Source organism: Mammaliicoccus fleurettii (assembly GCF_003970575.1).
Lineage (GTDB): Bacteria > Bacillota > Bacilli > Staphylococcales > Staphylococcaceae > Mammaliicoccus > Mammaliicoccus fleurettii.
Genome location: NZ_RXWZ01000085.1, coordinates 1 through 48,051 on the forward strand (window position 1 = coordinate 1; position 48,051 = coordinate 48,051).

Here is a 48,051-nt window from a genome sequence, read left to right on the forward strand (position 1 = left end):
GTGTTAAGATATATAGGTGATAATGTTGAGGTGATAAGATGGATAAAATTGAAAATATTTATAATTATGAAATTTCTAATTTATTAAAAGGCGTTAAAAATAAAAATATACCTGCAGTTAATCCTATTATTGCAGATGTATTAAATGATATTAACATTGATATACATGCGAAATTAGCTACAATATCTATTGATGCCTCAATGCGCTTTTTAAACCGTATCGGTGAAGCAAATGTATCTAATCAAGATATCTTAATAGGTGATCTTGTTAGTGCATATTTCTATAAATGTGCTACATTAAATAAGGATTTAATATTTTTAGATACAATGACTAAAGCAATCAGCAAACAAAATGAATTGAAACAAACTTTAGCAAATGAAAATATGACACTTGATTCAACGAAAATAAAAGAAATTGAATCTATTTTCATTACAACTTTAATAGATTATTATGAAATCAATATGGATAAAGAACAATTAAAAGATGACATTTATGCATATTACTACTAAATAAAAATGACTATATTTTTAAACTTAAAGGAATGAATACTAAATGGATAATAAATCTAAATCAGAACATGTACATGATGTTTTCCAAAACATTTCAGGAAAGTATGATACATTAAATAATATTATAAGTTTTGAACAGCATAAAAGATGGCGTAAATACACGATGAAACAAATGAATGTTAAACCTGGATCTAAAGCTTTAGATGTATGTTGTGGAACAGCTGACTGGACGATACAACTTAGCCATGCTGTTGGCCCATACGGAGAAGTTGTAGGACTAGACTTTAGTGAGAACATGTTAGAAGCAGGTAAGAAAAAAACGGATAATATGGCTAATATACATTTGATTCATGGTGATGCTATGAATTTACCATTTGAAGATAATGAATTTGATTATGTAACAATTGGATTTGGATTAAGAAATGTTCCAGATTACAAACATGTATTAAACGAACTTAAAAGAGTGGTAAAGCCTGGAGGTATGGTTGTATGTTTAGAAACGAGTCAACCAACAATGCCAGTATTTAAACAATTGTATAGATTCTATTTCAAGAATATCATGCCATTATTTGGGAAGTTATTTGCAAAATCTTTACAAGAATACAATTGGTTACAAGAGTCTGCCGAAAATTTCCCTGGCAAAAAAGAATTAGCAGAAATGTTTGCGGATGTAGGATATGAAAGAATTAAAATTAAGAGCTTTACTGGTGGCGTTTCAGCGATGCATTTAGCTTATAAACCTAAATAACAAGGTGATTACATGTATGACAAAACAAAAATTCATATAAATAAAGAAGTAAAAGAAATAGAAAGACAATTGAATAATTATATAGATAGTGAGCAAACAACTATAAATGAAGCTTGCCAATATTTATTAACTTCTGGTGGTAAACGTATACGTCCGCTGTTTACTTTAATCGCAAGTCAATTTGGTGAGCAATATTCAAAAGATGTAATCACAGTAGCTACAACACTTGAGCTTATACATATGGCGAGTTTAGTTCACGATGATGTAATTGATAAAAGTGACAAACGAAGAGGTAAGCCTACAATTGCAAAGAAGTGGGATGTACAAACTGCAGTTATAACTGGTAATTACTTATTATCACAATCATTAAATGCTGTAAGTACGATTGAATATCCGAAACTTCACGAACAATTAGCACAAGGAATTATTGAAGTTTGTAGAGGTGAATTATTTCAATTTGAAGATCAATTTGTTTCAAACCAATCTATAACGAATTACTTGAGAAGGATAAAGCGCAAAACAGCATTGCTTATTTCATTGTCTACTGAATTAGGTGCATATGCTGCTAGAGCAGATGATGTAACTGTAAAAAAATTAACTAAAATTGGTTATTATATCGGTATGAGTTATCAAATTGTTGATGATATATTGGACTTTACAAGCACTGAGAAAAAGTTAGGTAAGCCAGTTGGTTCAGATTTAAGAAATGGACACCTTACTTTACCAGTATTATTAAGAATGAGAAATTCTTCTGAATTTAAAGAGCGTATTAATCAATTACATGTTGAGAGTCCAGCAGAAACCTTTGATTCATTAGTAGAAGAAATTATAGCATCTAATGAATTGCAAAAGGCAAAAGAAGTCAGCAATAATTATTTACTGAAAGCAGAAAATTTAATCAATACATTAAATAATGAATCAGGGAAAAAGATGCTTTTAGAAATAATTGTAAAAATAAGAGATAGAAACCATTAGAAAGCGCTTGCAACTCCTTGTAGTCAATGATAAACTTATCTTGGATTTACATAAAACAAAGGTAGGGATTACGCAATGGAAAGAACTTTTTTAATGATTAAACCTGATGCAGTACAAAGAAATTTAATTGGTCAAGTAGTTTCACGACTAGAACAAAAAGGATTAAAATTAGTTGCAGCAAAATTATATCAAGCTAATGAAGATTTAGCTAAAGAACATTATGCTGAACATGTTGAAAAACCTTTTTTCAATAAACTAGTGAGCTTTATTACATCTGGCCCAGTATTTGCAATGGTAGTTGAAGGTAATAATGTAGTTGAAGTTACAAGAACAATTGTTGGTGAAACAAACCCTGCTAAAGCAGCTCCAGGTACTATAAGAGGGGATTATGGTATTGATTTAGGAAGAAATATTATTCATGGTTCTGATTCAAATGAGTCAGCAGAACGTGAAATAGGTTTATGGTTTGATAAATCAGAACTTAATAATTATAAATTAAACAATGAAAATTGGGTATATGAAAAATAATTACGAGAAAGGAATCGTTTAACAAATTTTTGTTAAACGATTCCTTTCTTTTTTGTTAATTTAACGCGTTAAATATGATATGATTAATTTTATATTTAATTAACAGTAGGGAGAGATTATATGCGTTATTTAACATCTGGTGAATCACATGGACCGCAACTAACTGTAATTATAGAAGGTGTTCCAGCTAACTTAAAAATTGACGTAAATGAAATTAATGAAGAAATGTTCAAACGTCAAGGAGGTTATGGTCGCGGTCGTCGTATGCAAATTGAAAAAGATGCAGTAGAAATAGTTTCTGGTGTGAGACATGGTTATACTTTAGGTAGCCCTATTACGCTCATCGTGAAGAATGATGACTTTAAACACTGGAGAAAAATCATGGGTGCTGACGCATTAACTGAAGAAGAGTTAGATAATATGAAAAGAGTTATCACTAAACCTAGACCTGGTCACGCAGATCTCGTAGGTGGTATGAAATATAATCATAGAGATTTAAGAAATGTACTTGAACGTTCATCTGCACGTGAAACTGCTGCAAGAGTTGCTGTTGGTGCAGTTTCAAAAATCTTACTAAAAGCCTTAGAAATAGATATTTATTCTAGAGTTATTGAAATAGGTGGCGTAAAAGACGATTTTGAATATACGCTTGAAGAGGTTAAAGAAAACATTGACCATAACGATGTACGTTGTATTAATGATGAAGTAGCTGAAAAAATGAGAAACCGAATTGACAAAGCGAAAAAAGATGGAGACTCAATCGGTGGTATAGTCGAAGTAGTTGTTGAAAATATTCCTGCTGGTATCGGAAGTTATGTACATTATGATCGTAAACTTGATGGGCGTTTAGCTCAAGCTGTGGTTAGTATTAATGCCTTCAAAGGCGTAAGTTTTGGTGAAGGGTTTAAAGCTGCTGAGAAACCAGGTAGTGAAATTCAAGATGAAATTGCATACGATAATGAAAAAGGATACCACCGTTTATCAAATCACCTTGGGGGACTAGAAGGTGGTATGTCGAATGGTATGCCAATTGTTATAAACGGCGTAATGAAACCAATACCTACACTATATAAACCATTAAATTCTGTTGATATAGATTCCAAAGATAGCTTTAAAGCTACAATTGAAAGATCAGATAGTTGTGCAGTCCCTGCAGCAAGCGTAGTTTGTGAACATGTCATTGCATTTGAAGTTGCTAAGGCAATTACTGAAGAATATCAATCAAATCATATTGACCAATTACAAGATGCAGTTAAGAATCATCGTAATTGGAATTTAAATTTCTAGGTGATGAAATGATTTTTGAAACTACTTACAATGACAACAACTATCCGATTATATTAAAGCAAAATGCACTTGCAGAGATAAATCATTTTTTAAAAGAAAACGAACAAAATATCGTTCTAATTGATCAAGATGTTTATAGATTCCATAAAGATTATATTAAAGCAAACCTTGAAAATCAGGATATTAAATTTATAACTATTATGAGTGGTGAAGCTTGCAAACAAATGTCGTACTTCGAATCGATTAGCGAAAAAATATTGTCTTTAAATATTAATAGACAGTCACAATTGATTGCTATTGGTGGAGGAGCTACAGGAGACTTTGTTGGTTTTCTAGCAGCTACTTTATTACGTGGAATTGATTTTATACAAGTTCCTACCACATTACTTGCACATGATTCTGCAATTGGTGGCAAAGTTGGAATAAATGCTTCAGTCGGTAAAAATTTAATTGGCGCATTTCACAGACCTCGCGCTGTGATATATGACTTAAACTTCTTAAATACATTACCACATACAGAAATTAGAAGTGGTTTTGGAGAAGTATATAAACATGCTATTTTAAACAGTGAAACTGATACATGGCATTTAATGGATCAATATTCATCTATTAAAGAACTGTCACGTCTTGAGAATATAGATACATTTTTAAAAATGGGTATAGAAACAAAATTAAAAATTGTCATTGAAGATGAGTTCGAAGGTGGCGTACGTAAACATTTAAATTTAGGACACACTTTTGGACATGGTTTAGAATATTTAACTAAAATTGCTCATGGTGAAGCTGTTATGATAGGTATTTTATTCCAAAAAATCATAAATAAAAATAGAAATCTCTTTGATAACCAAGAATCTATTCATATATTTATTAATTATTTAAAAGAACTTGGATATCCACTTAGCATAATAAATAATGCTAATATTGAGCTGATTTTTGACTATATGAAAAAAGACAAAAAGAATATTGGACAAACGATTCAAATGGTTTTACAAGAAGGCGAAGCTTCGTTTACAATTGAATCCGTTTCTAAAGATGAAGTATTAGATGCATTTATAGAACTTAAATCTCTAATAAATGAATAGAAGGAGTCCTTTAAATATGGAAGATGTATATAAAGTAATTGACGATATTCATATGAAAAATATCGAACAATTAGATGAGAAAGTAAATAGAGTTTTACAATCTGACGATCATGATGCTTTATTTATGTTAGGAGAAACATTATATAAATATGGAATAGTCGATCAAGGTGTAAAAATATTTGAAGAACTTTATTTACTTTATCCAGATGAAAATGAACTACTCGTTTATTATATAGAAGGTCTTATCGACCAAAATGACTTAGATAAAGCACATGAAGTTCTATATAATAGCCCCCATTCAACAGAAAAATTAATGCTAGAAGCTGATTTATATCAACAACAAGGATTATTCGAAGTTGGAATTGAAAAACTTATTGAAGCAAAAGAAATTGAACCAGATGACATCGTTATTACTTTTGCTTTAGCTGAAATGTATTATTATGACGGTCAATATTTAAAAGCAATGTCTAATTATGAAACGATTACGCAAACAGGTGAAGATATTGTAAATGGGATATCTATTTATTCACGTATGGCTGATGCGAGTTTACAAAGTGGTGCATATGAAGAAGCGATTAAATATTATGAAAATGTTTCTGAAATGGATATGACTGCTGAAGATTATTTCAAACAAGCAATAAGTTATCAAAAAAATGACTTAACAAGAGAAGCAATTAAACAACTTGAGAAGCTTCTACAAAAAGATCCCGACTTTATGCAAGCTTACCATTACTTACTTCAAATTTACGAATCTGAAAAAGATTATGAAAAAGCAATTGAAATAGGTAAAGAAGGTCTTAGATTAAATGCATATTATAAAGAATTAATGACTGATACAGCTAGACTAATGTTAACAACAAATGACGAACATGGTGCAATTCTTTTACAAGATGCTTTAACAGTTGATCCATCTTATACAGAAGCTGCAATTATTCTTGCTGATTATTATCGTGAAAAAGATAACACAACTGGCTTAATTAACTTGCTAACTTATGTTGACCATGAAGACATCGATCCAATAGTAGCTTGGCATGTTGGGTATGCATTCGGAGAAGAAGAAAGAGATAAAGAAGCACAGCATTTTTACGAATTAGCTTATCCAGATTTAACACAAAACATAGACTTCTTAAATGACTATTACCATTATTTAATAGAAATTGGAAATGTAGAAACTGCTAAAAATATATTAGAGTCTGTTCGCAAACTCGATCCTGAGAATCCTTATTGGGACCAAGAATACGAAAGACTATTATAAGTAGGGTTAAATATGAATCATACATGGCTTAACTATGAAAAACAGCGGTTCATTGAATATATATTGTATCAATATGATTTTAAAATTGCTGAAAGTGTATGGATATTAAATTTACTTAAAAGTAGTCCAAAATATTTATCAAATATAACTTTTGTTAGTGAATTATCTAATAATCGAATTCTATCTATTAGTACTTCCCAATCTAAACAATTACCATTATTGTATTGTAAAGACCAATTTTGTATAGAAAATGGTCGACAAATCTTTCATGATATAAGATTGGATAATACAGAACTTAATGTCTTACTATATTTAAATAAAAATGACGATCGCTTAAATAGATTGCTGATATTACAAATGTTAGTTGACTATTATGGAGAAGATAAAGATATACGTTCATTTAACAATAACAATAATTCACTTCATCATTGGGGACAACTAATCAGAAATGAGATTGATAAATCATTAGATAATAATGATCAAGACACATTTTTAGAGATGTCTAAAATATTGCAGTTCATTAATGAGTTGGAGGAACATCAGTAATGTTATTTAATCACATTGACTTAAAAGAATTAAAAAACAACTTAGAATATATAGATACAGCAATTATTCCAGTTTCAAATATCGATATGAATCATCAATTATTAACTTCATGCGATAAAAACGAAACAGTACAATTAGTTGGAATGCTAGCAGAAAAACAATTTAAAGGTAGATTATTACTAACACCTACATTTTTTACAAGTGGAAATCAATACGACCATGTAAATTCATTTGTGCAAAGCTTAAATGAATATGGACTTAACAATATAATCATTTTAAGTAGTGAAAAAATAAATATAAATTGTGAGATTGAATATTATACGGTTAACACAATCCCTATGAGTGATCTAGACGATGAAATGAAACGTACACTTATAGAAGATGAAGTTAAACAATTTATGAAATTCATCATAAAATCTTGGAATAAAACAAACTCTTAATTTTTGTAAATAATAAGCATATCACTCAACTGATATTTTCAGTTATGCAGTGATATGCTTTTTATTTTGAAGATGTCTTAGATAATTTTTTCAAAAAGTACTCTTCAAAAATCACTTTTATCGCCAAAAAATGTCCATAAAAATTAAAGCCTTTTCATATTTTTGAACTTTCTTAGTTAAAACCTTAATAAATAAAATATAAATTGTGACAAAGCGTTGACCGTCTTGAAATAATAGGCTAAAATTAAATTGTCCTAGTTATAAAAGAACGATTAATAGAGGGGGGAATCTGAATGAGCCAACGTGTCACACGACGCCAATTTTTAAACTATTCATTAATGGGTGTTGGGTCATTTATGGCTGCTGGTATGATTTTACCTATGGGTAGATTTGCGCTTGATCCTGTTTTCAAAGCGGATGCACAAGGCGATTTGATTGCTACAGGCGTAAAGGAGTCAGAACTTGGCAAAGAGCCTATAAAAGTGGACTTTAAAATCGAGCAAGAAGATGCTTGGTATACGAGTGAAGTTACAGAATTCGCTTGGGTATACAAAGATGGAAAGGAAATTGTAGCTTTATCACCTGTCTGTAAACATTTAGGATGTACAGTGACTTGGAATGGTGATGACTCAAATCCTAATCAATTCTATTGTCCATGTCATAACGGCCGTTACGAAAAGAATGGTAAAAACATTCCTGGTACGCCACCATTAGCACCACTTGATCAATACGAAGTAAAAGTTAAAGATGGCATTATTCAAATCGGCAAAAAACACGAAAACGAATTAGCTAAATAAGGAGGGATTAACAATGATAGATAAAATCTATGATTGGGTCGATGACAGACTTGATATTACACCAATTTGGCGAGATATTGCTGATCATGAAGTGCCAGAGCATGTTAACCCTGCTTATCACTTTTCAGCTTTCGTTTATTGTTTTGGTGGTCTAACGTTTTTCATTACTGTTATACAAGTTTTATCAGGCATGTTTTTAACGATGTATTATGTTCCAGATATCGTTAATGCTTGGAAATCAGTTTACTATCTACAACACGATGTAGCTGCTGGTGTTATCGTACGTGGTATGCACCATTGGGGAGCAAGTTTAGTAGTAGTAATGATGTTTTTACATACACTCCGTGTATTCTTCACAGGGTCTTACAAACAACCTAGAGAATTAAACTGGGTTGTAGGTGTTTTAATATTCTTCGTAATGCTTGGATTAAGTTTTACTGGATATTTATTACCTTGGGATATGAAAGCACTTTTCGCAACAAAAGTAGGTTTACAAATTGCAGAATCAGTTCCTATCATTGGGCCGTGGGTTAAGACATTACTAGCAGGGGATGCCGAAATAGTTGGTGCACAAACTCTAACTCGTTTCTTTGCGATACATGTATTCTTCCTACCAGCTGCACTATTCGCGTTACTGGCAGCACACTTTATAATGATCAGAAAACAAGGTATTTCAGGTCCACTATAAAAATAACGTGAATAAATGAAAAAGGAGGTCATGCGACATGCATCGCGGTAAAGGGATGAAGTTTGTTGGTGACTCAAGAATTAAGTCATACGACAAACCAAAGTTAAATAGAGATTACTCAGAATTTCCAGGTCGTACAGAAAGTTTCTGGCCTGACTTTCTATTAAAAGAATGGATGACTGGTGCAGTTTTCTTAATTGCATACTTATGTTTAACAGTTGCTCATCCATCGCCACTTGAACGTGTGGCAGATCCATCTGATACTGGTTACACACCATTACCAGACTGGTATTTCTTATTCTTATATCAAATACTTAAATATACATTCGCATCTGGTCCTTATAATACATTTGGGGCAATCGTCTTACCAGGTATTGCTTTTGGTGCTTTATTATTAGCTCCATGGTTAGATAGAGGCCCTGAACGTAAATGGACAAAGAGACCATTTGCTTCTGGTTTCATGTTAATTGCAATTGCTATCTTATTCTATACAACATGGGAATCAAGTTATTACCATGATTGGAAACAACAAGCTAAGCAAGGTGAAATCGTATTTTCTAACTTAGATAAATCCGATCCAGTCTACACAGACATTATCAAGTCAAACTGTACAAGTTGTCATGGTGGTGAATTGACTGGTGGACAAGGTCCAAACTTAGTAGAATCGAAATTACCAAAAGAGGGCGTACAAGGATTTGTAGAAAAAGGTGCAGGTAAAATGCCTAGCTTTAAAGATACACTTTCAAAAGATGAAATCGATAAAGTTTCTAAATACGTTGCTGATTTACACGAAACAGATGCGAACGGTAAAGAATTGAAAAAATAATTATTAAAGCCACCATTTTATGGTGGCTTTTTTCAAAGGAGTTACATAATGGCATTTTGGAGATACGTTATGGGACAAAAATCAGTGCTCATAACTCTATTTATTGCAAATCTACTCGGAACAATTTATGGATATATTTGGTATGGAGGACAATTGTTAGAAAGTAAATGGTATTTTTGGCCATTCATACCTGATAGTCCAACAGCAACATTCTTCCTAGTCATTGCCATTGCAGCTATTTATTTCAATAAACATTTAGGTTTATTTGAATGTTTAGCATTTGTGACATTAATTAAATATGGTGTATGGGCAGTGGTGATGAACTTATTTGTCATGATTCACTATGAACAACTTCTTCCTATGGCAATCATGCTAATGACATCTCACGGGCTTATGGCAATCCAAGCATTTATGTTTTATCCTACATTTAATATAAAAACTTGGCATATTGTAACAACGATGATATGGGTCTTTCATAACGATGTAATAGATTATGTGTATCATCAATATCCTGTATATAGCATGTTAAGTCAGTATGAATCACATATTGGATATTTTGCATTTTGGCTAAGTATAATCGCTTTTCTCCTTTTATTTTATTTACAAAAAAACATAAAAATACGTTCGAAATATTTGACGTAGAGGTCATCACTCCGTAATATAATAACTAACAGGGATATAAAGGAGGAAGTAATTTGTTTTCATTCATTATTTATTTTGTGATCATTATGCTTGTCCCTATGTACTTCCAATTTAAAGTAAAATCAACTTACAATAAATACTCAAGAGTACGTTCAACAAGCGGTAAAACGGGTAAACAAGTGGCTGAAGAAATACTAGCAGCTAATGGTATTCATGATGTAGAAGTATTACAAGGTGAAGGGTTCTTATCAGATCATTTTGACCCATCTAAAAAACGTGTAGTTTTATCACCATCAAACTATCAACAACCTAGCGTAGCAGGTACAGCGATTGCAGCTCACGAAGTAGGACATGCAATACAACATGCTCAAGGTTATGGTTTCTTAAAGTTTAGAACAGCTTTAGTACCACTTGCTAGTTTAGGTAGTTCGTTATCTTATATTATTATTTTAGCTGGTATCGTATTAACAGCAATGAGCAGTACATTCGGAACAACATTATTATGGGTTGGTATCGTATTTATGTCATTCGCTGTATTATTCTCAATCATTACATTGCCAGTCGAATTTGATGCAAGTAAACGGGCGATGCGCCAAATTGAAAAACTAAACATGGTCAATCAACAAGAATATAGACATGCTAAGAAAGTTTTATCAGCCGCTGCGATGACATATGTCGCTGCAACAGCAGTAGCAGTAGCCGAGTTAGCAAGATTTATTCTAATGGCACGTAACAGTTAATTCGTATTACAAACTACCGATTTAAGTTTATAACTTAAATCGGTAGTTTTTTATTTTTAATTTCATAATGAACTATAAATTTTAAAAGTATATGCATCAAAATCTATAGTCAGTTTATAACATTGTCATTATGTACGTTAATCATATATAATTTTAATATGTGAGCACTTTTATAAATTAATATAAAAGATAAGTGAGGGGGATTTGTATGGATATGCAAGAAATGCAAAAAGAAGTAGATACTTATATTTCTCAATTTAAAACTGGCTATTTTTCACCATTAGCTAACTTAGCGAGATTAACAGAAGAAGTTGGAGAATTGGCTAGAGAAATCAACCATACTCATGGTGAAAAGAAAAAGAAATCTTCTGAAGAAGAAAATACAATTGAAGCTGAATTAGGCGATAATTTATTTATATTAATTTGTTTAGCTAATTCATTAAATATCGATTTAAATAAAAGTTTTGAAGATACTATGAATAAATTCAATGTAAGAGATAAAGATAGATTTGAACGAAAATAAGTTTTTATGGAGGCATAATATGAAAATCGGTATTACTTGTTATCCGTCAATGGGTGGTTCAGGTATAGTAGCTACTGAACTAGGATTGGAAATGGCAAAAAGAGGTCATGAAGTTCATTTTATTACTTCAAACATGCCTTTTAGAATGAAAGAACCTGTTCCAAATGTTACTTTTCATCAAGTTGATGTTAATCAATATTCTGTATTCCAATATCCACCATACGATATAACATTAAGCGCAAAAATTGCAGATGTAATAAATGATTACGATTTAGATATTTTACATATGCACTATGCCGTACCACATGCAATATGTGGTATTTTAGCTAGACAAATTTCAGGAAAAGACGTAAAAATTATGACTACATTACATGGTACTGATATTACTGTATTAGGTTATGATACATCGTTGCAAAGTGCTATTCGCTTTGGAATTGAAAAAAGTGATGTCGTTACAAGTGTAAGTGATAGTTTAAAAGAAGAAACATACGAAGTGATAGGACCCGATAAACCAATTAAAACAATATACAACTTTGTACAAGAAGATAACTTTCCTCAAGTTTATAATACAGATTTAAGAAGTAGATACGGAATTGAAGAAGACGAGAAAGTTATTACTTTTGTATCAAATTTTAGAAAAGTTAAACGTGTTCATGACGTAGTAGATACTTTTTATAAAATAAACAAAAAGGTTAAATCTAAATTGCTTTTAATAGGGGATGGACCTGAACTACAAGTTGCTAGAGAACAAATCAAACATCTCAACATAGAAAATCATGTACTATTTTTAGGAAAACAAGATGAAGTCAATATATTCTATCAGATGTCAGACTTAACTTTGTTAATGAGTGAAAAAGAAAGCTTTGGCTTAGTACTGTTAGAAGCTATGCTAACTGGTGTCGTTCCTATTGGTACTAATGCTGGTGGTATTAAAGAAGTTATTAAAAATGGCGAAACAGGATACACTGTAGATGTTGGTGATACTGATAAAGCAAGTGAGCATGCAATTGAGCTTTTAACTAATCATACACTTTATAAAAATATGCAAGAAGCTATGGTAGCAGATGTGAAGGAACGTTTCTCATCAAAAGTGATTGCTGATCAATATGAATCTTGTTACAACAATATGTTAGGAGATTAATATGAGCTCTAATCAAGTTTTTGAAGATGCCAAATGGATAATTGAAGCACTTGAAAATCATGGCCATCATGCTTACTTTGTCGGAGGATCTGTAAGAGATTACTTAATGGATAAACATATTTCTGATGTAGATATAACGACAAGTGCTTTACCAGAAGAAGTGGAATCAATCTTTGATAAAACTTTACCAATTGGAAAAGAACACGGTACGATAATTGTATTAGGAAGTGGTCAACAATTCGAAGTAACCACGTTTAGGAAAGATGGGGATTATGTTGATCACAGAAGACCTACATCGGTTCAATTTGTAACAGATTTATATGAAGATGTTGCAAGAAGAGATTTTACGATGAATGCAATTGCTATGGATAAATCATATCAACTGCATGATTATTTTAATGGATTGAAGGATATTAACAATAAAATAATAAAAGCAGTAGGTACACCTATTGATAGAATGGAAGAAGATGCTCTACGTATAATGAGAGGTGTAAGGTTTCAAGCTCAAACAGGATTTAATATTGATGATGAAACAAAAGAAGCAATGAGCCAATCAGCACATTTATTAGATAAAATTGCAATCGAAAGAATTGTCGTTGAATTAAAAAAGATGATTTCAGGCAATTATGTATCCCATATTATTCAAACCATGAAAGACATGGCAATTTTTAAATATATACCATTTTTTAAAAATATCAATTTGGAAACAATTTTTATACCACAACATTCAAATTTCGAACTATGGATTGCTTCATTATGCTATATATATCATTTAGAACTTTCGAGTTTAAATCATTTGAAAATAAGTAATAAAGAGAAACATGAAATAATTTCTTATTATAATCTATTTAATGAATTTGAAAATGGAAACATTTCAAAAGTGGAAATGACTAGTATGATTTATAATTATGGCAACAATAAAGTAAACAAAGTCATACAATTTATATATGAAAATAATCAATCACTTAATATACAATTTCATCCTACAATAATGAATACTATTTTAGTAAATGAAATTTATGATAAACTACCTATATATGATAAGTCAGATTTAAGTATTAATGGTCAAATCATCATGAATGAATTTAATAAAAATGGTGGGCCATGGATAAAAGATATATTAAATAAAGTAGAGCAAGCAGTAATTTTAAATAAAGTGAATAATACACAAAATGAGTTAATAGAATGGGTGCGAGAGAATGTCGAAATATAAACGTGAAATTGTTAGTTATTTATATCAAAATGATAAATATTTATCAGGTCAACAAATTGCTGAGACATTAAATTGTTCACGTGTTACTGTAAAAAAAGTAATTGATCAACTTAGAAAAGAAGGATTCCAAATTGAATCCATTTCAAATAAAGGATATAAAATTGCGAGTATTCCTTCCATTTGGCAAGAAGACATTGTTAATATTGAACTTAAAGACAACGCATTGTTGAATCAAGCAATCGTTCAAACTCAGGTTGATTCTACTCAAATACTTGCTAAATCTTATATAAATGAGATAAATAATCATTTTGTAGTATTAAGCGATGAACAGACTAAAGGAAGAGGGAGATTTAATCGTGAATGGTCCTCTCTAAAAAGCAAAGGCCTGTGGATGTCAATCGTATTAAAACCTGACATAGCTATTCAAAAAATGTCGACATTCAATTTATTTATTAGTCTTGCAATTCAAGAAGTGATTGAACAACATTATAATATACAATGTAAAATAAAATGGCCAAATGATATTTATATTGGTAATAAAAAAGTATGTGGATTTTTGACAGAAATGATTGCCGATACGGATGGTGTTCATGCAATCATTTGTGGAATAGGTATAAATTTAAATCAGACTCAATTAGAATTTGATAAAGTAAATCAATCACGTGCAACGAGTTTAAATATAGAGAATGGTAAGCCTATAGATCCTTATCAATTTCTAACATTACTAATTAAAGCAATTGAACAGAGATATGACCAATTCTTGAATTTACCATTTAGTGAAATTAAAGCATTATATAAAGAAAAAAGCATGATCTGGAATAAAACTTTAACTTATACTGAAGGCAAAAAACAAATCGTTGGGCGAGCAATAGATATACAAGATAATGGGTTCTTAACTGTGATATCTGAGGATGGCAATTTACATCAATTTATGAGCGCAGATATCGAAATATAGGAGAGATAATATGGCGCAAAGATACGCTGTCGTAGATTTAGAGACAACTGGAAACCAAATACAATATGATGAAATTATACAAATTGGTATTACATTTATAGAAGACCAACAAATTGTAGATACTTACCATACATATGTTAAAACTGATTTGGAAATTCCATCTTTCATCCAGGCATTAACAAATATAAATGAGTTAGATTTACAAGATGCGCCATATTTTGACGAGATTAGTAAATCTTTATTTGTAATGTTAAAAGACTGTGTGTTTGTAGCGCATAACGTTTTATTTGATTTGAACTTTTTAAAGGCTCATTTTGAAAAATATCAAATAGAATTTGAACCAAAATTAATAATAGATACGATGGAACTCTTTAAAATTGCTTTTCCAACTGAAGAAAGCTATCAGTTAAGTGAATTAAGCCAATCTTTAAAAGTCGATTTGAATCAAGCACATAGTGCAGATGAAGATGCTAAAGCAACAGCTTTATTGTTTATAAAAGCTATTCAAAAAATAAAAGATTTACCTATAGATACTGTTAAACAACTTTACTATTTATCAAAGTCACTGAAATATGACTTGAAAGATATTTTATTTGAAATTGTTAGAACTAGTCAAAATACAGTGACAAATTCAAGCAAAATAAAAAAATATCAAAATATCAACTACTTAAAGCAAACACCTATACGTAAATCGAAAAATAGTGAAATTATAACAATTGATGAAGCCTATGATAGAATTCTTAAAACATTTAATTTTGATTATCGTAAAGAACAATATCAATTAGTTCAACAATTATTTGATTCTTTAATGCATAATGAAAATGCGCTTATCGAAGCACCTCTTGGAAGTGGAAAATCGATGAGTTTTGTACTTGCTTCACTGCTTTACTATTTAGAAACAGGAGAGCACATACTTGTTTCAACTCATACAAAATTATTACAAAATCAACTACTAGAGCAAGAGTTCAACAAAGTGTTGAATGCATTAGATCTTGATTTAAAGGCAATGATTATAAAAAGTAAAGATCATTACATTTCACTAGGCTTAATTTTAAACATTCTTCAAGATGATACTGATAATTATGAAGCAACGATTTTAAAAATGCAGTTATTAGTTTGGATTTTAGAGACTGAAACTGGAGATATTGAAGAGTTACATCTAAAAGGAGGACAAAAAGTATTCTTTGACCAAAAAAGAACAACTTATGTTCCATTTAAAAATGACATTCATTATTATCAATTTATTAAAGAGAGTGCTCAAAGTGTTGAGATAGGTATTACGAATCATGCGCATTTATTGCAACATAGTACTGAAGACACTGTTTATCAATTGTTTAAACATATAATTGTAGACGAAGCACACCGTATACAAGACTATGCACTTAACCAAGTTACTGATAATTTAAGTTATCAACACATTAAATATCATCTTGGATTATTAGGTAAAAATGAACAAGAAAAATTATTTAGAAGATTAGATAAATTAGAAAACAGAAGAATTATAGAGCAATACCCAATAGATCCCATTGATATTTATCAATTAAAAAAAGATATCGAATTATTACATGAACAAAACGAAAATTTATTCGATGAATTAATGGATCAAATCAATCAAAAGCATAAATCTCAAAATGATGACGAACAACAAATTCATTATATCTATGATATCGATGTTACGAAGCTATCTGAAATATTCAAACTACAAATAGGTACGATTAATCAAATTTTATCTAGATTCAAATCTTTTACACATGCTCATGTGAAAGCATTCAAAAAAGAATTGATTTATATATATCATCAGTATACTAAGATATATAACGTTATTAAATCGGGGCAAGTACCATACGTATCAATTAAAAAGTTAACTCAAAAATCTACACTTTCTCTTTTTGTTAAAAAAGAAGAAGTTAAAGATTTACTTAATCAAGTATTTATTGAGCAATTTAATAGTAATATTTTCATTTCAGGAACATTAACTGTAAATGAGTCGTTTACATCGTTTAAATCTATGTTTCCTAAAAATATTGAATTCAATACATATTATTTGAATGATATTTATGATTTGAAAAATCAAGCAGCATGTTTTGTTCCTAAAAATATGCCAAGTTATCAGTTCCATAATCAAGATGAGTATATTGAAACAATTGTTCATTACTTATCTACATTTGTAAGTGAAACAAATCAAAAATGTTTAGTATTATTCACGAACTACTCAATGCTTTATCAAGTATACCGTTATATGGAAGAACTTGAAATATTTGATGACTATGTATTATTAATGCAACAACAGCATTCACATGTTTATAAAATTGTTCAACAATTTAATCAATTTGATAAAACAATTTTACTTGGAACATTATCTTTCTTTGAAGGTTTTGATTATCAATCTTCAGGAATTAAATGTGTCATGATGACTAAATTACCGTTCATTCATCAAGATGACCCTAGATACCATTTGATGAAAGATGAATTTGAAAATCCTTTTAAAGACTTTGTATTACCAGATGCTGTTACTAAATTTAGACAAGGTATCGGTAGGTTAATTAGAAATAAAAATGATCAAGGATTGTTAGTATGTTTTGATAGAAGAATTTTAGATAGTAATTATAGTAAATTTTTCATAAATGCTTTAGGCGAAATACCAGTTATAGAAGGCGATATAAATAATTTCCAAGATAAATTAAGAAAATATCCAAACAGATAGCAGTTATATAGATAATTTGATAAAATGACTATAGGTAATTTATTTGAATAGGAGAAATATAAATGAATATTACGATTAAACAAGCAAAAGATTATGTCAATCAAGAAGTGACAATCGGTGCTTGGATTGCAAATAAGCGATCTAGTGGGAAAATAGCATTCTTACAATTAAGAGATGGTACAGGATTTATGCAAGGTGTTGTAGTAAAAGCAGAAGTATCAGAAGATATTTTCAAACTTGCTAAATCATTAACTCAAGAAACATCAGTATTTGTAACGGGAACAATTACAGAAGATGAGCGTTCTAAATTTGGATATGAAATGCAAGTAAGCTCAGTAGAAGTCATTTCAGAATCACACGATTATCCTATAACGCCTAAAAACCACGGAACAGAATTCTTAATGGACCATAGACATTTGTGGTTACGTTCTAAACGTCAACACGCTGTTATGAAAATTAGAAATGAAATTATTCGTGCTACTTATGAATTCTTTAATGACAATGGATTCACTAAAATAGACCCACCAATTTTGACTGGTAGTGCACCTGAGGGTACGAGTGAACTATTCCATACAAAATATTTCGAAGAAGATGCATTCTTATCACAAAGTGGACAATTATACATGGAAGCTGCTGCTATGGCACATGGTAGAGTTTTCAGTTTCGGTCCAACATTTAGAGCTGAAAAATCTAAAACAAGACGTCACTTAATTGAATTCTGGATGATTGAACCAGAAATGGCATTTATGAAACATGATCAAAGTTTAGAAGTTCAAGAAAATTATGTACATCATATTGTGAATTCAGTATTAGAAAATTGTACTTTAGAATTAGATTTGCTTGAAAGAGATACTTCTAAATTAGAGGCCGTTTCAACACCATTCCCAAGAATCACTTATGATGATGCTGTTGAATTCTTGCATAAAGAAGGCTTTGATGATATTGAATGGGGCGATGATTTTGGCGCACCACATGAAACAGCAATTGCAAATCATTATGATAAACCAGTATTTATTATCAATTATCCAACTAAAATTAAACCATTTTACATGGAACCAAATCCTGAAAATCCAGAAACAGTACTATGTGCTGACTTAATTGCACCTGAAGGTTACGGTGAAATTATTGGTGGTTCAGAAAGAATTAGTGACTTAGATTTAATTAATCAAAGAATTAAAGAACATGGATTAGATCCAGATTCATATAGCTATTACACGGACTTAAGAAAATATGGAAGTGTACCTCATAGTGGCTTTGGATTAGGTCTAGAAAGAACAGTAGCATGGTTAAGTGGAGTTGAACATGTTAGAGAAACTTCACCGTTCCCACGCTTATTAAATCGTTTATATCCATAATAATCAGGCTGGGACATATTAATTGTCTCAGCCTCTAATCATTTGGCATTATTTCAATCACAAAGTAGGTGAAAAGATGTATTCCAGCGAAATGTTAAAAGAAAAACCGGTCATTATTCAACGCGCTTTATTTAATCATTACGTAAAGTTAGGTTTAAATGAAAAACAATTTGTTATATTAGTAAAATTATTAGATCAAGAAAATGATCGAAATTTGCAACCACCATTAGAAAATATTCAACAAGGAACAAGTTTGTCTATTCAAGAAGTAAGTCATGTCATTAATCAACTTTCACAGCTAAAATGTATTGACATTAAAATTGAAAAAGATGAGCAGCATAAATATAATGAATTCATATCGTTTGAACCATTATTTGAACAATTAGCTTTAATAATGAATGAAGTAAAGCAAGAAGATACTGTTGAAGATCAAAACAGTCAATTCAAAAAATTATTCCAAGAATTTGAATCTACGTTTGGACGTCCTTTAACACCACTTGAAGTTCAAACATTAAATCATTGGATTGATACTGATCACCATTCTAATGAGCTTATACAAAGTGCACTAAATGAAGCGCATAGTTTAGACAAGCTAAGCTTCAAGTATATTGATAGGATTTTATTAAATTGGAAGAAGAAAAACATTACAACTGTTCAGTCTTCAAAAGAAGAAAGTGAGAAATTTAATCACAACAAAAAATTAAAACAAAATGTAAATTCAATACCGATTTTTGATTGGGTGAACGGGGAGAATCCTTATGATAAGTAAAAAAAGAGCATTAGAAATGATGGATGTCATAGATGAAATGTTTCCTGATGCTGAATGTGAGCTTGTACACGACAATCCTTTTGAACTAACAATTGCTGTATTGCTATCTGCACAATGTACAGATGTTTTAGTTAATAAAGTCACAAAGTCGCTTTTTCAAAAATATAAAACACCTGAAGACTACTTAAATGTGAGTTTAGAAGAATTACAAGATGATATTAGATCAATCGGACTATTTCGAAATAAAGCAAAAAACATTCAAAAATTATGTCAATCACTGTTGGATAATTATGACGGCATTGTACCTAGTACACATATAGAGCTAGAATCTTTAGCAGGTGTTGGCCGTAAGACGGCAAACGTTGTAATGAGTGTTGCATTTGGAGAACCTTCTCTTGCGGTTGATACACATGTTGAAAGAGTTTCAAAACGTCTAGCAATATGTAGACAAAAGGATAATGTACGACAAGTAGAAGATCGCTTATGTAGTATTATACCAAGAGAAAGGTGGACTAAAAGCCATCATCAGTTAATTTTCTTTGGTAGATATCACTGTGTTGCACGCAAGCCTAAATGTGAAGCATGTCCATTGCTGGCTGATTGTAGAGAAGGTCAGAAAAGATTAAAAGCAGGACTAGTAAAGGTTGATGAAGCATGATAGAAAAGAATGATTTTATAATATTAGAAGAACAAATAGAACCACTTGTAAAAAACAAACAATTAAAAAGTAATGAAGCTCACGAACTCTTAGATCAATATTATGCACTTATCATAGCTTATATAGAACAAATCAACCAAATAGACAAATTTGAAATAAAAGGTATCCATGACTATCCAGTTATACCAATGAACTTTGAAGAAAGATATCAATATATAAATGATAGAATTTATCACTTTATGGGTTATAGACAGATGGTAACGCTTAAAGATGAACTTATTAAGATGAATGCAAGACATCAACTTAAACTTAAAAGAGAAGCAAGATTAAAAGAAGATAAATAAAAGTATTTGATCGTGTGGATTATTATATTAGCATATCACGTAACTGATTTTTTAAAGTTTACAGTGATATGCTAATTTTTTTATATCTTCCGAGTTTGTACGTGCATGCTTGCCTAGGGGTATGGTTCGAGCCTGTAGTCTCTCGCTCATACTTTTCCCTCAGGCGTCAGCACTTACAAAATCGTCGTAATAACCATATTTATATAGAAAAATGGTAATTCTAAGAGTTAGCTAAATGATTATCATTAAAATACTAGGACATTTATGTCAAAGGTAATTAATCTTAAGTGTCTATATTTACATAAGTTGAGAGAAGTGTAAGCAAGGGTAACTATATTTACATAAATGGAAAGAAGTGTAACTAAGGATACCTATGTTAACACAAGTCAGTAGAAGTGTAAGCAAGGGTATCTGTATTCACACAAGTCAGTAGAAGTGTAACTAAGGATACCTATATTCACACAAGTCAGTAGAAGTGTAACTAAGGATGCCTATATTAACACAAGTCGAAAGAAGTGTAAGCATGTGCATAAAAAATAAGAGCAGAAATTCATTATTAAAATGAATTTCTGCTCTTAATATTTAGTAGTCGTTAATCATTTTCAGCTTCTTTGGCGGCTTCTTTAGCTGCGCTCGAACTGGAACTGCTTGAACTATTATCACTAGAATCTTCGGAAGTAGGTGCTTCAGTTGTTTGTTCTTCTGTTGTTACTTCTTCAGTATTAGTTGATTGTTGTTGAGTTGTACTTTGTGTGTTAGATGATCTTGATGTATTTGAGTTTGTTTGTGGTTCATTTGTTGTTACATTATTATTATTGTTTGAGAAATTATAGTTATTTTGATTGTTATTGTTACTATCATTACTATTGTCAGTACTTGGTGCTGAGCTACTTGTTGTTTGGTTATCTTCATTACCTGCAACACTTAGGCTCTTACCACTACCTGTTACTGAATCAGGTTTTTCGAAGTCTGCACCATCATAACTTGATATTTGTGACATTACATCTTTAAATAACATTTGTGGTTTAATTTGTTCATCGTGTCCTAAGAATGAATTTTCACCGTAATCTTTAACTTTATTGAAGCCCATCCAAACGGACATTGTGTACTGAGGTGAATAACCTGTAATCCAAACATCTTTGGCTGCATTTTCAGGTAATTGATATTCATTATATACTTCATCACCATAAGTACCTGTACCAGTTTTAGCTGCTACATTTACTCCGTCAACGCCATAACCATAAGCAGAACCATATGCATCGAAAGTACCTTTAAGCATTTCAGTTAACATATATGCTGTGTAATCTTCCATTGCTTTATGACTATCACTTGAGAATTTAATTGTTTCATCATCTTGTGTTACAACTTTTCTAATTGATTTAGCTTCGTTATATGTTCCGCCATTACCCATACTTGCAAATGCTGAAGCGAGTTGAGTAGGGGAGAATTCAGATTGTGAACCACCTAGTACTTCTGAAGGTCCTATTTCTTCTTTATAATTTAAATTAACTTTAGATGCAAAATCTTTAACTGCTTTTTCACCAGCATTTTGATTTGTTTCTTGCCAAGCTTTCAGTGCTGGTATGTTATATGATCTTGCTAATGCGTCTGCCATTGTCACTGATCCGTGGCCATTGCCATCATAGTTCTTAAATACACTACCATTAATTCTGTATTCTTTTTCATCTTGGAACTTATGATTTGTAGCATATTGCATATTTTCTATTGCTGGACCATAAGATAAAATTGGTTTTAATGACGAACCAGTTGGATGTAGGTCTGTTGCTTGGTTTCTATCTACAACATCTTTATAATCTTTACCACCGCTAATACCAACGAGTTTACCAGTTTTAGTATCTACAATGGATGAACCAGTAATTTGGTCTTTGTTTTTATAGAAAGTACCGTTATCTACAGCATCTTGTAATTTCTTTTGAACATCTTTATCCATGTTTGTGTAGATTTTATTTCCGTTTGTCATAATATCGTTTAAAGATTGTCCTTTAAATGCTTTATTCTCAGTAATTTCTTGTTTAACAAAATTAATATATGAAGCGTACTCGTTATCTGGTGTTTCTGTCATTGCTTCATTTCTTTCTTCTACCGTTCTTTGAACTAAGTTCTTATCGATAGGTGTATCTTGTGCTTCTTTCATTTCTTCCTTAGAAATTCTGCCATGTCTTTCCATTAAATAAAGTACTGTGTCTTTACGTTTTTCAGCACCCTCAGGATTGTCATAAATATTATATTGGTTTGGAACTTGTGGTAAACCAGCTAAATATGCTGTTTCTGCTAAGTTTAAATCTTTTAGTTTTTTGTCAAAATAATACTTAGCTGCAGTTTGTGAACCATAAATACCATCTGAGTAATAGATTTTGTTTAAATACATTTCAAAAATTTCATCTTTTGAATATTCTTGTTCAAGTCTATATGAAAGGTATGCTTCTTGAGCTTTTCTTTCAATTGATTTCTTATCAGTTAAGAATGAACGTTTTACAACTTGTTGTGTAAGTGTTGAGGCACCTTGAGATCCAAATCCACCTGTAAAGTTTTTCAATACTGCGCCAGATAAACGTTTATAATCTAATGCACCATGATCATAAAATCGATTATCTTCAGTTGCTAGAACAGCATCTTTTAATTGGTCTGGAACTTCGTCAAATTTAACATGTTCTCTTTTTTGTCCCATATAAAGGGTTGTTACGAGTTCATTGTTTTTATCGTATATTTTAGTTGGCAACTGGTCTTTAAGTGCACTTTCATTGAAAGCAGGAGCTTTCCAAGCATAATATGCAAATAAGAGAACACCTACTATTACCATTGCCAAGAATGCAAGTGCGAGAATACCAAACACCTTAATTATTGTTCTTTTAATATTCCTCTTTTTCTTAGGTTGTTCTTTGTTATTTTTACTATTAGAAGCTTTTGATTGACTCATTTGAGCGCCTCACTTTCTATTTTTATCAATTGATCAACTATTTTTATGTAGTTAATTCTTGGTCTAAATTGGATTGGAATTAAATATCCATCATTTTCAATTTCTTTAAGTGTAATGGACTTTTTCCCACCAGATTTATATCTGTCCCAATATACCATAAATTCCCTAAAAGGCAATAAAAATACGCTATCATGATAGCTGAATTTTATCAATAAAAAACATATCCCTTTTTGGTTTAAAACTCGTTCCATATGTGATACTTGATGGTCGTGAATATTATTTAATGGGAAACTTGTTTTATTTTTGGTTTCCTTAGCTTCAAAATCAATATAGTATCCATTATAAACACCATTGTAATCTGTTGTTGAAGGTTTTCTAAAATATGCTTCTTTAATGACAGCTTTTTGTCTTTTAGGATAATCTACATCAACAATTTGAATAGGTGTTGGTTTCTTATGGATAACAGCAATATTTTCTAATCTGAAATATTGATTTGATTTATCAATTTCCTCTTCTAAATTCATACCCCGTTTACCATATTTTATTTTACTATACTTTGTGGAGTCTTGACTTAAGACTTTAGAAGTATCTTTTGATACTTTTTTACCATTTGGATAGTTCAAATTCATCACCTATCTTCATATCATAAAACTCTAAATATTATACCTTATTTCATTATAAGTTACAAAAGTTTTTTATGATACAAATATATTCTAGAACTTTTCTAGTTATGTTATGATTTTAGCGTGGGGATTTTTAAAACACAAACTTCATTGATAGTAGGGATAATTATGTTATTAAATCTTATAAATAAATTGAATGATATGCTGCAAATATTTAAAAATGCTAAAGATGATCATGAGTATGATTTTTATAATGATGTCGTCCCATTTGTTGAAGTGGTTGACGAGTTACTAGATAAACTTTCTTCGCAACAACAAGAAATTCTAAAATTACAGTATATGAACGAACAAAAGTTTTATTTACTAATTGATAACTATAAAGAATTATCAGTTGAATGTCATTATAAAAGAACGAGTAAAAAAATGTTTCTAGAGAAACATAAAGCAGTACAACATGATTTGAATTATATTCATACACATTTAGGTGATTTGTCATGACATCCATATACTTTACTGGCTATAAACCTTTTGAACTCAATATATTTAAAGATGATCAGCCTGAAGTTAAAGTGATCAAAGCATATATTAAGGAAATCATTGAACAAGAAATTGAGGAAGGTATGGAATGGGCAATAATATCTGGTCAGCTTGGCTTTGAATTGTGGGCAGCTGAAGTTACAATAGAAATGAAAAGTAAATATCCTCAATTGAAACTTGCAATTTTAACGCCATTCTTGAATCATTTTAATAAATGGAATGAAACAAACCAGCATAAATATCAAAGTATTGTTGCTCAAGCTGATTACGTAAATGCTATTCATCAAAATGAATACCAAGGAGCATTTCAATTCCAACAAGCAAATGATTTTATTTTGGATAATACCGACAAAACCATTTTATTCTATGATGACGAACAAGAAGCTTCACCAAAGTACTTCAAAAGTAAGTTAGTTGATTTTGCTGAAAAGACAAATTATACTTATAATGTTATTACGTTCATCGATTTACAAGACTTTATGGAATTTAATTATAATAATGAAAATGAATCTTATTAAATGAGGTGTAAATATGGCTGATGTAACATTAAAACTATCTGCTAAAGATATTTATGAAAAGGAATTCGAAAAAAGTTTAAGAGGCTTTAAAACTGAAGAAGTAGACGCTTTTTTAGATGACATTATTTCAGACTATCAAAAGATGGCTGACTTAAATAATGAAGTACTAAAGTTAACAGAAGAAAATTCTAAACTAAAAAAAGAAATCGAAGAGTTAAGATTGCGTGTTGCATCAGGAAGACCACAAGGTTCACAACAATATAATTCTAATAATGTAGATATATTAAAGAGAATCTCTAATCTTGAAAAAGCTGTATTTGGTGAATAAATTATAGTTATTTTTCTTAGTTTATGCTATAATTCTAAGTCGAGTGGTATTTCGGATAATCGCTACATTATGTAGAGGAAAGTCCATGCTCACACATTCTGAGATGAATGTAGTGTTCGTGCTTGGCGAAACAATAAGCCAAGGCAATTAATTGACGGCAACGAAATAACCTAAGTTATTTATAATATGGTTAAAGTAGTTTGAAAGTGCCACAGTGACGTAGCTTCTACAGAAATGTAGAAGGTGGAACGCGGTAAACCCCTCGAGTGAGCAATCCAAAATTGGTAGGAGCACTTCTTTGACGGAAATGAACGGAATGAGAAGGTATGTAATCATACAGACAGATGATTATCACTGGCGTACGAGTGTAACTAGTACACGTTAGCAGTACTAAAGGACAAAACATGGCTTACAGATTTATCACTTACTAGTGTCGCTCTCCCAAGTAGGAGAGCTTTTTATTTGTAAATAATAATTTAAATATAAAGGAGTATATACATGTATCAATTACTCGCTACTAGTCCCATGGGATTAGAATCAATTGTTGCTAAAGAAGTTCAAGAATTAGGGTATGAGACGACTGTAGAAAATGGTCGCGTATTATTCGAAGGTGACGAAAAAGCAATTGTTAAAGCAAATTTATGGTTAAGAACTGCTGATAGAGTCAAAATAGTAGTCGGAAGATTTAATGCAACAACTTTTGATGAACTATTCGAAAAGACAAAGTCACTACCATGGGAAAATGTTATTGGAGCTCAAGGCATGTTTCCAGTACAAGGCAAAAGCGTTAAATCTAAATTATTTAGTGTATCTGACTGCCAAGCAATCGTTAAAAAAGCGATAGTTGAAAGACTTAAACATGTATATAGCATTAAAGGTTGGATTGATGAATCTGGTAGTAAATATCAAGTAGAAGTATCATTGCTAAAAGACGAAGCATTATTAACAATTGATACATCAGGTTCAGGACTTCATAAAAGAGGTTATCGTTTAGCACAAGGTGAAGCCCCAATGAAAGAAACTTTAGCAGCTGCACTCGTAAGATTAACAAACTGGAGTGGAGAAACACCATTTATAGATCCATTCTGTGGTTCAGGTACTCTTGCAATTGAAGCAGCTCTAATAGCTCAGAACATTGCACCAGGTTTCAATCGTAGCTTTGCAAGTGAAGAATGGGATATCATTCCAGAAGGCTTATATGATCAATTAAGACAAGAAGCAGATGAAGAAGCTTTATATGATAAAGAGATTGATATTGTGGCTAGCGATATAGACCCTAGAATGGTAGAAATAGCGAAAGCAAATGCTGTAGAAGTTGGACTAGGCGATATAATTAAATTTACTGTTCAAGATGTACATGATTTAGTAGTACCAGAAGGACCTGTTTCAATAATAGGGAATCCACCATACGGAGAACGTATAGGTGAACGAAGCGAAGTAGAAGCAATGTACAAACATTTAGGTGAAATATTAAACAAGAATAACCAAGTTTCATTATATATGTTAACGAGTTATAAAGAATTCGAACCTTTAGTAGGTACAAAAGCTACTAAGCGAAGAAAATTATTTAACGGTTATATCGAATGTACTTACTATCAATATTGGGGTAAGCGAAGTAAATAAAACATAAATAAAAAGATGAAACATCCAATTGTGGGTGTTTCATCTTTTTTGTATGAAGCGTACTTAATAAAATTTCAATTTACTTACCAAAGTTTACCTTCACCTAATCCTTTAGCGCCTGGTGGTGGATCTATAAACATTTGACCAATCGGAACTGTATAAGCTATTAGAATTAATAATACAGTAATGATGATGAGGAATCTCCAGTTTTCTACAAGTTTAGTTACTGGTTGTTGCTCATCTAATGCTTCCGCAATTGGATATTCTTCTTCTCCTTTTGGTGATAAGAAAGCTAAGTGTATAAATATCATTACAACTAATATAATTGAAATAAATAGAATTGTTCCCCCAACGGCTTGTAAAACTTGATACGGGATCCACTCTGCCGCTTGTTTAGCGCCACCATATTCAGAAAAAGTCGATCTTCTTGGAGCACCTTTAAATAAACCTACATAGTGCATTGCACCACTCATAATTGTCATTCCGATAGCCCAAGTATAACCTTGTATAATTGCTAATTTATTAGTAAATTTAGTCAATTTTCTGCCTGTACAATGAGGTATCAACCAGTACATTATGCCGAAGAAAGTTAATATAACAGCTGATGCGATTGTTAAATGGAAATGTCCAGTTACCCAAATCGTATTGTGTATAAGACCATTCATTTGTGCTGAAGCATTTACTAAGCCTCCAGCACCTCCAGGTATAAATGCCGACATACCTAAGAAAGGTAATACAAATCTTGCATCGTTCCAAGGTAAAGATTTAAACCATGTAAATAATCCTTTATATCCTAAAGAACGCCCATGATGCTCGAAAGTTGCAAATAAACTAAATGCTGTCATAAATGAAGGTACTACTACCATAAATGTTAGAACTACTTGTAAATACTTCCATATATCATCAATTCCAGGTTCAACTAATTGGTGGTGTATCCCAACAGGAATACTGAAGAATAAGAAAAGCATAAATGACATTCTTGCTAAGTTATCTGAGAATGCTTTGCCGTTTATTATTTTCGGTACAATTGCATACCAACACATATAAGCTGGCAATAACCAGAAATAAACTAATGCATGTCCAAAATACCAAAATAATGTTCTACTTAAAGACACATCAACTCTTTCAACTAAACCTTAAGACCATGGTATTAATTGAAAAAGCACTGTTGCTGCAACCCCTAACGAACATACAATCCACATTACTCCATTTATTGCTACCATATAACTAAGTAGGGGAGATTTCTTACCTGGATAAGTCTTCTTAAATTCTCTATATTTCAAAATTTGGCCAATTACAGAAATCCAACTACCTACAACTACTAAAGCCATACCTACATAGAATATGACGTGTGCTTGTAATGGTGCATAAAAAGTATATAAAACTGTTGCCTTATTAAGTAACACCATTGTAGCAGCCATAAGTGTTCCAACAATCATTACAAAAAAGCCAATCCATCCTAATTTTCTTTGTACGGATGTTAAATGTCCACATGTTTTGGCTACTGCTGAATATTGAAACCCTAAAATAAAGAAAGTTGTAAGTACAAGTGCTAAAACAATACCGTGTACAGTCAAAATTTGATAATAAGAAATATTCTTAGGTAATTGTAATAAACCTGATCTGACGAAAGTTTGTAATAAACCTGCGAGTCCCCCTAGAATTAAACAACCAATTGCCACATACATATGTGCCATAACGAGTTTACTGTCTGACTTATTTAAACGTGTTATCATTTTTTATCCACAACCTTTATCATCGACTTCATATCTGCATGACCGACACCACAATATTCATTGCAGATGATCAAATATTCGCCTTTATCATTAAATGTCTTTGTATATTCACTAATGTGTCCTGGTTCAAGCATCATGTTAACGTTTGTTCCAGGTAAACTGAAGCCATGCAAAGTATCTTTACTTGTTGCAATGATTTTTACTTTCGAACCTTTAGGTATTTCTACTTTCCCAGGTTGATAATTAAAAGCTGAAGCGACTATTACTAGTTCATAGTCATAATCTTTACCATCCACTTTATTGAGACCCGGCTTATTAAAAGGTTCAATTTGATCGACTTTATCTGGATTTACATACTCTCTACCAGAAGCGGCTGGCTTATGTCCATTATGTAATCCAGTGATTATTAAAATTGCGAGAAACAATACTAAAGAAGCTGTTCCTATGGTTAACCATAACTTTTCATATTTATGCACAAATTTCACCCCTTACATTCTTATCAAAAATAAAATAAAACAAATCACCCATAATACTGCAAAAATTCCTCCCAATGTAAAAACTGAGTAGAGCGTGCCTCTTAGGTCGAGATCATCATGTGAATGGTCATCAGTTTTATTACTAAGGTCATTTTTTTGGACTGTCATATGATTCATCCTTTCTTATATTCTCTTCATTATTTATAATAGAATAGAGATAGAAAAAAATGTGATGTAAATCACATTATTTAAATTATTTGTGCATAAATGAAGGGGAATTAAAATGGAAAGTAATCAAGAATCATTAGATTTACTCTATAAACTAAAAAAAGAAATTGAAAAATCATCAAATCAACAATTGATTAAACAAATCAATGAAATGATTAAGAAAGTATATAATGAACAATATACTGTTAGCTTTGTAGGTCATTTTTCAGCTGGAAAATCTACATTAATAAATAATGTTATCGGCCAAAGCATATTACCGAGTTCACCAGTGCCGACAACGAGTAATACCGCACAATTAATTTCATCAAATAAAAATAGTATTTCCGTCAATTTAAGTGATAACCAATATACAGTGGTGAATAACCAAGAAGATGTCAAAAGATTAAATACTGAAGATCGTAAGGTAGAATCAATCGAGATAGAGTTTACTTCTGATAAATTTAATAAAGGTTTCACTTTTCAAGATACGCCAGGTGTAGATTCTATGAGTGACAACCATAGAGAAAGTGCATTTCAATATTTACTGACTTCGAATTATGTTTTTTATACAGTAGACTATAACCACGTACAATCAGATATGAATTTCAATTTCATTAAGTCTCTTAACAAATTAGATATACCTGTTATTTTGCTAGTGAATCAAGTAGATAAACATGATGAAAATGAAATAGCTTTTGATATATATAAACGTAGAGTTAATAAAGCAGTAACAGATTGGAAACTTAATTTAGAGAAAATATTCTATGTATCAAAGTATGAAACACCAAACAATGAAAAAGTTGAATTCAATGAATACATTCATCAACTTGATCAAAACAGAACTGAACATCAAGTATTTATTGAACGCGTAACAAATTATATTAAACAAGAGCAATTAGAATATATAAATCGTCATATGGAATCTATTCTTTCAGACATTGAATCAACTGAAGAAACATTTGATGAAGATTATCAAACATATAAAGAAAAATTCAACGTTCAAAATGAACAGTCTCTTATTCAAAATAAAGATCAATTCACATCAAATTTAAAAGAAAAGCGAAAAAAAATATTAGATAACGCTTATCTAATGCCTTACGAAATGAGAGAAACGATTCGTGTTTATTTAGAAACGACAGCTAAAGATTATAAAGTAAAAGGGTTATTCAACAAAGATAAGAAAAAAGAACTTATTCAAGAAGAAAAGTTAAATACGGTAAAAGAAGAATTAGATTTAAAAATACATGATGAAATAACAAAAGTATGGATTAAATCATTAGAACATCTTAATAAATACATTAAAGATTCCAATCTTTTCGAAAAAATTATCAACCAACAATATACAATTTCTAAAGAAGAACTTGCTGAACATGTCCAAGAGCAAACGTCTATTACGAATGATTATGTAATTATATATACGAAAGGTATAGTAGATATCATCACTAGAAAAGTTCGTAATGATACAAATCAACTTATAGAAGAAATTGTGAATTCAAGTGAAGTGCATAATGAAACTAATGAAGGTGCAAACCAGCTAAGTGAATATGAAGAATATATTGAATTCAAAAATTTAAAATCTTCTCTTATAACAAATAATTACCAGCACTACTATATTCATCTGGATGAATCTATTGATAAGTTAATTGATAGACATTTTGTACGTATTGAAGAAATAGATTTAGGAAATCAAATTGAGAAGAAACATCAATATAAAGTAGAAAGCTCAAAACAAAAAGAAAGTAATCTCGTTAATATAAATGAAAAATTAACAAAGTTGAAAAATCTTCCATTATTTGAAGGTGAAGTAGAAAACATTCATAACCAAGTTCAGCGTATAGAAAATAACATTACAAAAATCGCGGTATTTGGTACATTCAGTGCAGGGAAAAGTAGTTTAATTAATGCTATTTTAAGAAATCCTATATTATTAAGTTCACCAAACCCAACTACTGCAAGTATTACTGAAATTAGTTATGGAACAAAACAAGAAGTTACTTTTAAAACTTATTCTCAATTACTCGAAGAAATTAATCATATAACAGAATTTGCGAATAAAAATTATGATTCTATTGAGTCTTTTATAGAAGATAAAAATATAAAACAACATCCTTCTTTATCGAGTAATCATATAGCATTTTTTGAAGCTATTGAAACAAACTTCAAATATTATGAAGATACACTGAAAAAAGAGAAAGCCACTGAGTTTAAACTTGAAGAATTAGAAAAACTAACTGCAGATGATACGCACGCAGCATTTGTGCATAAAATTAATTTAAGACTTGAAGAAGAATGGTTAAAAGATAAAATTATTATCGATTCACCTGGATTAAATTCTAATAACCAAAGACACACGAGAGAAACTGAACAAATAATAGCTTCAAGTGATCTTATAATATATGTTAGCTATTACAACCATGCCTTTACAGATAAAGATGGCGAATTTTTAACTTATATGAGAGATATGAATAATTTGCAACAAACACAAGGATTAAAATTCGTTATTAATGCAATTGACTTAGCTGAATCCGAAGAAGATAAAAATGCAGTTATTTCATATGTGGAGTCCTCATTAGATGCATTAAACATTAATCCTGAATGTTATCCTGTATCTAGTAAACTCGCTATTAAAAATTATGACGACTATTTCAATAATTTCATGAACGCAATAGATCATTTTGTTAAAGTTGAAAGTAAAACTGTCCTACAATCTCAAGTAGAATCAAGAATTAATCAATTGATTAGTGAACTTGAAAGAATGGTCCATACGTATAGACAAGATAAAGCACAATTAGAAAAAAGAAATACTACATTACTTAAATATAAAGAAAAACAAAACTTCACTAATCAAATAGTTGTAAAATCGCATCATCAACTAGAAAAAGAAATTCATGATCAACTTTATTATTTGAAAGACCGATTAAATATACAACTAAACGATATTGTGAAAAAACATTTTAATACTTCTACTGTTACAGATGATTTTAAACAATCACTTCAAACAAGTACAAAACAATATGTCGATGATTTAAATCAAAAATTAAGTTTAGAAAGTTCACTCATAGTTGAAAGATTAAAGAACTTTTATTCAAGAACATTTGATGATTTACTTACACCAACAATCGTTGAATTAAACGAAGCGTCAATATTAGTATCAAAGTTCAAACATGATTTTATCAATGAAATAAATCCAGAACCGATAAACATCAATATTCAAGACATCTCTAATCAAACAATTAGTTCCATTTCGAAAAAAGATTTGTTAAAAACATCTAAAGCTAAGGACGTACAAACATCAATATTAAATGATACAATGTCGTTATTAGATCAACCAATCGTCTACTTTAACAATGCTTTAACTAAAAATCTTGAAGGCTATGATAACTTAGCTGAACATTATATAGTAGATTACAACAAAGAAACGATTAAACTGATAGAATCATATTTATCTGTTAACATAGATAATAATGTCATAGAACAAATCGAAAAAGTCTTAAAAGAGATATAGAGGAGAACAAAATGGGAAATAAAATATTATTAATAGATGGAATGGCTTTATTATTTAGACATTTTTACGCTACAAGTATCCATAAGCAATTTATGAGAGATTCAAAAGGGATTCCCACAAACGCGGTACAAGGTTTCGTTAGACATACGTATACAGTTATTAACGATATACAACCTTCACACGTTGCAGTATGTTGGGATATGGGTTCAAAAACATTTCGTAACGACATGTTTGAAGCTTATAAGTCTAACCGAGTTGCACCACCAGAAGAGATGATACCTCAATTTGATAGAGCGAAAGAGATTGCTGAAAAATTAGGAATGTTTAACTTAGGTATAACAAATTATGAAGCGGATGATGTTATCGGTACGATTAGTAAAAAGGCACAAGAAAAAGGGTACGAAACATACGTAGTAAGTGGTGACCGTGATTTATTGCAATGTATTGATACAAACGTTAACATCTGGCTAACAAAAAAAGGATTCAATATATATAATAAATATGATATCCATAAATTTAGAGAAGAATATGGTCTTGAGCCACATCAATTAGTAGATGTAAAAGCATTTATGGGTGACACTGCTGACGGATATCCAGGTGTTAAAGGAATAGGTGAGAAGACTGCAATAAAACTTATTCAACAATATCAATCAGTTGAAAATGTTATAGAAAATATAGATGAATTAACTGCAGGACAACAAAATAAAATTATCACATATAGAGATGATTTAGCCATGTCCAAACGACTAGCTCAAATTCATACAGATGTACCACTTGAAACAGAAGACTTATTAAATAAAATGACATACAATCATCATATAGAAAATTCTATAAATATTTGTAATGAACATGAACTGTTTGTTTCAAGTAAATATTTAATGAATAACTTTTCATAATAATAACCGCCAACAATGTAGTTGGCGGTTATTATTTTTTATTTCGTTTTTTCAAATGCTTTCTTAATGCAGTTTGTGCTAATTGGTTAGCTTCTTTATTTTGTACTCTTGGTATCCATTTAACAAATACTAAATCAAATTTCTGTTGCAATTGTTTATATTCATTAAAATACGATTTAAACATTTCATTCTTCACAAAATTTTTCTCTATACTATCACCAATCAATTTTGAATCTGTATACACTAAAGCATTATTAACATTTAATTCAGCAGCATGCTTTAGTGATAAGATAAATGCTTCCCACTCAGCACGATGATTATCCATCAATCCTAAGCTTTCCGTAAAATAATGCCTCTCATTATCTACTATAATTACAATTCCACATGTACTTTCACCAGGATTACCTTTAGTCGCTGCATCAAAATAAATTTGTGGCACTAATATCATCTCTTTCAATTAAATTCATCATTATATCTAATTTACATGAACATCTAGCATAGTTCAATTAAATGCAAGCGAGAATACAGGAATAATATTTGAATACGACATACTATAACGAGATATTATAGAGTTTAAAATTTATATAAATATTTTATAGAGATTTAAAAATATAGTATTTTATTCGCACAATAAAGATGATATAATATTTTGGAACAAAATTTAATTTTGTTCCAAATCAAATATGTGAATAGTTTATATGGAAGGAGAGTAATTTAATATCACCATTCACATATTGCTAGTGTGAAACTTAGCTCATATATCTTAGATTCATTTAGAGATTTTTTGAACACATTACTAGTGAAATAAAAATAAAATAGTTACATAAGAATCATCGTATGAGTAAAGTAGCACTCCAATTTAAATTATTATCTATGAAAAGGAGATTGCTAATGGACAATCAACGGCAATTACAAAAGTTTAGTATTCGAAAGTATACTATTGGTACATGCTCAATATTAATCGGCACACTTTTATTTCTTGGTAATCCATCAGATAAAGCTTTTGCATCAGAAAAAAATATAGATGTTACCAATCAAGAAGAATCAGTAAAACCTACAGAAACAACAAATGATACAAGTAATGAACAATCAAATCAAAACACAAACGAAAATGTAGAACAGAATAATGAAGCACCAACTAATAATGTAAAAACAAATGAACAAATAGAAGAACAATCTAAAGCTGAAGAAATAGATAATCAAAGATCAAAAGTGGGGAATGAAACAACACAAGAAGAAAAAAATACAGAAAAATCAACTTATAATGAGGAAAACACATTAAACAAAGATACGATTGTTACTAAAGAAAATAATAAAGAATTAGATAAACCTGAAAATAATGTAAACCAATCTATCAAGGCGTCAACTACGACAAATACAGTAGATCAACATAATTCATCTCCTCAACAAACGCCACATACAGAAATAAAAACAAATTTAACTGAACCTGAAAATAATGAAAAAACAATTGTAGAGAAAAACAATTCAAATGAAGCAATTCAAAATAGAAATAATAATGAGATAAATAATACAAATAATAATGATAATAACGTGACACCTAAAACAGTCAAAGTAACTGAAGTACCTCTAATAAGATGACTGTTGAAGAATTTAAGAAATTAAGTCCAAGAGAGATTTTTTCAATTGATTTTGAAGAACTTAAGAACTTAAATATTCAAGCTTTCTATTATGATTTAACAAGAGCACAACAAAAAGCATTAGCTTTAAATAAATCTTTCCAATCAAATTACGGAAATATTTATCCTGCTCCTAGTTTATCAGTGTTTAGAGCTGCTCAAGGACCATATCCAACAGGTATTGCTCAAGAATATGACTTTGGTCCTCTGGGTGATAGAGACTTTGGTGGTAATAACCAAGGAGACCAATTCCATTTACTTGCTAATATGCAATTAGTAAACGTAGCACGTGAAGGTGATAATGCTGTTATAAGATATAAAATTAAATTCAATGACAACAGTGCCAATAGAGGAAGTATGAAATATTATTTCGCTGCAAGTGAAGGAAATATTAAAATAGTTAAATTAGAAAAAAATGGCCAAAGCATAAATACAATTAAAGTTTATACCGAAGATTTAAATAAGACGTTTAGATTAAAGAGACCTCAAATATATAATGATATAACAAGAGATTTCATCTATCCTCTTACATCTCAAGTCAAAGTAGTATATGGATCTCATTCTGAGAAAATTATTGTTGAATTTGAAGTGAGAGTACCATTAACAACATTACTTTCAAAATATGAAGACCCTACAGATACATCAACTGGTGATCATAAATTCAAATCATTTGTTATTGGTGCTGGTGGATTGAATACTAGCATTAGAAATAAACAAAATACATTTAGAGTTAGAGGTGTTTATAATACCACTATTAGTCCTACTATTCATACAGATTTAACTGAAAAAGCTAATACCAAAACTCCTGTTGTTGTATATTCATTACCAGGATTAGCAATTAAATTATACGATAAAAGTAATAATGTAATTGTTGAAGGTGTTGTCCAATCAAATGGTAAAGCACCTATAACACCGACAGTAGATATTCCTGAAGGAGATGTTACAGCAAGAATAGTAACTAAAGGAAGAGAATTGTTTCCGAGTGCTCCAAAAGTCGCTACTCGTAAAGAAACAGATGCAGATAGATATAATCCAACTGCTATTAACCAAACAGTTGAGATAAATGAAACACCATCTGTCGACCAATCAATCAGTTTACCAGCTGGAACACCAAATGGTACAAGATATGAGTATATAACACAAATAGATACGCGAACTGTCGGTGATAAAAATGCTACAGTACGAGTAACATACCCAGATAACAGTTACGATGATGTGCCAGTAGTAATTGAAGTTATAGACACGACACCACCTGTAGCTCCAACTCTACAAAATAAAACTAATGAAAAAGATGTAGCTATACAACCGATATCGATACCTAACGCGACAGATAATAGCGGTGATGTAGAACCAACTAGCGTAACAGGTTTACCTCCAGGACTAACTTATAACAGTCAAACTAAGCAAATTACCGGTACACCAACAACTGAAGGTACAAGTAGAATATCTGTTGAATATGTAGATCCAAGTGGAAATAGTATAGGTAAAAATTTCAAATTCACCGTTGTAGATACAACACCTCCAAATAAACCTGTCATTCAAACAGACTTAACTGGTAAAGCTGGTACGAAAGATCCAATTACTGTAAAAGCTGACCCTGGAACTAAAGTTGAAATCTTCGATAAAGATGGCAATAAGATTGGTGAAGGCATCGCTAATGATCAAGGTGTAGCTGAAATCACACCAACTATTCCATTACCTGAAGGTAATATCACGGCTAAAGCGACAGATAATGCGGAAACGCCAAATACGTCTGACGCTTCTGAACCAGTCAAAACGAAAGATACAACGTCGCCTACTAAACCTGTGATTCAAACAGATTTAACTGGTAAAGCTGGTACGAAAGATCCAATCGTTGTAAAAGCTGATCCAGGATCTAAAGTAGAATTATTCGATAAAGATGGCAATAAGATTGGTGAAGGCGTCGCTAATGATCAAGGTATTGTTGAAATTACGCCGACAAAACCATTACCTGAAGGTAATATCACAACCAAAGCAACGGATAACGCTGAAACACCGAATACGTCTGATGCTTCTGAACTAGTCAAATCGAAAGATACAACACAATCAACTAAACCTGATACTCAAACAGACTTAACGGGTAAAGCTAGTACAAAAGATCCAATTATCATAATATCTAAACCAGGCTATAAAGTAGAAATTTTCGATAAAGATGGTAACAAGGTTGGAGAAGGGATCGCAAATGATCAAGGTATTGTTGAAATTATACCAACAGCACCATTACCTGAAAATAAATATACAGCGAAAGTAACGGGCAAAGCAGAATCACCGATTGCTTCAGATAATTCAAAACTTAAGTTACAATCAAATCCTACTGATATGATTAATAACAAAGTTAAAGATGTAGATAAAAACAAGCCTGGATATGGTGATAATCCGATAAATATTTCACCTGTTAAAAGTATTACCATTCCACAAATTGGTGATGGAAAACTGCCTAAAAACACAAAATTCGAAATACCTGGAGCAACAGTACCAAGTAAGTGGAATATAAAAATAAATTCTAAAACTGGTGCGTTATCAGTTACACCTCCAGCAAATGTAATTTCAGGTACTAAGCAAACTATTCCTGATAAAGTTACTTATCCAGATGGTTCTACAAAAATAGTAAATGTTAAAATAATTGTTAATTCAAAAGAAAGTGGACATGACATGTCAAATTCTAGAAAGACAGAAAATAAAGATTCTGTTCAAACAATTAAATCTCATGAACTTATAGAACCTCATAATCAAAACAAATTGTCTAATAACAAACTAGAAAGTGCTTTAAAAGAAACTTCAATAGGCAATGAACAAAATAAAATCACTAAAAATAAAGAAATGAATAATGAAAATGTTTCAAAAACAGAAGTTCTACCTAATACTGGTGAACAACCAATTGAAAACGCAACTTTATTCGGTACTTTATTTGCAAGTGTGGGCGCATTATTCTTATTTGGTCGTCGTAAAGATAAAAAAGAAGAGAATTAATAATATATAATGTGTTAAAAAAATCTCCCATTCCTAAAATAATTTTAAGGATTGGGAGATTTTTTCAGTATTAAAAGTTATAATACTTACCTGTTTTAATCATTAATTTTGCCTTTTCTATACATTGACTTTGCAATGTAACCGAATGGTACATTTGATATTGTTGTAAGTAGTTTTAAGAAATATGTTGTAATAAAGATTTCAAATACTACACTATTTGGTAGGTTGCCATAAAATGCAATTAACACAAATATTGCTGTATCAATTATAGAACTGACAATAGTACTACCATATGCTCTTATATAGAATGTTTTATCTGATGAGAACTTATTCTTAATTAAATTAAATAAAAGTACATCTAAATGTTGTCCAATAACATAAGCGATTATTGAACCTAATGCAATTCTAGGTACAATATTAAAAATAGTTTCCAGCGCTTTTTGTGAAACATCATCTTGAGCTGGTATGAATGTTAGCGAACATTGAAGTAAAATGACCATTACGATAACTGATGAAAATCCAAGCCAAACTGCTTTTTTAGCTTGTTTTCTACCATATATATCATTTAATATATCTGTTGCAAGATAAATTGATGCGAACATTACATTTCCAAGTGTTGCACTAACTGAAAATAGTTCTACTGTTTTAATAACCTGTATATTTGCTATAATAGTACCTATAGCAACCCAAACAAATAGGCCAGTTTTTCCAAAGAAACGGTATAGGACTAGCATCAATATAAATGTGATGAAGAATGTACCGATTCCTATTAATTCATTATACATAACTTTGTTCCTCCTAAATTTTGATATTGCGGGTGTTTAGAAACCGCGATAATCGAACTTATTTATTATACGGCTCAAAGTTATAAAAATCAATAAGCTTTATCGTAAACAATTCGTATTATGAATGGTATAATAACGGTCTAGTAAGGGAGTGACACTTATTTTAGCTCAAGAAGAAAAAGTAGCAATCAAACAAATAGATCAATTAATGGAAACATACTGCAAAGGGTGTTTACTTAAAACGCATTATAGAGAAACTCGAGGAAAACACCAAGCACATCAATATTGTATATCTGAATGTTCTGTAGGTATACGAATTAAACAACTAGGCAACAAATTGCAATAAGGAGGATATTATGGAAATTGTTAGAGTTGAACCAACACCAAGTCCTAACACTATGAAAATCGTTTTATCATTTAAAAAGGAAGACAGATCTTCAAACACTTATACAGAAGTTAATGATCATAATCCTGAATTCATTAACCGTATATTAAATTTAGAAGGTATTAAATCTGTATTCCATGTTATGGATTTTATTGCCGTGGATAAACGTCCTAAAGAAAATTGGGATACTTTACTAAAAGATGTAACAACTGCTATTTCTGGGTCAGATCAGGATTCAGACTCAAATAACAATCAAGTAAATGAACATTTTGGTGAAGTAAAAGCAGAAGTCTTAAAGTTTAAAGGAATTCCATACCAAATTAAATTAACAACTCAAGAAGAAGAAAAGAGAAAACAATTACCAGAGATTTATATCGATAGTATGTTGAAAGCTACTAAAGACACTGATAATGTTGTATTTTTGAGAAAATGGGAAGATTTAGGCGTTCGTTATGGTGAAGTTGAAGAAGTTCTTGAAACAGTTCAAGAAGAATTACTAGCATTATATCCTAAAGCAATTTTAGATGAGCTAGTTGAAGAAGCTTTAACAAGTGATATTACAATTCCTGAAAAACAATTTGTTCATGTTGATAAAGAAACTTTTGAACAAGAGCAAGATTGGAAAGTAAAATTAAGAATGTTAAACGATTTTCCAACTCCTACTGAAGAGGATTATTCATTATTGGAAGTAGCATTACATGATGAGAAACCTCAAGTACGAAGAATGGCGATCGTTTTATTAGGAATGATAGAGCAAAAAGAAACATTACCTTATCTATATGAAGGTATGAAAGATAAAGTTGTTTCTGTAAGAAGAACTGCTGGAGATTGTTTAAGTGACTTAGGCTATAAAGAAGCTTTACCCGTTATGATCGAAGCACTTGAAGATCCTCAAAAAATTGTAAGATGGCGTGCAGCTATGTTTATATTTGATGAAGGCGATGAAACAGCTTTAGAAGCTTTAAAAAACAGACAAGATGATCCAGCATTTGACGTTAAACTACAAGTTCAAATGGCAATTGAAAGAATTGAAAATGGTGAAGCTGCTTTAGGATCTGTGTGGAAACAAATGGCGAATAGAAAGAGAGAGGAATAATATTATGAATGCATACGAACAATATATGAAAGAATTAGCTCAACCGATGAGAACAGAATTAACTGGACAAGGTTTCGAAAGTTTAGAAACACCTGATGCAGTTAAAGATTTTATGGATAATGTAAATCAAAATGAAACAACGTTTATTGTAGTTAACTCAGTATGTGGTTGTGCGGCAGGTTTAGCTCGTCCAGCAGCTGTCACAGTAGCTCAGCAAAACGATAAGAAACCTGCTAGAACAGCTACTGTATTTGCTGGTCAAGATAAAGAAGCAACAGAAACGATGAGAGCATATATTGCTCAAGTACCATCAAGTCCATCTATGGCTTTATTTAAAGGTAAAGAGCTTAAATACTTTATGCCACGTGAACATATTGAAGGAAGAGATATCCAAGAGATTTGCATGGATATTAAAGACGCTTTTGATGAATACTGTGACTAACGTTAGATTAACAACTGCAGTTAAAGTTAATGCATCTCTCTACAATCAAGTAGAAGATGCATTTGCTATATTATCTAAATTAGAATTTGTGAATGAAGTTAAAACTATCAAACGAAACAAACTAACAATTAAGCAATTATTTCAAAATGATACTACACCGATCATAGTCTTTGAAAGAAATGGGCCAAAATTATATTTTTCACCGGAGACTCCAATTTATTTTCATTTAGATACCGTAAAAGTTAAATTACACATGTTGAAACAAAATAAACAACCTATACTTATAGAAATGCTGAATGATATAACAAGTAATTTATCAACTTTTAATTTCATAGATGGAACAATGGGGTTTGGAAGAGATAGTTATATGACATTGAAGACTTTTAAGCAAGCAAATATATATGCAATAGAGCAAAATCCTCTTATATATTTCGTTATTTCAGAAGGCATGAAAAATTATCTAGAACCAGAAGAATTTGAACGCATTCATTTTATAAATGATGATTACAACAATTGGGTTAAGCAAAACACTAAATTAGTAGATGTACTTTATTTAGATCACATGTTTGAACAAACGTTAGTCGAAAACGATAGAATGGGTGAATTGTCTCGAATGACAGATGTAATTCAAAACATAAAACCTATTGAAGATTATAAATATTTAATAGTAAAGGCACATTATAAAAGTCATATCTTTAAAAAATTAAAAGTCACACAATGTTTACGAAAAAGTTCTAAAACACATTATGGACTAAGTACAAAATCAAAATAAAAAATCACCCAATCCGAAAATAAGACTAACGGATTGGGTGATTTTAGTTAAGAAAGGGATTTAAGTCCCAAGTTCTATTGCCCCTTTTAAGTACTATTCAGTAATGCACATACTAATCATATAACTTAATAATAAGAAAAACCCTATAACAGCGAATATTTCATTCATTGAAATAGCCTCCTTTGAATTGTGATCTCTTCGTTAATTTAATTCTATTATACATAATTTTAGTGAAAGATTCTATCTTTTATCGATATCATTTTCTATTATATCAGTAGTAAAATATAATTTTTTTCGTTAATATAGATAAGGAAGAATAAAGAAAAAGAGGTGCTCAAATGAATAACTTTGATAAAGCGTATCATGATTTATGTAACAAAGTATTAAACGAAGGTAAAAGTAAAGACGATAGAACTGGTACGGGTACTATTTCTATATTTGGCCACCAAATGAGATTTGACTTGTCTGAAGGATTTCCTCTATTAACAACTAAGAAGGTATCTTTTAAATTAATCGCTACCGAACTTTTATGGTTTATTAAAGGTGATACTAATATAAGATACTTATTACAATATAAAAATAACATTTGGAATGAATGGGCTTTTAAAAAATGGATTGAAAGTGAAGAATATAATGGACCTGATATGAATGATTTTGGTCGTCGTGCTTTAGTTGATGACAAGTTTAACGATCAATATAAAGAACAATTAGCTATTTTTAAAAATAAAATACTTAACGACGATGATTTTATGCAAAAATATGGTGATTTAGGTAACGTTTACGGTAAACAATGGAGAGATTGGAAAGATCAAGATGGTCAACGATTTGATCAACTTAAGACATTAATTGAAAATATTAAGCAAAATCCAAATTCTCGTAGACATATTATTTCTGCATGGAATCCAACTGAAATTGAGACAATGGCTTTACCACCATGTCACACGTTATTCCAATTTTATGTTAAAGATGGAAAATTAAGCTGTCAGTTATATCAAAGAAGTGCCGATATCTTTTTAGGAGTACCATTCAATATTGCTAGTTATAGTTTATTAACACATTTAATTGCTAAAGAATGTAACCTAGAAGTAGGGGAGTTTGTTCATACTTTTGGAGATGCTCACATCTATAAAAATCATATCGAAGCAATTGAAGAACAACTTTCTAGAGATTCATATTCTGCACCTAAACTTAAAATTAATACTGATAAGTCATTATTCGATATTGAATATGAAGATTTAGAAATAGTAGATTATCAATCACATCCAAGTATTAAAGCACCAATTGCAGTTTAAGAAGGAGTAAATACAATGAAATCAATTATAGTATGTCATGATCAAAACAGAGTAATAGGTTTAGATAATAAAATGCCATGGCATTTACCAAATGATTTAAAAAGAGTGAAGGCATTAACAACGGGTAATACTATTGTGATGGGAAGAAAAACATTTGAATCATTAGGTAGACCACTACCAAATAGAAGAAATGTCGTATTAACTTCAAATCGTTCTTTTGAACATGAAGGTGTAGATGTCATTCATTCCTTAGATGAAATTGATCATTTAGATGGACATATATTTATATTTGGAGGACAAGGTCTATACGAGCAAATGATGGATCGCGTCGACGATATGTATATAACTGTTATTGAAGATAAATTCCAAGGTGATGCCTTTTTCCCACCATACGAATTTAAAGATTGGAAAGTTATATCATCTGAAGCAGGTACATTAGATGAAAAAAACACATTACCTCACACATATATGCATTTGGAAAGGAAATAATAGTATGTTAAGAACAGCTAAAACATTTGGCTATATCATTGGATATGCAGCGCTAGTTACTTCACAGTTAAATAAAGTTAAGAAGAAAAAAGTGCTGGTTGATGATATACAAACTCAAGATGAAATGGTTTATTTATATGCTAGAAAATGGGCAACAAGAATTTTGGAATCAGCAGGTGTTCAAACTCATATTACTGGTAACACAAATTCACTAGACGAACCCGTGTTATATATTTCAAATCACGAAGGAAACTTTGATATTCCAGTATTAATTAATCATTTACCACAACCATTTGGTTTTATTTCAAAAAAAGAAGTAGAAAATATTCCATTTTTAAAACCATGGATGGAAGAAATGAATTGTATTTATTTAGATCGCTCAAATAGAAGAGCAAGTTTAAAAATGATTAAAGATGGTATAAATAAATTAAAAGAACAACATTCACTGCTAATTTTTCCAGAAGGAAGTCGAAGTAAAGGTGGAGAAATGCAAGAATTTAAAGCAGGATCATTTAAATTGGCGAAATCTGCAAAAGTTAAAATCGTGCCAATCGCAATATATGGAACATCTAATATAATGGAAGCACAAGACTCAAAGAAAATCGTTCCCGGAGATGTTTACGTGCATATTTTAGACCCGATTGATCCTTCAATCTTTGAAGACAAAACAATGCAAGAAGTCAGCCAATATGTCCAAGGGGAAATTAGTAATACTGTTCAATCATTAAAGGAGAATCATTATGTCAAAAATTAAAATCGTTGTTGATTCAACAACTGACTTGTCAGCAGATTATCTTAAGGAAAACAATATAACAGTTGTGCCATTAAATATACTTATCGATGGCGTTATTTATGAAGATCAAACTGAAATGAGTTCAACAGAATTCCTTGAAAAAATGAGAGAAGCTAAAAAACTACCGAAAACGAGTCAACCTGCAATTGGTAAAATAGTAGAGACATATGACGAATTAGGTAAAGATGGTTCGGACATTATTAGTATTCATATGACTTCAGAGTTATCTGGAACATTCAGTGCAGCACAACAAGCAGCACAAATGACTGATAGCAAAGTTACAGTTATTGATAGTAAATTCATTTCTTTAGCTTATGGCTTCCAAATTGAAGAAGTAGTTAAAATGATTAATGAAGGAAAAAATATTGAAGAAATTGTTGAACAACTTGAAGTTATTAAAAATAATTTAAGATTATTTGTTGTTATAGGTAATATTGACAACCTAATTAAAGGTGGCAGAATTGGGAAAGCTAAAGGGCTTATTGGTTCACTTATGAATATTAAACTAATTGGTGAAGTAATTAACGGAAAAATAGAAATGATGCATAATGCTAGAACTCAAAATGCTGTCATTAAATACCTTATGAAAGAACTTGATGTATTTTTAGAAAAGAAAGAAATCATTAAAATAGGTATAGCAGATGCAAATGCAGAACAACTAGTGAATAAACTTATGAAATCAATTAAAGAAAAGAAAAATATTCAAAAGTTTGATACTGCAGTAACAACACCTGTCGTTTCAACACATACAGGTGAAGGCGCTATAGGCGTGTTCTTTTATGGAAAATAAAAATTGGATGAATCATCGGGCATGGTTTTTTGCTTTTGTTATTCTTATTATATTAATACTTACAGCCACGGTATATATATTCGTATCTATATCAGATGATAGTAACCATCCAAATAATAATCCTGAAAAAATCGACAAAGATTTCACGATTTCTTTTAGTAATTCTGAACTAGAATCATTAATGAATGCTTCAATTAAAAAGTATAATATTCAATCGAAAATCACAACAAAATCTTTGTCATTTGATACAAGTACTAAAATATTGGGAAAAGACATTGATATCACCCTTAAAACAAAACCAGTAAAGTTAAATAATGAAACTATAAAATTTGAAATAAAAGCTATTGATATAGGTAAACTGAACATTTCAAACCCATTTGTACTATCACAAATAAAAAAACATAGCGACCTTCCACCATATATTCAAGTAAATCCTAAAGATGAGTCTGTCTATCTCTCTTTAGATCAATTAGATATTGATAACGTTGAATCTATACAAATTCAAACATTAGATATTTCAGCAAAAAAATGGTATTTTGATATTAAGCTAAAGTAATTAATCATCAAAGGAGGTACAACTATGGCATATGCAACATTAGCTGGGGGATGTTTTTGGTGTTTAGTGAAACCATTCAATGAATTTCCTGGCATTATAGAAGTTACTTCTGGTTATAGTGGGGGACATACTGAGAATCCTACTTATGAAGAAGTTTGTACAAATCAAACTGGACATGTAGAAGCAGTTCAAATTGAATATGATGAAGAAGACACAGATTTTGAATCTATTCTTAATATATACTTTAAAACATTTGATCCAACTGATAATAGAGGTCAGTTTTTCGATAGAGGAGAAAGTTACGAACCAGTTATTTTCTATCATGATGAAGATCAAAAAGAAACTGCAATAAATAAAATCAATCAATTAAATGAACAACAAATTTTTGATAAACCCGTCATTACACCAGTTAAACCTTATAAGAATTTTTATCCGGCGGAAGAGCATCATCAAGATTATTATTTAAAAAATCCTGCACATTATCAAGGATATCAACAAGGTTCTGGACGTAAAGCATTTATAGAAAAATATTGGGGGCGTTAAAATGCTAAAAAAAAATAAAGATGAATTAAATGAAATGGAATTTTTAGTTACACAACAAAATGGAACTGAACCACCTTTTCAAAATGAATATTGGAACCACTTTGATAAAGGCATTTATATTGATAAATTATCAGGTAAACCTTTATTTACTTCAGAAGAGAAATTTGAATCTGATTGCGGTTGGCCAAGTTTCTCAAAAGCATTAGATGATCAAGAAGTTATAGAACTTGTAGATAAAACTCATGGTATGATAAGAACTGAAGTACGCTCTGAAGATTCTGATAGCCATTTAGGGCATGTCTTTAATGATGGTCCAAAAGAAACAGGTGGTTTAAGATATTGTATTAATTCAGCTGCTGTACAATTTATACCATACGATAAGTTAGAAGAATTAGGGTATGGAGAATTAGTAAATCATTTTAATAACTAGAGGAGAAGATACTTATGTTTAAAAAATTATTTGGCGGTAACAAATCTAAAGATACAAATGTTGAAGTATATGCACCAATTACTGGAGAATATGTAGCTATTGAAGACATTCCAGATCCTGTTTTTGCTCAAAAAATGATGGGTGAAGGTTTTGGTATTAAACCTTCAGAAGGTGTTGTAGTAGCACCTTTCGACGGCGAAATTGTTAATGTATTTAAACCTTCAAATCATGCAGTAGGTATTAAAGCTTCTAATGGTTTAGAAGTTCTCATACACGTTGGTCTAGAAACTGTACAATTAGGTGGAGAAGGTTTCGAAGCACTTGTAAACACTGGCGACGTAGTAAGTAAAGGTGATGAATTGTTGAAATTTGACATCGAAACAATCGAAGCTAAAGTTAAATCTGTTATTAGTCCTGTTATCATTACAAATACTGATGATGCAGAAAATATTAACATTGAATCATTAGAAAGTTTAGTTAAAGGTGAAACTAAAGCTATTGATGTGAAAATGAAATAAATGAAACAATATTCATTCTATCAATATGCTCTAACGAAACGTAATGAAAATAGTGAAATCGGAAAATTAGCTGATTTAATTTTCCAAGATTTATCATTCCCAAAGTTTACAAATGATTATCATACACTTTCTGACTATTTAGAAACAGAAGCTATGTTTACTCAGCCAATGAGTGTTTTCGATGATTTATTTGATTCATATGAAGAATGGTTGAAATTTTAAATGTTTAACACTTTGGTGTCGAGTGCACCAAAGTGTTTTTCTTTGTATGAATTAACTGTTAGAATAAATTATATTTGACAAGAAAGTTGTGAGTAAATGAAACCATTTAAAAATAAGCAAAAGCAAGAAATTACAATGCCACTATATAAATTACTAATTATATTATTTGTTACTGTATTATTAACATCTGTAGTGACA

49 protein-coding genes, 1 other RNA gene and 1 pseudogene are annotated in these 48,051 nt (G+C 30.7%); 45 read left to right on the forward strand and 6 right to left on the reverse strand.

Translation table 11 applies throughout. The features are described 5' to 3' along the window. Positions 1-38 precede the first annotated feature (38 nt). The 23 genes from CD129_RS07395 (at position 39) to CD129_RS07505 (ending at position 20,725) form a co-directional block, all read left to right on the forward strand. The gene (locus CD129_RS07395) at positions 39-509 is read left to right on the forward strand and encodes a hypothetical protein (protein WP_078356626.1); all 471 of its coding nucleotides are present in this window, start codon (positions 39-41) and stop codon (positions 507-509) included. 43 nt (positions 510-552) lie between these two features. Then, entirely contained in the window at positions 553-1,257 is a 705-nt protein-coding gene (locus CD129_RS07400) for a demethylmenaquinone methyltransferase (RefSeq protein ID WP_115337425.1), read from the forward strand. Positions 1,258-1,269: 12 nt separating this feature from the next. Continuing rightward, entirely contained in the window at positions 1,270-2,232 is a 963-nt protein-coding gene (locus CD129_RS07405; RefSeq protein WP_078356628.1) for a polyprenyl synthetase family protein, read from the forward strand. A gap of 75 nt (positions 2,233-2,307) precedes the next feature. Next, positions 2,308-2,760 carry a nucleoside-diphosphate kinase gene (gene ndk / locus CD129_RS07410; protein WP_078356629.1) on the forward strand — a complete coding sequence of 151 codons (453 nt, stop codon included), beginning with the start codon at positions 2,308-2,310 and terminating at the stop codon, positions 2,758-2,760. 120 nt (positions 2,761-2,880) lie between these two features. Beyond that, positions 2,881-4,047, forward strand: a complete 1,167-nt coding sequence (gene aroC / locus CD129_RS07415; protein ID WP_115337426.1) for a chorismate synthase — start codon at positions 2,881-2,883, stop codon at positions 4,045-4,047. A gap of 8 nt (positions 4,048-4,055) precedes the next feature. Next, positions 4,056-5,129, forward strand: coding sequence for a 3-dehydroquinate synthase (gene aroB, locus CD129_RS07420; RefSeq protein ID WP_115337427.1), 1,074 nt, complete (start codon positions 4,056-4,058; stop codon positions 5,127-5,129). Between the two features lie 16 nt (positions 5,130-5,145). Next, complete coding sequence (locus CD129_RS07425) at positions 5,146-6,384, forward strand: tetratricopeptide repeat protein (RefSeq protein ID WP_115337428.1); 1,239 nt, start codon at positions 5,146-5,148, stop codon at positions 6,382-6,384. A gap of 12 nt (positions 6,385-6,396) precedes the next feature. Continuing rightward, complete coding sequence (locus CD129_RS07430) at positions 6,397-6,930, forward strand: YpiB family protein (RefSeq protein ID WP_115337429.1); 534 nt, start codon at positions 6,397-6,399, stop codon at positions 6,928-6,930. Then, complete coding sequence (locus CD129_RS07435; RefSeq protein ID WP_115337430.1) at positions 6,930-7,370, forward strand: DUF2487 family protein; 441 nt, start codon at positions 6,930-6,932, stop codon at positions 7,368-7,370. Before CD129_RS07430 ends, CD129_RS07435 begins: the two co-directional genes overlap by 1 nt. Before the next feature lie 293 nt (positions 7,371-7,663). Beyond that, complete coding sequence (locus CD129_RS07440; protein WP_115337431.1) at positions 7,664-8,167, forward strand: Rieske (2Fe-2S) protein; 504 nt, start codon at positions 7,664-7,666, stop codon at positions 8,165-8,167. A gap of 13 nt (positions 8,168-8,180) precedes the next feature. Continuing rightward, on the forward strand, positions 8,181-8,855 hold the full coding sequence (gene qcrB / locus CD129_RS07445; protein ID WP_016912349.1) for a menaquinol-cytochrome c reductase cytochrome b subunit: 675 nt from the start codon (positions 8,181-8,183) through the stop codon (positions 8,853-8,855). A 37-nt stretch (positions 8,856-8,892) separates the two neighbouring features. Continuing rightward, a complete protein-coding gene (locus tag CD129_RS07450; protein ID WP_078356636.1) occupies positions 8,893-9,681 on the forward strand; it encodes a menaquinol-cytochrome c reductase cytochrome b/c subunit in 789 nt (262 codons plus the stop codon). A 48-nt stretch (positions 9,682-9,729) separates the two neighbouring features. Continuing rightward, positions 9,730-10,323 (forward strand): DUF1405 domain-containing protein, encoded by a 594-nt coding sequence (locus CD129_RS07455; RefSeq protein ID WP_115337432.1) that lies wholly within the window; start codon positions 9,730-9,732, stop codon positions 10,321-10,323. A gap of 53 nt (positions 10,324-10,376) precedes the next feature. Then, on the forward strand, positions 10,377-11,063 hold the full coding sequence (locus tag CD129_RS07460; RefSeq protein WP_078356638.1) for a zinc metallopeptidase: 687 nt from the start codon (positions 10,377-10,379) through the stop codon (positions 11,061-11,063). Positions 11,064-11,271: 208 nt separating this feature from the next. Then, complete coding sequence (locus tag CD129_RS07465; RefSeq protein WP_115337433.1) at positions 11,272-11,586, forward strand: nucleotide pyrophosphohydrolase; 315 nt, start codon at positions 11,272-11,274, stop codon at positions 11,584-11,586. Between the two features lie 19 nt (positions 11,587-11,605). Next, complete coding sequence (bshA, locus tag CD129_RS07470; protein ID WP_115337434.1) at positions 11,606-12,727, forward strand: N-acetyl-alpha-D-glucosaminyl L-malate synthase BshA; 1,122 nt, start codon at positions 11,606-11,608, stop codon at positions 12,725-12,727. A 1-nt stretch (position 12,728) separates the two neighbouring features. Continuing rightward, complete coding sequence (locus CD129_RS07475) at positions 12,729-13,940, forward strand: CCA tRNA nucleotidyltransferase (RefSeq protein WP_115337435.1); 1,212 nt, start codon at positions 12,729-12,731, stop codon at positions 13,938-13,940. After that, a complete protein-coding gene (locus CD129_RS07480; protein WP_115337436.1) occupies positions 13,927-14,895 on the forward strand; it encodes a biotin--[acetyl-CoA-carboxylase] ligase in 969 nt (322 codons plus the stop codon). Before CD129_RS07475 ends, CD129_RS07480 begins: the two co-directional genes overlap by 14 nt. A 10-nt stretch (positions 14,896-14,905) precedes the next feature. Further along, a complete protein-coding gene (locus CD129_RS07485; protein ID WP_115337437.1) occupies positions 14,906-17,599 on the forward strand; it encodes a helicase C-terminal domain-containing protein in 2,694 nt (897 codons plus the stop codon). Between the two features lie 62 nt (positions 17,600-17,661). Beyond that, on the forward strand, positions 17,662-18,954 hold the full coding sequence (gene asnS, locus CD129_RS07490; protein WP_115337438.1) for an asparagine--tRNA ligase: 1,293 nt from the start codon (positions 17,662-17,664) through the stop codon (positions 18,952-18,954). Positions 18,955-19,030: 76 nt separating this feature from the next. Next, a complete protein-coding gene (locus CD129_RS07495) occupies positions 19,031-19,723 on the forward strand; it encodes a DnaD domain-containing protein (protein WP_115337439.1) in 693 nt (230 codons plus the stop codon). Beyond that, positions 19,713-20,381 carry an endonuclease III gene (gene nth, locus CD129_RS07500; RefSeq protein WP_107509662.1) on the forward strand — a complete coding sequence of 223 codons (669 nt, stop codon included), beginning with the start codon at positions 19,713-19,715 and terminating at the stop codon, positions 20,379-20,381. Before CD129_RS07495 ends, nth begins: the two co-directional genes overlap by 11 nt. Beyond that, positions 20,378-20,725 carry a YpoC family protein gene (locus tag CD129_RS07505; RefSeq protein ID WP_078356647.1) on the forward strand — a complete coding sequence of 116 codons (348 nt, stop codon included), beginning with the start codon at positions 20,378-20,380 and terminating at the stop codon, positions 20,723-20,725. Before nth ends, CD129_RS07505 begins: the two co-directional genes overlap by 4 nt. Before the next feature lie 592 nt (positions 20,726-21,317). Here CD129_RS07505 and CD129_RS07510 read toward each other — a convergent pair. Both CD129_RS07510 and recU read right to left on the reverse strand, forming a co-directional pair. Continuing rightward, complete coding sequence (locus tag CD129_RS07510) at positions 21,318-23,663, reverse strand: transglycosylase domain-containing protein (protein ID WP_115337440.1); 2,346 nt, start codon at positions 23,661-23,663, stop codon at positions 21,318-21,320. Continuing rightward, complete coding sequence (gene recU / locus CD129_RS07515) at positions 23,660-24,286, reverse strand: Holliday junction resolvase RecU (RefSeq protein WP_115337441.1); 627 nt, start codon at positions 24,284-24,286, stop codon at positions 23,660-23,662. The genes CD129_RS07510 and recU overlap by 4 nt, the downstream gene beginning before the upstream one ends. A gap of 168 nt (positions 24,287-24,454) precedes the next feature. Here recU and CD129_RS07520 point away from each other — a divergent pair, with 168 nt between their 5' ends. The 5 genes from CD129_RS07520 (at position 24,455) to CD129_RS07540 (ending at position 27,292) form a co-directional block, all read left to right on the forward strand. Beyond that, the gene (locus tag CD129_RS07520) at positions 24,455-24,784 is read left to right on the forward strand and encodes a DUF1798 family protein (RefSeq protein WP_115337442.1); all 330 of its coding nucleotides are present in this window, start codon (positions 24,455-24,457) and stop codon (positions 24,782-24,784) included. After that, positions 24,781-25,341: an SLOG family protein gene (locus CD129_RS07525; protein ID WP_078356651.1), complete on the forward strand. Its 561-nt coding sequence runs from the start codon at positions 24,781-24,783 to the stop codon at positions 25,339-25,341. The genes CD129_RS07520 and CD129_RS07525 overlap by 4 nt, the downstream gene beginning before the upstream one ends. Before the next feature lie 13 nt (positions 25,342-25,354). Next, positions 25,355-25,669, forward strand: coding sequence for a cell division regulator GpsB (gpsB, locus tag CD129_RS07530; protein ID WP_078356652.1), 315 nt, complete (start codon positions 25,355-25,357; stop codon positions 25,667-25,669). A gap of 47 nt (positions 25,670-25,716) precedes the next feature. Next, positions 25,717-26,086, forward strand: an RNA gene (gene rnpB, locus CD129_RS07535) — RNase P RNA component class B. Between the two features lie 81 nt (positions 26,087-26,167). Then, a complete protein-coding gene (locus CD129_RS07540) occupies positions 26,168-27,292 on the forward strand; it encodes a THUMP domain-containing class I SAM-dependent RNA methyltransferase (protein WP_115337443.1) in 1,125 nt (374 codons plus the stop codon). An 83-nt stretch (positions 27,293-27,375) separates the two neighbouring features. Here CD129_RS07540 and CD129_RS07545 read toward each other — a convergent pair. Next, positions 27,376-29,028, reverse strand: a pseudogene (locus tag CD129_RS07545) (b(o/a)3-type cytochrome-c oxidase subunit 1). Further along, positions 29,025-29,504: a cytochrome c oxidase subunit II gene (locus CD129_RS07550; RefSeq protein WP_078356655.1), complete on the reverse strand. Its 480-nt coding sequence runs from the start codon at positions 29,502-29,504 to the stop codon at positions 29,025-29,027. The pseudogene CD129_RS07545 and the gene CD129_RS07550 overlap by 4 nt, the downstream one beginning before the upstream one ends. A gap of 283 nt (positions 29,505-29,787) precedes the next feature. On the opposite strand from CD129_RS07550, the gene CD129_RS07560 reads away from it, so the two are divergent. Together CD129_RS07560 and CD129_RS07565 are read left to right on the forward strand one after the other, a co-directional pair. Beyond that, on the forward strand, positions 29,788-33,216 hold the full coding sequence (locus CD129_RS07560; RefSeq protein ID WP_115337444.1) for a dynamin family protein: 3,429 nt from the start codon (positions 29,788-29,790) through the stop codon (positions 33,214-33,216). Between the two features lie 11 nt (positions 33,217-33,227). Then, the gene (locus CD129_RS07565) at positions 33,228-34,112 is read left to right on the forward strand and encodes a 5'-3' exonuclease (protein WP_078356657.1); all 885 of its coding nucleotides are present in this window, start codon (positions 33,228-33,230) and stop codon (positions 34,110-34,112) included. Between the two features lie 31 nt (positions 34,113-34,143). Here CD129_RS07565 and CD129_RS07570 read toward each other — a convergent pair whose 3' ends face one another. Further along, complete coding sequence (locus CD129_RS07570; protein ID WP_107510170.1) at positions 34,144-34,551, reverse strand: ribonuclease HI family protein; 408 nt, start codon at positions 34,549-34,551, stop codon at positions 34,144-34,146. 452 nt (positions 34,552-35,003) lie between these two features. Here CD129_RS07570 and CD129_RS07575 point away from each other — a divergent pair, with 452 nt between their 5' ends. Next, positions 35,004-35,711: a YSIRK-type signal peptide-containing protein gene (locus CD129_RS07575; protein ID WP_160149112.1), complete on the forward strand. Its 708-nt coding sequence runs from the start codon at positions 35,004-35,006 to the stop codon at positions 35,709-35,711. Then, complete coding sequence (locus tag CD129_RS13195; RefSeq protein ID WP_160149113.1) at positions 35,708-38,740, forward strand: Rib/alpha-like domain-containing protein; 3,033 nt, start codon at positions 35,708-35,710, stop codon at positions 38,738-38,740. Before CD129_RS07575 ends, CD129_RS13195 begins: the two co-directional genes overlap by 4 nt. 95 nt (positions 38,741-38,835) lie before the next feature. Here the strand turns inward: CD129_RS13195 and CD129_RS07595 are convergent, their stop codons facing one another. Further along, positions 38,836-39,525: a queuosine precursor transporter gene (locus CD129_RS07595; RefSeq protein WP_115337446.1), complete on the reverse strand. Its 690-nt coding sequence runs from the start codon at positions 39,523-39,525 to the stop codon at positions 38,836-38,838. Positions 39,526-39,676: 151 nt separating this feature from the next. Here CD129_RS07595 and CD129_RS07600 point away from each other — a divergent pair, with 151 nt between their 5' ends. The 13 genes from CD129_RS07600 (at position 39,677) to CD129_RS07660 (ending at position 47,853) form a co-directional block, all read left to right on the forward strand. After that, positions 39,677-39,871, forward strand: a complete 195-nt coding sequence (locus CD129_RS07600) for a zinc-finger domain-containing protein (RefSeq protein WP_115337447.1) — start codon at positions 39,677-39,679, stop codon at positions 39,869-39,871. A gap of 10 nt (positions 39,872-39,881) precedes the next feature. Continuing rightward, positions 39,882-41,006 (forward strand): virulence factor, encoded by a 1,125-nt coding sequence (locus CD129_RS07605; RefSeq protein ID WP_115337448.1) that lies wholly within the window; start codon positions 39,882-39,884, stop codon positions 41,004-41,006. Positions 41,007-41,010: 4 nt separating this feature from the next. Further along, a complete protein-coding gene (locus CD129_RS07610) occupies positions 41,011-41,448 on the forward strand; it encodes a BrxA/BrxB family bacilliredoxin (protein WP_115337449.1) in 438 nt (145 codons plus the stop codon). Then, on the forward strand, positions 41,432-42,220 hold the full coding sequence (locus CD129_RS07615; RefSeq protein ID WP_115337450.1) for a class I SAM-dependent methyltransferase: 789 nt from the start codon (positions 41,432-41,434) through the stop codon (positions 42,218-42,220). Before CD129_RS07610 ends, CD129_RS07615 begins: the two co-directional genes overlap by 17 nt. A gap of 338 nt (positions 42,221-42,558) precedes the next feature. Beyond that, positions 42,559-43,512, forward strand: a complete 954-nt coding sequence (locus tag CD129_RS07620) for a thymidylate synthase (protein WP_115337451.1) — start codon at positions 42,559-42,561, stop codon at positions 43,510-43,512. A gap of 15 nt (positions 43,513-43,527) precedes the next feature. Beyond that, positions 43,528-44,001: a dihydrofolate reductase gene (locus CD129_RS07625; protein ID WP_115337452.1), complete on the forward strand. Its 474-nt coding sequence runs from the start codon at positions 43,528-43,530 to the stop codon at positions 43,999-44,001. 4 nt (positions 44,002-44,005) lie between these two features. Further along, entirely contained in the window at positions 44,006-44,755 is a 750-nt protein-coding gene (locus CD129_RS07630) for a lysophospholipid acyltransferase family protein (RefSeq protein ID WP_115337453.1), read from the forward strand. Further along, positions 44,742-45,584, forward strand: coding sequence for a DegV family protein (locus CD129_RS07635; RefSeq protein WP_115337454.1), 843 nt, complete (start codon positions 44,742-44,744; stop codon positions 45,582-45,584). Before CD129_RS07630 ends, CD129_RS07635 begins: the two co-directional genes overlap by 14 nt. Then, a complete protein-coding gene (locus CD129_RS07640) occupies positions 45,574-46,140 on the forward strand; it encodes a DUF2140 family protein (RefSeq protein ID WP_115337455.1) in 567 nt (188 codons plus the stop codon). The genes CD129_RS07635 and CD129_RS07640 overlap by 11 nt, the downstream gene beginning before the upstream one ends. A 24-nt stretch (positions 46,141-46,164) precedes the next feature. After that, complete coding sequence (msrA, locus tag CD129_RS07645) at positions 46,165-46,683, forward strand: peptide-methionine (S)-S-oxide reductase MsrA (RefSeq protein WP_078358167.1); 519 nt, start codon at positions 46,165-46,167, stop codon at positions 46,681-46,683. Between the two features lies 1 nt (position 46,684). Further along, entirely contained in the window at positions 46,685-47,113 is a 429-nt protein-coding gene (gene msrB, locus CD129_RS07650) for a peptide-methionine (R)-S-oxide reductase MsrB (protein ID WP_107509851.1), read from the forward strand. A 14-nt stretch (positions 47,114-47,127) separates the two neighbouring features. Continuing rightward, on the forward strand, positions 47,128-47,631 hold the full coding sequence (locus tag CD129_RS07655) for a PTS sugar transporter subunit IIA (protein ID WP_078358165.1): 504 nt from the start codon (positions 47,128-47,130) through the stop codon (positions 47,629-47,631). Beyond that, positions 47,632-47,853, forward strand: coding sequence for a YozE family protein (locus tag CD129_RS07660; RefSeq protein WP_078358163.1), 222 nt, complete (start codon positions 47,632-47,634; stop codon positions 47,851-47,853). Positions 47,854-48,051 lie beyond the last annotated feature (198 nt).

Excerpts from the sequence above, each read along its gene's own strand:
- CD129_RS07435 (WP_115337430.1), top strand. The coding sequence starts at position 6,930 with ATGTTATTTAATCACATTGACTTAAAAGAATTAAAAAACAACTTAGAA.
- CD129_RS07475 (WP_115337435.1), top strand. The coding sequence starts at position 12,729 with ATGAGCTCTAATCAAGTTTTTGAAGATGCCAAATGGATAATTGAAGCA.
- CD129_RS07425 (WP_115337428.1), top strand. The coding sequence starts at position 5,146 with ATGGAAGATGTATATAAAGTAATTGACGATATTCATATGAAAAATATC.
- aroB (WP_115337427.1), top strand. The coding sequence starts at position 4,056 with ATGATTTTTGAAACTACTTACAATGACAACAACTATCCGATTATATTA.
- CD129_RS07450 (WP_078356636.1), top strand. The coding sequence starts at position 8,893 with ATGCATCGCGGTAAAGGGATGAAGTTTGTTGGTGACTCAAGAATTAAG.
- CD129_RS07485 (WP_115337437.1), top strand. The coding sequence starts at position 14,906 with ATGGCGCAAAGATACGCTGTCGTAGATTTAGAGACAACTGGAAACCAA.
- ndk (WP_078356629.1), top strand. The coding sequence starts at position 2,308 with ATGGAAAGAACTTTTTTAATGATTAAACCTGATGCAGTACAAAGAAAT.
- CD129_RS07400 (WP_115337425.1), top strand. The coding sequence starts at position 553 with ATGGATAATAAATCTAAATCAGAACATGTACATGATGTTTTCCAAAAC.
- CD129_RS07525 (WP_078356651.1), top strand. The coding sequence starts at position 24,781 with ATGACATCCATATACTTTACTGGCTATAAACCTTTTGAACTCAATATA.
- msrA (WP_078358167.1), top strand. The coding sequence starts at position 46,165 with ATGGCATATGCAACATTAGCTGGGGGATGTTTTTGGTGTTTAGTGAAA.
- qcrB (WP_016912349.1), top strand. The coding sequence starts at position 8,181 with ATGATAGATAAAATCTATGATTGGGTCGATGACAGACTTGATATTACA.
- CD129_RS07575 (WP_160149112.1), top strand. The coding sequence starts at position 35,004 with ATGGACAATCAACGGCAATTACAAAAGTTTAGTATTCGAAAGTATACT.
- CD129_RS07635 (WP_115337454.1), top strand. The coding sequence starts at position 44,742 with ATGTCAAAAATTAAAATCGTTGTTGATTCAACAACTGACTTGTCAGCA.
- CD129_RS07660 (WP_078358163.1), top strand. The coding sequence starts at position 47,632 with ATGAAACAATATTCATTCTATCAATATGCTCTAACGAAACGTAATGAA.
- CD129_RS07465 (WP_115337433.1), top strand. The coding sequence starts at position 11,272 with ATGGATATGCAAGAAATGCAAAAAGAAGTAGATACTTATATTTCTCAA.
- CD129_RS07630 (WP_115337453.1), top strand. The coding sequence starts at position 44,006 with ATGTTAAGAACAGCTAAAACATTTGGCTATATCATTGGATATGCAGCG.
- CD129_RS07655 (WP_078358165.1), top strand. The coding sequence starts at position 47,128 with ATGTTTAAAAAATTATTTGGCGGTAACAAATCTAAAGATACAAATGTT.
- CD129_RS07405 (WP_078356628.1), top strand. The coding sequence starts at position 1,270 with ATGTATGACAAAACAAAAATTCATATAAATAAAGAAGTAAAAGAAATA.
- CD129_RS07520 (WP_115337442.1), top strand. The coding sequence starts at position 24,455 with ATGTTATTAAATCTTATAAATAAATTGAATGATATGCTGCAAATATTT.
- CD129_RS07610 (WP_115337449.1), top strand. The coding sequence starts at position 41,011 with ATGAATGCATACGAACAATATATGAAAGAATTAGCTCAACCGATGAGA.
- CD129_RS07430 (WP_115337429.1), top strand. The coding sequence starts at position 6,397 with ATGAATCATACATGGCTTAACTATGAAAAACAGCGGTTCATTGAATAT.
- CD129_RS07605 (WP_115337448.1), top strand. The coding sequence starts at position 39,882 with ATGGAAATTGTTAGAGTTGAACCAACACCAAGTCCTAACACTATGAAA.
- CD129_RS07615 (WP_115337450.1), top strand. The coding sequence starts at position 41,432 with ATGAATACTGTGACTAACGTTAGATTAACAACTGCAGTTAAAGTTAAT.
- CD129_RS07540 (WP_115337443.1), top strand. The coding sequence starts at position 26,168 with ATGTATCAATTACTCGCTACTAGTCCCATGGGATTAGAATCAATTGTT.
- CD129_RS07640 (WP_115337455.1), top strand. The coding sequence starts at position 45,574 with ATGGAAAATAAAAATTGGATGAATCATCGGGCATGGTTTTTTGCTTTT.
- CD129_RS07495 (WP_115337439.1), top strand. The coding sequence starts at position 19,031 with ATGTATTCCAGCGAAATGTTAAAAGAAAAACCGGTCATTATTCAACGC.
- CD129_RS07510 (WP_115337440.1), bottom strand. The coding sequence starts at position 23,663 with ATGAGTCAATCAAAAGCTTCTAATAGTAAAAATAACAAAGAACAACCT.
- gpsB (WP_078356652.1), top strand. The coding sequence starts at position 25,355 with ATGGCTGATGTAACATTAAAACTATCTGCTAAAGATATTTATGAAAAG.
- bshA (WP_115337434.1), top strand. The coding sequence starts at position 11,606 with ATGAAAATCGGTATTACTTGTTATCCGTCAATGGGTGGTTCAGGTATA.
- CD129_RS07505 (WP_078356647.1), top strand. The coding sequence starts at position 20,378 with ATGATAGAAAAGAATGATTTTATAATATTAGAAGAACAAATAGAACCA.
- CD129_RS07560 (WP_115337444.1), top strand. The coding sequence starts at position 29,788 with ATGGAAAGTAATCAAGAATCATTAGATTTACTCTATAAACTAAAAAAA.
- CD129_RS07625 (WP_115337452.1), top strand. The coding sequence starts at position 43,528 with ATGAAATCAATTATAGTATGTCATGATCAAAACAGAGTAATAGGTTTA.
- nth (WP_107509662.1), top strand. The coding sequence starts at position 19,713 with ATGATAAGTAAAAAAAGAGCATTAGAAATGATGGATGTCATAGATGAA.
- CD129_RS07595 (WP_115337446.1), bottom strand. The coding sequence starts at position 39,525 with ATGTATAATGAATTAATAGGAATCGGTACATTCTTCATCACATTTATA.
- CD129_RS07480 (WP_115337436.1), top strand. The coding sequence starts at position 13,927 with ATGTCGAAATATAAACGTGAAATTGTTAGTTATTTATATCAAAATGAT.
- CD129_RS07440 (WP_115337431.1), top strand. The coding sequence starts at position 7,664 with ATGAGCCAACGTGTCACACGACGCCAATTTTTAAACTATTCATTAATG.
- CD129_RS13195 (WP_160149113.1), top strand. The coding sequence starts at position 35,708 with ATGACTGTTGAAGAATTTAAGAAATTAAGTCCAAGAGAGATTTTTTCA.
- CD129_RS07565 (WP_078356657.1), top strand. The coding sequence starts at position 33,228 with ATGGGAAATAAAATATTATTAATAGATGGAATGGCTTTATTATTTAGA.
- aroC (WP_115337426.1), top strand. The coding sequence starts at position 2,881 with ATGCGTTATTTAACATCTGGTGAATCACATGGACCGCAACTAACTGTA.
- CD129_RS07620 (WP_115337451.1), top strand. The coding sequence starts at position 42,559 with ATGAATAACTTTGATAAAGCGTATCATGATTTATGTAACAAAGTATTA.
- msrB (WP_107509851.1), top strand. The coding sequence starts at position 46,685 with ATGCTAAAAAAAAATAAAGATGAATTAAATGAAATGGAATTTTTAGTT.
- CD129_RS07455 (WP_115337432.1), top strand. The coding sequence starts at position 9,730 with ATGGCATTTTGGAGATACGTTATGGGACAAAAATCAGTGCTCATAACT.
- asnS (WP_115337438.1), top strand. The coding sequence starts at position 17,662 with ATGAATATTACGATTAAACAAGCAAAAGATTATGTCAATCAAGAAGTG.
- CD129_RS07395 (WP_078356626.1), top strand. The coding sequence starts at position 39 with ATGGATAAAATTGAAAATATTTATAATTATGAAATTTCTAATTTATTA.